Below are 53316 nucleotides of genomic sequence, written 5' to 3' on the forward strand. Positions count from 1 at the left end.
TCACGGAACGCCTTACGCTCTGCCGGAGACATCGCCATGTATCCTGTGGCTTGCTCTGGTGCGTCAGCGCCCAATGCGCCTGTTGAGCTGTCGGCGTTTTGTTGCAGTCTTCGTATGGCCTCCTGCTGGGCCTGTTGCGATGCGGTCGTTACCCGCGTGTCGTACGTAAGGATCTTGTAGGCATCATCCAAGCTGTATCCTTTAGCTGCGGCAAGGTTAATGACATCCATTTTGTGCTGTGCAAAGTTAGGATAGTTAGCGATATCGCTCTCCATGCTTGATATTTGAGCCTCCACTTTCTGGAGTGCATCCTGTTCGGACCGTTGTTGGTCACGCTGCTTCAGTTGATCAAGCTCACTCTTTAATGGCTGGACGTATTCTCGTATTACATCCTCCGACACACCGAGACGATCTGCCTCTTCAGTGATGCGGCGGTCTGTTTCGGCCTGTTCCAGTGCTTCCATGTAAGATTCGTGAGTATCAAATCCGTAAAACTTCGCTGTGCGGTCAAGCATTTGCTGATAACGCTCGGCTTGCTGGGCTTTTTCGGACACCTTGTCATAGTTCAAACCTTTCTGAACCCAGTTCGGCACCTCATCCTCTGGCACAAAGCGTTCTTCTTTGTTGTACTTGACCTTTATCCCTCTAGGCTCCTCCGCTGGTGTGACGGTCTCCCCTGTGGTTTGTGATTCAATCTGCTCCGTTACTGGCGCTTGCTCAATAACCGGAGTTGCCTGTTCAATGCCGCTATGGTTGGCGGTTTCTTCCATGTGTAACGCCTCCTTGCCCTATGGTTGGGGCAAATTTGTATATGAAAAGGGCCTCCGCAGTCTCATCGGAAGCCCATTGTTTTACATCCCTACGGCTGTAGGCTGATTCGGCACTGCTTGTGGTACTTGCGGAGCGAGAATGTTCTGCTGCAGGAACATGAATTGTTGATCCGGCGGCATAGATTGGAACATTTCTCTTTCCTCCGGTTGCATGGAAGCGACCAATTGCTCCATTTGGCCGATAACGCCTTTCTTCTCTTCCATTTCCTTCATGAGACGGTCGCGGAACGGCACGACAGCATGTGGTGCATACTTAAGATACTGCATGTAATCTATATCACCACGGTCAAGCGCCTTATCTAAGCTCGACAGCATGAGTGATTCGGAGTAAGTGGATGAAGGTCCAACATCAATTTTGAGTGACATGGGAACTTCCTGGTACTGAGATCCGTCAAACATAGCTGGATACTCTTCACCATCATCATCCTTGAGTGTGACCTGACGCGGAAGATTGTACTTTACCTTCCAGATATCCTCCCAGATACGGCCGATATCCTCGATAAACGAGTAGAAACGGCGCTTGATGGACTCAATCGGGATGGCTGAAGCCTTTTGCAGCAGCATGATGGCCGTTGCATTAAGGTCAGCAGATGGTGCGGAGCCAGTTGCAGCCTCGTCAGCACCTGTCATTTGGCGTGTGTAGGTCAATATTGCCTCTACCAAGTTACCTGCAACCGCGCTGATGTTACCCGGCGTGAGATATTTGGCGCCGTCACCCTGTCCCACAGGTAGGTGATCCTCAATCATTTCACCAGGAGCATTGGTAACCTTGCTTGGGTCAATCGCGCCTTTCTTGTAAATCAGCTTAGGCCAGCCTGTGAGCTGCACAGAGAGTATCTGCATAGCTACCAGTGTGTTAACAGCTTTCTGGTTCGGTATCAGGCCCTCAGTGTCACCTATGCCGCGTATGGACTTCTTACGGCGCTCCCACTGCATCACAGCGATAGGATACCGGGTAAGCATCGTGTTTGTAGGCTTCTTGATGGTCATGCCACCAGCTATCTTGCAGAACATGATCTCGCCGCCGGTGCCCTTCCAGTACTTGGTGATAACCGCAATCTTCTTGCTGTCGTCAATCTCGACCTTTGCAAGGTCATATCCTTCATCCTCTGTGTCCTTGTCCGGCTTGATCTGGGATACCATTTCTTTGCTCATACCATTCTTCCGGGCGTATTCACGGACGCTATTGACGCTCTCACGGCTGCTGATGATGATGTATGGCTGCCGCTGCACGTTACGCTGCTGCTCATTACCAAAGAAAATGTTGATCGGGTCAATAACCTCGCCGTCCATCTCACCGATGAAAGGGAACTTCACTCCGCCTTGGATGCTCATATCGTAGTGGTAATGTACAGCAACAGTCCCTGTGTTGGCTGCAATGTCCAGCGCTTCCTCGTTGATGTCGTCCTGTTTGACGCGTTCCCAGGTAGCTGCTGAGTACCGGCTGAACAAATCGCCTGTATCATCTTGCTCCATGGTGTCGTCTGCCTCTTCACGGCTGAACAACATATTAATTTGTTCACTCATGACGTTGGCGACCTTATGTGTCTCAATCATCTTGATAAGGTTAAACACCGGACGCGGTAGTGATTTGGTTCGCGGTGTCGCTGGAGGCCACTGGTCACCTGCTCTGAACCTCTCGTACTCCGGCCATTTGTCCAGGTAACCCATCTTACGAAGGAAGGATAGGCCCTCTTTGTATTGCTTCTCTACCTCTCCAGCCAGCTTGTCATACGTTGTCGCCTCTTCCCTTGCCATTTACTCACCTTCTTTCTGTGCGCCCAGCCACTCGGACACGATACTTTCAACTTCCTGTTTGATCTCCGGCGGTGTTGGTTTCACTTCGCCTATAAACTCGCGCATCTTCGCATTGATCAGCTCGGTGGTTTCTTGCTCCAAGAGTGGGAGTTTCAGTAACTCTCCAAGCTCTGCTGCTTGTTCTACCATGCTAAGTAATCACCTCCGGTTGGTTCGTCTGTGCGGAATGGGAATGGCGTGACAGGTGTTTCTATCGCCTTTTGTAGCAGTCTGCTTTCCTGCTGTCCACGGCTGTAATAAGCAATCGCAAGCGCCATGATCAAGTCATCATGAGCTCCTTCCTGTGCTTGTGGTCTACCTTTCTCGTTGCGTACAAATGTCAGCATCTCGTTCAGTGTGTCAATGTCCATGATCAGATTCACCGACTCACGGACGATCTTCACCAGCTCAGCGATAGCTGAGGGACGGGTAAGCTTATCTGTGCGAAATCCGTATGCTTTTGTAATGGAGCCGGTGAATGTATCCTCTCGCTCGCGGATGTACTGATTCGTATATCCCAAGCGGCTGAGCACCTTAACCGGATGGCTGCTGAAGTTAGTTTCAATACTGATTAAGGCGTAATTGAAATGTCTGCCCAGGCAATACATCTGCTCTGCATACAAATCCTCGTCAAACTGGTTCTTATACACAGCTGATTGCCTGCCTGTGACGTTGTTAATCACTTGGCCTATAAAGTTATCTGAACCATCACCAGCCGTGTCACCACCTATTACATAAGGTGTCTGCGACTGCGGTCTCTCAAATACCTTGATATACCCGTTGTCGTCCTCAATCCACTTGATAGTGCTGTCCAGAATCTTATCTGCAGCATCTTTCTGATAAACAAAATACCCTCGCTGCACCAATGGATCATGGTCGCGAAGGTATGAGATACGCTCACTGACTTTCTGAGCGTTGAATATAGTTTTTCCAAGCACTCCCCATTCACCAAGCGCATACACCTGATAGAAGTATGGGTCCGTCTCTCTGAACGCCTCCAGCACCTTAATGGCCTCCTCGTCCAAGAACTTATTGTGCTTGTATGTGCTGTGGATCGTAGTGGCGTTTGGCTTGGGTTGATCGAAGAACTCTTTCTTCAGCCAGTGATTGATATCAATCGGGTTAAAGGTAATCATCATCTGCTTATAGTTGATGTGCTTACCCCGTAGCCGAATGTCTAGCTGTCTGAAGTCTTCCGGTGAACACTCGCTGGCTTCCTCCATCCATACGCTGGTTACGCCTGAAATGGATTTAAGCTTCTCTACATCGTCTAGCCCGGCAAACAGTATTTCGTTGCCATTGATGCAGCTGATGTGGAGTTCTGAGCTCGTTCCCTTTGGGATCTTGAACAGTTTCTCCAGTCCCCACCGGTATATAGCATTCTTGAGCTCCATAAACACCGATTCCCGCAGCGTCTTGGCTACTTTACGCAGTACCAGGATACGGTGCTTCTGTTCAGTCAGCAGCCGGAAGATGATCTTCTGAGCCGTAAACACCGACTTACCCGAACCGCCGCCGCCCATCAGCACCAAGTATCTGTCCTTGTTTGTGTAAAGGGGATAGAACCGATCATTGGTTAATGTCGGAAGCTCGGTTAAGTCGATGTTAATTGTCGGCATCTGGGGTCAATCCTTTCGGTAAGGACACTTTGATGTTGAGCTCACCTTCTATGCCAAGCTCTTGCTTATCTCTCCACTGCTGCGGCTTACGGTTCTTCAGCCAGAAGATAAGCGCTGTTGTATTGGGCTGTGCATACTTCTTTGTTCTCTCTATCGTATCGTCAGTTATCTTACGTTCTTCATACTCATACCCGAGTGCCGCCTTGAGCAGTGCATTCTCGACCATCGTGTCTATAATTTCCTTGCCGTTTTTTAAGGCCTCTGTAAACTCTTCATGTTCATTGCGGTATTTATAGAAGCTCGCCTCGCTGATTCCAAGCCTTTCAGCAATCTTCAAATCTGTGAGTCCATCTCTAGCCCATGCTTCAATGAGCAGTAGTTTGGGCTCGACATGTGTTTTGTATTTTCCTACTGCCATTGTGTTCACCTCCCTCTAATCACTTATTTACGATATAACACCCGTAATTTCGGAGACTAACTATTCCTGTAACAACTTATTTGCGTGCTTTCAAGTGTCTGATCGCTGCCATCGGCATACTCAAAACGCTGATTATCACGCCCAATGCCAGATAGGTGTATCCCATTGTGTAGAATAGCGCCCTAAACCACCACGGTGAGCGGTCTATACTCTCCTGTGTGATCAACGGACCTAGCATCTATCTCACCACCTCGATCACTATAGTCATCATAATGATAAATATAAGTGTTAAGTACCTTTCTGAATGCCTCAACCCTTATCCGGCCTCCACTTCGTTAAGCCTATTCGGTCTGACTCGATGGCGGCTTTGCCGCAAAACAAAAAGAGCAACGGCTATATACCGTCACTCTCTTGTGCCAGAAATGGTGCGGATCGAACGCACGACTCGCCTGCTGGAACCAACTTTCCAATACGTTGTTCTAGGACCACCGTCCCGGAATCGAACCGGGGATATCGCCGACTACTTTCCCAACTAAGTTACATTTCTGTATATATGCAAACCATCCGCACGCCTTAGCACGTTATGGATGTGTGTTGCTAAAAGTATGCCGATGCCTGATAAAAGTTATACCGCCCACCGGCAGCAACGATATAACCGCCCCATTGGTCAAGGGATCGCATGCGTCACCTCAAGATTACTGGATAGCCTTGGATGGATTTATATAGCGTCTACACCGTCACGCTCCGGTTTAGCGGTTGGCCTGTATCACCACTAAGGTATTGCCTCACTTTAACCGTGAAAGTTAGTTTACACCGAAGGATGGAATCGAACCACCAGTCACGGTTTTGGAGACCGTTGGTTTACCATTAACCGACTTCGATAAAATGTAGCGCCAACTCTCGCCAGCGCCAAGGAGTAAATCATCCAAGTGATGGGAATCGGCAACAGGGGCAGTCCGCGCGTCACTGGTCGCCAATTCCTCATAAAACCATTATATCACGATGCTTTTGCACTTTGTGTTACCTGTTTGTTACCTGATTCACTCATGTGTCTCCTCAGGTATCCCTCGCTGTATCCGAGTTCAGCGGCAATTACCTTGTACGACTTGCCTTCGATTCGCTTGCACTGTATTACATATGTCAGCCCGGTAAACTTCGCCAATTCTGATTCCATCTCATCCTTGATCTTCTGTAACCGGTCAGTTTCTGCCTGTGCCACCTCCAACTCACTGACTACTGCTAAATATTTCTCCAGCCCTTTATCCAGAGAGATATGCACGTAGTCGCCGGAGGATGGCATCTTGCCTGCGACCATTACACCGTGTGCCAGTTCCACCCGCCGTCTGATCTCCATTTCGTGGATCTGTACAATCCGCAGCTCCGCGCATATGTCGTTGTATGACTCCTTCCAGTTCATGGTTATCCCCCCTATAGATAATTTATACCCTTTCCTTTAGCGGTTCTGTCGTAATAAACGCTACCTCTCTAAATCCCTCAATCCTCCTGTATACTTCGCTCGTCTGGCCAAGTGCCTTTTTGGTTGACCTATTGATCGACCACCCCTGACGATCCTCATCATAGTAGATAAGCACATGCTCATTCTTGCATATGACAAGCATGGATTCTTCTGGCCTCATGCTGCTGTGCTTGATGATCATGTGCTCACCTCCTACTCGTTTATCTTCTTAAGCAACCGATCTAATGGATGCGATTTGGTCGACTCTGGCTTTGAGCTCTTCAAATTCTTCGCGTGTAACTGGCGATCCAGCCACTGTTGATGCCTCAGCAGCCAATCCAGGCTCTGCGGCGTTCTCGTCTTCGCCACGAAAGGCAGGTGCGGTGTATGCTACCTCGTCTGTGCTGTCGGGAATATCGTATGGATGATCCTCTTCAACAGGCGCCGGTTGTTGCGCGTCCAAGTACTCGGTTCGAAATGTCACCGCTTGTTCAGCGGACACCTCCACATATCTGGCCTCTTTGTAAATAAACCAGTCCTCGAAAGATTCGTCTGTCTCTGCAAATTTCGCCCGGAACCGGCTTCTGCGGTGGTCCAGTTCTTCCACATCGTATATAACAGGTAGTGTCTTTTTAAGCTCTTCGGACGCTTCTTCGGATCCTTCCACGTTTGTTCTCTTCTTCGGCGGCTCCACTTCGGCAGCTGCAAGCTTGTCCTTAAGCGCATCAATGGTCTGTGAGGCTTCCAGCAGTTCCCGGCATGCGGCATCACGCTTGTTGGCGTTGTCCTCTGCCAGTTCCTTCGCTTCAAACAGTTCCTTGCGCAGCCCGGAGATAATTGCGTCACGGTCCTCAATCTGTTGTGAAAGTTCAGATAGTTCGCTGTTTGTGATAGCTGCTGTTTCTTCCGCCTGCACTTGTGCATCAGTTAAAGCGTCCATCAGGGCATACGTTTTGGCGAATACTTTTTCGCGGATCACGTTATAAGAGAGAGTGTTTTTGCAGAATGGTTCAAAGGCTGTCCCGAACAGTTCCGCTTCCTCATTAGCCTTTACAATCTCTGGGGGCAGTTCTGGTTTTTCCATCTCAGCTTTCAATCCCGCAATCTGTGCTTCCAGTCCCTCTACCTTGGCTGCATCCTTCAACCCACCGCGCTGATTTTCCATGTTCAACTCATACTGCAGCTGCTCGATTTGATCTTGCAATTCCGATATTTCCACGAATACCCCTCTTTTCGCTCATAATATTGATTATTACCTATATTATACACTATTTCCCGGCGTTATTGTACTAATATCTTTCGTTTTCTCACGTTTTCATAGATTTAATCATGCCGTTTTGCGATTGATCAACCTCCTTTCTGCGAATTTGTAACTGTCTGTTTTAAAGCCTATAGGAGGCTCGTACAGCGCCCTAAGGTTCCGCTGATGTATTTGCTTGTCCAGCGTTATCAACGCTCCTCCACGTGTCCCATATTCGCTTACCAACTCGTATGTTTCGCCAAGGTTGATCCATGCTGCTCTCATGCGATCCACTCCTCAATTTTAATCACGATGCGCGGCTCGTCTGCATAGTACTTATTTGTGATAAGTCCGACCACTTGGTTATCATCTTCATAGGCTATCTTGTTGAGTGAGTCCAGGACCCCTTTGGCTGCGTTGTCGATGTCCGGCTTTACCACCGGCCGATATTTACCTTCTGCCGCTAGTTTGCGCTTCTTCTTGCTGGTATCCTTCGGTAAAGGGTAATAAAAGTCTGCGGTCACTATAATGGGCTGCTGCATCGGTGTCTTGATATGTTTCCTCGCTTCGTACCCCAGCAGTCGCTTATAAACCAGATACCTTTGTGCTGCTTCGTCCTTCCACTTTCCCTTTTGCGTCATCCTTACCGCGCCCATCGGCTTTACTTTTATCTCGAACTGCACCACGTTTGGCACCTCCCTGCTGGCGCGTTGGCGGTGTTGCTATACTGCTGTAGCTTCCGTATGGCCGGGTTGGTGGTCCGTACTTGGCGATCACTTCAGCCAGTTGCTCCTCTGTCAGTACGTATGTGGTTACCTCGCTGTGGACGGTCTCTCGGTTCGGTGGCGTAAAGCTGGATACTATCGGCATAGGGGTGATACGGCGGTGCTGCTTTTTAGCGCTGGTCATTTGATTACCTCCCCAGTGTCTGGCTGTACTGGTGGTGTGGGCTCAAAGGTGCCGGCCTCTGTTGAATTTAGTAATGCCATCAACGCTGCGTGCCGTCCACGATCAAAGCTTGTTGTGAAATGTACCGGTATATCCGACAATTCCTTTTTGATCCATTCTTTCTGCTTATCTGCGTCTATCAGTTTCATGGTCTGTCTTCCTCCCCTGGTAGGTTGATATGGGCGTAATGTGAAACGTAACTTACAGGTGAATCACTCCAAATTTGTTCTATTTCCCAATATGCTCCGGTTTCTAAAGGATCTACATATCCAGATATATCAACGTCATGTTTATCAGTTACAAGGTACTCTTTACCAACTTCCGGCGGATTCGCCGGGTCATACTTTATCCATTCGATCATCTGATTCATCCCCTTTTTGTCCGTCTCTGTATCCCATGTAATAACTGCCAATGATTAAGATCATGAGAAATATGAGTACTGATATCATGTGGGTTTTTCCTTTCTTTATGGGGAGCCAGACCTGTGTCGGCCTCCGCTACGCTAAGTATTGCGGTCGAATCGGAGGCCTGACGGCCGTTATAGCTTCAGTGCTGCTAGTAGAGCCGCCTTACAGATTGCTTCAGGTGCTCCAGTGGATACTGCCTCAAATGCTGGACGGTGCGGATCCCAATAAAAGCTCGCTTCCCATCCGTCATTTTCATCTGACAACATAAAATACCAGTACTTTGATTTGAGATGTGTTACTACTTCCCATGCTGCGGATATGTCTGTTGACCAGTCCTTGTCTCCATAAACTGCGTGTTTCATTGGGTCGATTTCAGAAAACTGAATAATGGAGTAACGCTCCATTTGTGACTCCCAGTTCTGCAATCCCCTATAAGGCTCCCTTTCACCCGGCTTTTGGAAAGTGACAACAAGATAATCGCTGCGCTGTTCCGCCCAAGGAACCCAATTAAAAATGTGCTCCTGTATCCACCGATCTAGCTGCCTGCCGGGACGTTGGTTGATTATCTCTTCCCTTGTGAGTGTCATTGGTTATTTCCTTCCTCAACCTTCGCTAATGCTTGCTTACACTCACTGATTCCCTTAATGAGTTCCTCAATTTCCTTCTGTGTATTCTGATTCTTGGCAGTGTAGTAATTGATCTGAGCGGCGTCTCCGTTTGTTATCCAATATTTTTGCGTATCGTCCAAGTCTTTCAGTATTTCAAGTCGTTTTTCATGCACATAAATCCAATCTGTCAATATTTCAATAGCCTTATTCAACTGTCTCGCCCTCCTTGGGTGCTGGGGCTGCTGGAATCATGATTGGTGTCCAGTGCGTGTGATAGCCCGGCCAATCCATGTCCAGTGGGCTTCCGCAATACGGTGACTCCTGGATCGGGAACGTCCACCAGATGACATCCCCGTAATCTTCGTGCCAATCATCAATTGGTCGCGCGGTAATCTCTGGTGTGGATGCTGATGGTTGTGCTGGGGTATCTGGGTATAGAGTGTCTAAAATGTCATTCAGGACAGTATCAATCTCGACCATGTTCGCTTCACTGTGATACCAGGTCCATTTAAGTGCGTTCTCTATTGCCTCTTTCAGCCGTTGTTCCCGTTCTCCGCGCTCTTTGGCTTCTTGGAGCCAGTAGGGAAGCGCTGATATCAAATTAATAATGTTTTTACTGGTCAATGGAAGTGAATCCGCAGACTTGCAGAAATCCATATCATTTTGCCAGTCCCTTTGTGTCATTTGGCTTCCTCCCCGATCTTCACTCATGGCAATTCCTCGAAATATTTACGTGACATTGGCTTAGTGAAGATCATTTTCGCACCTTCAAGCGTGAGCCGGAAATAAGCCTTCCCTTCTGACCATCCTGGAGAACGTGTTGCTATTCCTTTGTCTACCAGATCAGACCATGAAGGGTCATCTCCGTTACAGTAATAGTAATTGCGAGTAGGCTTTTTCTTGTATGTCAGACCAAGTGCATGTTCCATTTCATTTCGCTGTTCCTTCGTTAATGTATGATTCATCTCTTGTTCCTCCCTTAGTGGGAGAGGAGGGCTGTATACCCTCTCTGTCCCTGTGTCTTCGTACTATTCATCAGCATCTACCCAAGCGTCATAGTCTGCTGCGGGGATGCTTTTAAGTGCGCAAACAAGCCTATAGACTTCATACTGATGTTCCAGCTCTAATTCAGCTAAGCAGACACCGCAAACGTCAGATTCAAAACCGAGGCTATAACCGCAACGTTCGCAACTACCATTCACCGTCTCCACTTCCTTTAGCTGCACAATATGCTTCAGTAGTATGCCTTGCGCCCGGTCACCCGTTCATAATAAGCCCCTATTACCCGTTCTACTCCCGGAGGTACAGATTCTATACTTTGGGCATCCATTACCCGTGCAATAGCGCCTAACTCTATCTGCCCATGCTGATAGTTCTTACGCTCAGCAGCATTGTTCGCTGTCCGAATCATCTTTTTCAGACTGGCGAGAAACTTCGCTTCACCCGGATCTCCTGCTTCCATACCTTTAACTCCTTCCTGTGCAGTTTGCGTCAACTACGAATTAATACTTTGTAGCGTGATATATGCCGCCTCTGCCCTCTCTCGGGGGCAAATTGTTGTCTGTACCTGTGTCATGGCTGGACCTCCCCTTCCTCCAACAATTCGCCCATGCTGCCGCCACTTTCGTACCAGTCAATCACCTTCTGTTGCCGGGCTATGGTCTGTTGTACCTCACGGTGTGCTCTGGCTAGTACGCTATGTTTGTTAAGCAAGGAATCGTACTCCCCACGACTTACACAGAATCCTTGAAGTCCTTCATATGCTGCATACGCCAGCTCTGCTTGTTGTTGTGCCTCTTCTAGAGCAGCCAGCAACTCTATGATGTACTCTGGACCAAATGGTGTAACGTCATCGTCTGCAACCATCTGTTTGATCTCTTCTATCCGTTCTGGTGTCATGGTTTACTCTCCTATCTGGTTTAGTTTTTCTTGTGCCATGCACTTCCTGCATGTTGTATCATGCCTGTGTGCGTCTGCGTCACAATCAAAATTATTTGCAATGTCCTTTAATGCGTTTACCATGATTTCGTGTTGCTGTAATAACTGTTTGATGGTGTGGTAATGGTTCTCACTTAGTGAGGTATAGGAATTCTTCAATTCATGTTCTACTTGTTTAGTAAATACGCTCATAGTCTAGTCTCCTTCGTTGTTAGAGGATGTATAAGCAGCCTGTGCAACTTCATGCGGACTTCCATCTTCTGTCCATATCCAAACCAACTCAGCACTATTCTCCGTCCATCTGCGCGTCCAATTCTTTTTGTCAGCCAGCATCGCTAGGGCTTTGTCCTTTTCTTCTAGGAGAGAAATTAGGTAGGTGATGTATTCAGGTGCGTTGGCGATTAAGATACCGTTATATTCACAATTAACAAAGTCACGTTCTGAGTTAGCGTATAACTGGCAAATGGGTTCATATTCTGTTGGTGTATCGCAATATACCGCTTCACCTTTCAGTTCCCAACGTCCTGTCGTTATTTTACTTAGCGCCTCTTTGATCTCTGTTAGTTTATTCATAGGAACCCCCGATACGGCCCCCGGCTGGCGCCTGAGCGGATTCTGTCGATTGATGCCCTTCGGCCTTGGGATTCACTTCTATGCTCCATCCACACTTACACGTCCGCTTGAACACATCCTCTGTCACCACCAGCGTTCCTTCGCCGTTTCCGATCATCCCGCTGTTACACTGCGGACAAGTTTGGTGCGCTCTCATTAACTCCACTGCCGTTATTAATCTCATTCCCTTCACCCTCTCTCAACCTGTTTAAGCCAACTCTCATGGCACATATGTGATAATCGATCCATATTTCGCTCATATTCGCTCTTTTTTCTCCATATACTAAAAATCATCGTTTCTGTTTCTATTGTGTCTACGATATACTCATAACTACCTTCCTTTTTAGTCATATCCTCTCTCCTTCCGCACGCCCCGTAGAGCGCTTTATTGACCATACCCTAACTTGTGCCTGTCTTTGCGGTTATAACGTCTGTGTGGGGCTTGTATTAGCTGTGCGGACTATTTAAAACAAAATGTATGTGCGCAAGTTATGATCCTCATTCAGTTCATCAATATCAACCACTCCATCGTCCAACGAAGCATTTGAGGTGTAGCAGATGTCCCAATCATCTTCGCAGTGTTCCAGAATCTTTTTAAGCTCGTGTACCTTCATCCCTGTTTCCTCCCTTGTTATCACACGTAGTGGCTCCGTAAACTCCGGTTACCCCCTCTTGTTATGCTGCCTCAGCCTGATCACGTTCCCATTCATCCACCACACTGGTGTCCATCCCGAAGGATTCAAGTCCCTTGCGCCACCATAAGGCGAAGTCTTTGTCGTATAGGTCGTAGTCGTCTATGGGTTTCATATTATTCGGCCACCGGCTCTGCCTGAGCTGATTCAGTCGATTGATGGCCTACGGCCTGTGTTGCTCCTTTTATGCGTTTTAGTGTGTTACGTGCCAGTTCCCCAAAGTCCTTGACTATTGGTTTAATCGCTTCGTCTTCTCTGCTAAAATAAATCGTCTTATCTCCGTACCACTCCAGCGCCTTTACCGCATCTTCCAAACTATCACTTAGCTGTTGTAGCCATGTGGGGGATTTAGCGATAAGGTTAGCGTTATTCTGATCATTCGCGTACTTGTCTTCCAGATCCCATAACCTGCACACTATATGACCGTTGCTATTTAACACATATGGCCCTTCGTCTTGTTCCCACGGAGCTGCGTCCGCCTTATCTAAAGATTCTTTTATCGTTTTGATTAGGTCATTCATGCTTTAAACCCCTTCCCCAGCATTTCATAATTGGATTGACAATAAGTATTTCTTGCACATCAAGGTCAAATGCCGCTGGGTGTAAATATGAACCTTCATCCACACACACCAACTCTCCACCTTTGCACATGATGCCAATTGGTTTTGAGCCAAGAGTTTTTTCGTCATAATGGACACGGTGTTTGTAATCATTCGGCCAACTCCAGCAGCTAGGATGATCTACCGGCATGTAGTGATAATGAGCGTCAAGGCATTCATGACTCATGGCAGATCCTCGAAATACTTTTTTGACATTGGTTTTGAATAAATAGACTTTGCTCCTTCGAATGTAAGACGAAAGTACGCTTTACCTTCTGTCCATCCTGGATTACGTGTAGCAAATCCGTTATCAACGAGATAAGACCAGTCAGGATCGTTGCCATCGCAGTAAAAATAATTTCGTGTCGGTTTTTTCTTGCGTGTCAGACCTAGTGCATGCTGCATCAAGTGAAAATGTTTATCCGTTAATGCTGTAGCCATTCTCTTCATCCTCTCTTAAGCCGGCTCACTCTTGCTTTGTGGTCTGCGGTCCGGGCCCAGCATTTCGATCTGCTCTGCCTTACCGTTGATCCGGCTTCCGATCTTCCCACCGTTCAGCGGTAAACGCTCTCTGATGCGGCCTAATGCGTAGTTGCTGGTCATGATCGTCACCTTGTTGTTCTTCATGCGCTCGTCAATGATGTTGTAGAGCATACCTTCGGCCCAATCCTTGTACTGTGCGGTGAAGATGTCGTCTATCATCAAGATCGGTACGTTGTAGTAGCGCTGTAGCACATCGATTTCAGATTCTTCGCTATCGCGGCTGTATGTGGCTTTGATCTCTCCGTACAGTTTTGACTCCGTGACGTATATCGCCGGGATCTTCCGGTATGAGAAAGCATTCGCCATACACTGCATGAGATATGTCTTTCCTGTACCGTATGCGTTCAGGATGGCGCCCTTTGCCTTTGAAGCTTCAGCAACCCGGGCATCGTCACCAAAGATGTACAGCCATGTGCCAAGTTCCATATGCTTCTTGATGTCTGTGACGAAGTCCATTGCAATGTTAAACTGCATTTCGTTCATATTGTCCATCGTTGCATTTTTGAAGGTGTGACCCCGTTCCTTTGCGTTGAAAGTCTCGGATGCGTTGTACTTCAGGAACATCCGGTCCATGTGGCAGCTGCAGTTTTCTACCACGGCCACTTGTATTTTGATCGGGTACCCTTCCGGCTGCTCCCATCGGAATGAGTTGATCGTTCCGGTGTAATCACACTTCTCGCACCCCTCATTCGAAATTGCTGGCGCGCCGCTGAACTTCCTCGGTGGTAAGTCCTGATTCTCGTCCAGGGCTTCCGATAAAGGTTTCAGCGCCTCGGCTCGCAGCCTTTCGACTCGCTTCAGAAGGTCCTGCATAACCGGCTTGATACTTTCCACCGTTTCCACCTCCCGGTATTAGCTTTAGTTTCCTTTCATCTTCCTCAACTCTAGTGACCACCCAGTTTAAAATAGCCCGGTAATCGCTGGTGTATTTCTTTCCGGTTGAACCTTTGTAATTGTCCAAGGTTTCAATGATCCGGTTAAGCTTGTCTTGTTCGTGTGCTTCAAGCAGCTTGTCGTATTCTTCCTGAGTCATTGATACGAATTCAGCGAAATTAATTTTAGGTATAATATCTTTCTTTTCTTTTACTTTATCTTTTACTTTCCTTTTACTTTTACTTTGTGTACTTTCTACCCCCATTTCTGCGTCAGAAACTAGGGAAGAAACTGGTGGTGAAACTACAGGAATCGCGTCGCTACGGCTTTTTGATCGCATCTTTTCACGCTTGTCTACAACGACTGATGCACGCTTTTTGATACCATTTGATGTTAAAACATGATCATTTTCGTATCTTTCTCGATCAAAACACCCGTGTTTTATGCTGGTTAAAATCATTTCTGTTAGTTTTTGTGTAGTTACTTCTACTTTTTTGGCGAGTATCTGAATAGTTTCTGCGTCAGAAACATCTAGTTCAAAGTTGCTCTCCTGGTATATAAGCTCAAGCATGATACAGAAGAATGTGTAACCGTCATTTCCGTGAATTATCCGAAGCGCCTCAACCTTTTTGTCGGATGATAAATTCACATCATGGGGGAAGTAATCCATTCCCTCCTTACGCGGTCTAGCCATCGTTTACACCGCCCATTTTTTCAGATACTCATTCACCGCCATATCAAGGAGTTGCTGCATTGGAATCCCATGTTCAACACAGAACAATTTGAGTTGTTTATGTTCGTTCGGATCAAGTCTATATGGGATGTTCTTAGTCTTCTTCATATCATCACTCCTTCATGTTCCTTTGACGTCATTTTAACACTTCCGTATACAAAACACAAGCTTCCGTATACAAATTACTTATAGGTATATACTTTAAGTATCCATGCGTTAATAATAAATATGAATAAGATGAAAAGGTGATTATGATGATTAAAAACAGAATGCACATATTAATGGCTGAAAGAGATATAAAAAGCGTCCGCGACCTTGCAGTAACTACTGAAATCAGCCTGCCAACCTTGTACCGTATCTATAATGGGAAGAACGAGCGCATTGACTACAATACGATCAATACGCTGTGCTTCCATTTAAACTGTAATGTCGGGGATCTGCTGGAATATATCCCGGATTAAGCACTCTTTAACTGCTGCAGATCCACATCAAGCTTTTTTGCTCTAATCCGGCAATACTCAATCATATGTTCGTTGTATTGCCGGCCGCCGTAGTCGCCGTATTTTTCACATTCAGCAAGAGCATTTGCATAAACGATTGCGGCGTTTTCCCAAACCTCGATTTCAGATCTGATACGTTCCTCGCTTGTCATGCGCTCATCCCTTTCTTTTGCTTCCGCCGCGCCCGGACTTCTGCGTCCAGATCATCTGCGATGCGCTGCAGCTTCTTTCCTGTCTTACAGGTATTGTGGCAATAGTGCTGGAACCGGTTGTGCTGGGTAGATAGGTATCCGGCTGTTTTCTTCTTAGTGCAGCTGCTGCACACCTTGAGCAGTTCATCCAGATTCAGCAGCGTCTCTTTGCGGGTCATATCAGCACCGCCAGTGCCGCAGCCAGCAGCAGGATTGCCCCGCATACACGCAGCAACATGTCGTTTAAGGTGGGCAGAGTCTCTTCACGCACGGTGCATATGGTTCCGTGCTGGTCACGGGTTACGAGTTGTTTCATGGGGTGACCTCCAGGAGTGAAGGATTTTCGTAGATGTTGCCGATGACTTCATAACCTGAATGTATTCCTGATTCTGTTTTCACAGATGTTTTCGTCTTTCCGATTATCCTGAACATCCCCGGTTTATAGACAACTTTACCAACTAGATCAGTTCCAATGTTCTCCCAGTGAATAGGTATTTCGATATGTTTACCTTTGACGATGTCACCTTCATAAATCTCCCGGCCGTTCTTGTCATGAAGGCCCGTGTACTGCATAACCTCGAAACCGTCCTCTTCGATCATGTCAAGAAATTGATAGACGCCCGTTTTATCGCGTTCGTCTACTTCTTCCCAAGACATCATTTGGCGTTCAGCTTCATCCCATATTCTGAATTTAATATCTCTGTTCATTCTCTTTCGCCTCTTTCAGTAGATTTTTAACAAGCTCAGCCTGCGGATCGTCTAGGGTAAACAGAATACGGTACTCAGCGCCTCTGAGAGAGCGTTTCAAGGTTCGTTCGATAGATTCTATAGACCGGAGGAAGCGTGCGTTTTCGTGCCGTTTATCTTCGTCTGCGGCGATGTTGTGAATTTGAGCTTTCAAGTCTAAGAATTGATCCCACAGCTTCATCAGGCTTCCTCCTTGTAACTCCAGTAGTTTTTACCGTTACCCTCGCTGTAGTAGAGCCGCAGCATTGCGCCGTATTGCTTCTTCCACTGCCGGCCGGAGAAGTCGTTGTCCGCCCAATCGTGACAGGTGCCTTTAAATCCATGGGTGCCGCACAGGTTCATGATGTTGGCCGGATCGTAACCCGGCCCCATGTGTGATGCTTCGACAATATGCCCCTTACTGAGGTTCTTCGATGTTCCACAGCGCTCACAGACCGCTACGTCCGTGCCCATAAGCTCCATAGAGCGCCGATTGACCTCACCCCTAACCTCACCAGTAACTTTCGTAATCGCGCCTCTCAGGCGGTTGTGGCGCTTGTGGTGGTCAAGTATGCCCTCACGCCATGGGGCTACCTTCTTCTTTGGCTTCTTCTTCACACGAACACCTCACATCGCGTTTAGTTTGTTGATGAACACGCTGGCTTCGGACTTCGTCAACTCCTTGATGCTCTCCCGGCCAGGAATGGCCGCGATCATGGCTCTGAAATCATCTTCAGAGATCCCTTTATCGTTTTTGATCTTGTGGCAATAGCTAATCTGAGCCGCACTGATAAGCGCTGCTGGCCCCGATGAACTGGACTGTGTATTTGTGCTGCTCGCCTGTCTTGGGGCGCTTGGCGTGGCTGCTGGAGGCTGTGCTGGAGTGCTGGAGTGCGTTGCCTTCTCGCCGTCATCGTCCTCCCCGGTGTTAAGCGACAGCATGGCGGATAAACTGTAGCGCCGGGCGTAGGTCGTGCAGCTGCCGATACCTTGCGGATCGTTCTTCACGGGCTTCATTGTCAATGGTTCAGACTCGATAAACTCCCCGGATTCGTGGACAAGCATGGTCCGAAGGGTATAATGCTCACCGTCACCGCCCGGGAACTGCATGATTACCAGTCCGTGCTTAGCCAACAACGGCCGGACCTCGTCAATAATGGTGTCCAGGGTTGCATAATCGTTTTTGAAATGCGGGTTCTTCGCGTCCTTTTCGATGATCTTTACCTCAAGGTTGAACGCAACCAGCGCTTTCGCTAGATTTACAATGGAATCACTCTTGTTGCACATTCGTTTCGACCTCCAATTCATATGTGATCCGCACCGGCTGTGCGTGGTAGTCCTCCGGGTTGGCCGGCGCATAGTGTCCGGTCAGGAACACCGCTGCTTCGTCCTCCGTGAGCCGTGTCGCAGACATGAAATCATCCTTGCGCTCACCTTTTACATTGATAAACCAGCCGTTTTTGTGCTGTATGACATACCGGATACGTTCGTCCCGGGTCTTCATCTGTATGGGTCCTCATAGTGTTCAACTTCTCCAGACAACATAGCTACTTGCTCAAGCAAATCAGCGTTCTCACTTTCGAGTTGTCGGATATAATCAGAGAGTTGTGCCAAATCTTCGAATTCACGCATGTTCCATTCCTCCTAAAGTTTTGGTATAATCAAATTATCAATTTTATAAAGCAACTGACATGGGTGGCCCTCCAACGGCTGCCCATTCTCTTTTTAGCACCCTTGCGTAGTTCTTAAAGCACGTGCGAACCCATCGTTTATCATTCGGCCTCTGCTTCGCTAGTTCCAGGTACAGGCTCCGATCCTGTGGTATCATCCTCCTTTGTCTCCTTCCCGTAATGCTCCAATATGTCACTTACCGTCTTAAGCAGATTCTTTCAGCTCTCTTTCGATGTAGGCTTTACCTTGTTCCATTTGCTTCTGAAACTCGTCATACGGCATGATAAAGGTTGGTTTGTATCCCCGGTAGTGAAGCGCGTTGATCAATCCTTCATAATCTGGAGCCGACCAGCAGAAGTGCCGGCCGCACTCCGTATCTACGATGAACTCCGTCTCAGCTTGCATCGTCAAACCCTCCCTCAATGCGCCGTACCATCACTGGGATCTGGCAATCTACCGCATCAAGCATGCAGGATTGGCAGTGTGGTTCATGGTGATCGTATACCTCGTACTCTGCCGGACGGCCACAGCCGCATTTAGGCTCATTTGGAATTTTGAAGGTGTACACTGATGTGAATTTCCGAATCTCCGATTGCTTCTTAGCCACTGTAAATTCCCCCTCGAATGAATTTCTTGCTAACTGCCTCGATCCGTGCGCAGATGTCATGCTGCCACTCTACATCACCCGTCTTAAACGCTTGCTTCGATGCAATCTTGATCTTTGCTAGCTCGTGCATTACGTCTGCGTTGATCTGCATGCAATCTTCCAACTCAACTTGCTCATCCGGATTAAGCGGGCGCTTATCAGCAATGATGTGCAGCTCAGCCAGCCGCTGGTGCACCGGTAGTACCACGAGTTCAACCAACTTTCTTCTCCCCTTTCTGCTTCGCTTGCTCAACCTCTGCCAACATTCTCAGCAGCAACTCCGGCGATAAGTTGTTCACAGGTATCTTTACGGGGTGTCCAGGCTCTACATTGATCGCTTTCATATCGCACCTCCTTGGTAGTTTTATCCTTTTAAGTCGATTGGTGTCGGTATATAATTGATACTAGATTGATAGATTAGTAACCTATGCTGCCTTTAAAAACTTGTTAATGAAGTAGATTTGACCTTTTCCGGTTACTTTGGAGGTGTATGTTAACTTAATCGTTCCGTCTGAACTGCCACGGTGTCCCGTTTTTACTTCGAACAACCCGAGTTCCATAGAACGTTGCGTAGGTCGGTTATACTCAGAACCGGATTTGATCAGATAACCTTCTTCGCGCATCCATTTGTACAACCGGTGTTCGCCGATCTCTACGCCTTTCTGTCTCAGCAGCTTTGCAAGGTCGGCCACCAGGATAGAGTCTTTAGAGATTTCCACCGATTCTGCAAAATGAACTTTTGGCTTGTCAGCTTCAATCTTCTGCTGCAGCAGCCTGTTCTTCTCTTGCTCCGTTTTCATCTGGTTCGCCATCTTGATGATGAAGTCAGGGTCAGTGAGTACCTTCTCGATTGTGCTTGGTGTCATGTATGCACCATGCTGCCGGATGCTTGGGATGACTTCGTGTGTGATCCAGCGCTTGAACTGTTTCGCTTCAGGTTTTCGGCTGCCGAGGATTAGGGAGTACAGGCCGGATTCATTAACGATGGTTACATTTTGTTTTCCACCAAGGGTGTCAGTTGAACTTACTCCCTTTTCGTCTTCATCCAGACGATCGATTGCCATGCGACTATTTGTAAGTTCAAGAACATCACATACATCTTTAGCAACAAACCATGGTTCGCCGTTAATCACCGTGCTGCGGACTTCTTGATTGCTGTAAATGAATTTTTGTATTTGATTCATACATATTCCTCCTAGGCTGTTTTTTTTGAATTAAGCGTTTCGCTTAGTTTTTGATCAAAAAAAATCTTTACATCTACGTTAAGTGCAGCAGCGATTAGCAACAGATCGTTTAGATATACTCTTCTGCGCCCTTTAACAATGTCGCCATACCAAGCACCTGTCTTATTGCATGAAGATCCGATATGCGCTTTTGTAACACCGCGACTTTTTCTAATAATTTCAATGTTTTTAATTACATAGTTCATTTTATCACCTCCGGTTGACTAAGCGTTACGCTTAACTTGTGAGTTAAATATAATATACGCGTAACGCTTAGTCAATAGTTTTTTATGCTTATCGCTTAATTTGTTATGCGTAACGCTCAGTATTGGTATATTAATAGTTGAAGGGAGGATCACGATGAGTGATTTAGGAGCAAGGTTGAAGCAAGCGAGAGAAAACAAACGACTAACACAACAAGAGGTTGCAGATAAATTCGGTGTATCAAATGGAACAATTTCAGGATATGAGAGGAATTACAGAGATCCTGACTCTGATACATTGGCACAACTAGCTGACCTATATGATGTTTCTTTGGATTGGTTAAAAGGAAGGGACAAAAAAGAGAGCGAATATACGCTCCCCGAAGATGTTATGGTTAGGATCATTAAAGAGGCAGAAGCAGAATTCAAGGTTAGTTTGCAGGATGATCCTGTTGTGGAGTCGGCTGTAAGAGAATTGGTTCAGCATCTTGCAAAGATGAAAATGTCCGTGAATAAAAGAAATCAATGAGATAGTCTTCATCAATATGCATCCCTTTTATCTCTATTATTTTACCAGCCAACCTTTTAGACAGATCATCCATTTCAACAACCCCTTAGAGTTTTTACAGCGATGCTCTGTTAATATTACCACATCACTGGGTTAAACAAAACGTATGTTCTTATTTTAAATAAAAAAATATAGGTGACATCGACATGGGTTATGTACCTGGTCGTTGCCTACTCAAACAAAGATTAAAAGAGATCCGTCAAACTCAACAATGGCTTAGCGATATTACAGGTATCGCAAAGTCTCAAATTTCGGAATATGCAAACGATAGCAGGAAAATGTCCCTTCCGACATTGATGACAATATCAAGAGCACTAAAGTGTTCTATGGATGACCTCTATGAAATCGTTGAAGAGTAGGCTTGAGCAGCAATGCTGCTCCGACCCGGTGATCAGTTCAACAAACCGCGAACTTGATTCAATCATAATACATAATTCTGCAACAATCACCTGCCCTTTAGTACTAATTACTTTATGTCGTTAATATATCATCATATTTATGAAAACGCTGTCGAACTAGGTCGAACGATTGTACCCGTCCAACAACAGTGGAGGGGTTGACAATCACATATCAAATATGCTTGCGTATCCGAACTTTCAATCCGCTAACAAATTTAATTACTGATCCATTATTATCAATTGACTTTACTTGTTCGACATTTTTTGTATTGATGATAGTCGATTGATCCATTAGTTCAAATCCTAAATGTTTAAGGGCTTTGCCTAAATCTCCCAAGTTACAAAGACAGATGTAAGATCCGTAAAAAGTATGGAATGCGGGTACTCCGTAAGAGTTTTTTGTGCGGTGCCATACATTAATGTAATCTACGTCTCCAATATCTAACTCAACAAAATCTGTGTCGTCTCCCTTTCGATCGTTCATTCGCACTGTTAGTAATTTCATGATGTGCCCTCCTACCCAAAACGTGGGTAGTTAAATCATACTTTATTGCAGTAAAGTTATCATTGCGCAAAATATGACAAGGGATTTATAGTAAGTGTTGGGAAATAACTACGAACGAACAGTAAATACCGCAGCCGATGCGGATATATTAAGGGGAAATATATTATGAAGAACAAAGTTTTTATCGTTTCCATTTTGTTAAGTTTATTATTTACCGGAATAGTAAACGCGGCTAGTATATGGGGAAGCTACAAGGGAAATGACATCATCAAAATAATGTATAATGGTAAAACTCTTTCGACAAACGATGTACCGGCAGTAAGTCTAAATGGAAGAACAATGATACCTATCAGTATGCTGAGCCAAGTAGGTATCCAATATACGTGGAATCAAACAACAAAAACTGTTACTATAACATCTACAAATGGTTCTACAGCAAGTAATAATCAAACTAGCAATGTACAAAAAACTTATCCTTCTCTTTATTCAAATGATCTTAAGGTATATTTAGGAAAATTGACAACCGACAAATATGACAAAGATTCTATATATAACGAATATGGAACTTATGGAAGTAAATATCAAACTAAAAGTATTTGGAATGAATATGGAACCTACGGAAGCAAATTCTCCTCAGAAAGCGCATTTAATGAACTAGCTTCTACACCGCCTGCTATTGTTTACAATGGAGAAATATTTGGGCATTTAACTACAAATTCGACTATTTCAGATGGAGTAAATATCGCAGGGTTATTAGTTTGGCTAAATGAAAATGGATTTTAATAAAAGCGGCCATACTCAATCCGGGTATGGTCTTTTTGTTCCCCCTCCCCTACAATACAGACATATAAAGACAAGGAGTGAACAGCATGATTGTTAAAGCAGACGGTACACCGATTGGTAAAATTAGAGCAGCCCTATACACCCGCGTTTCTACTGAACGCCAGAGCCAGGAAGGATATTCCCTTGAGGCCCAGCACGATCAGTTAATCGCATACACTAACGATAATAAAATGCAGATATTTAAGATTTACACTGATCCCGGCGTGTCGGCCAAGAATCTGAAGAGACCCGGCGTACAGGAGCTAATCCGTGACCTAAAGGCAGGTATGTTTGATTGCGTGATCGTTCATAAGCTTGACCGGCTGACGCGTAACATATCGGACCTGTACGGCCTTGTAGAGCTTGTTAACGAGAAGAACGTGAAATTAATCAGCTTATCAGAGCAAATCGACACATCTAACCCTATGGGCCGTATGTTTGTGTACCTGCTGGGGATCTTCGCTCAGATGTTCCGGGAAAACTTGGGCGAAGAAGTCACAAAGGGGATGAAGAAACGCGCAGAAAAAGGGTTACATAACATAACAGTAGATTTGTACGGGTACGAAAGACAGGATAACGGGGACTTAATAGTTAAAGAAGAAGAAGCTAAATGGGTGCGCTGGATGTTTGAACGGTACGCTGCTGGTGACGGTTCTCCAAAAATAGCCAAGTCACTCAACCGCCAGGGGATACGCCGAAACAAAGGGTCCAAGTGGGATCATAGCAAGGTCATGCTCTCTCTTGGCAATAAGCACTACTGTGGACAAGTGCATAACAAGTTCAAAAAGGACGATGAGGCCATTGTCAGACAAGGCACTCATGAGCCTATCATAGATCCAGAGTTATTTAATCGAGTTCAGGTAATCATGGAGAGAAAGAGAGAAGGCCTCATCTCTCAAAACTCCTACGATTATGTATTCGGTGGAATTGTTAAATGTGCAAAGTGCGGATATACGTACACCGGATTGACAGACAAAAGAACACCAAGCCATGCAAGACACTATGCATGCGGTGGTAAAGCAAGGGCCGGCATCTGCGATCAAGGCGGAATTTCTGAGAAGAAATTAGCGAATCTCATATTCAAGACAACCTTTGCCAAAGGCGAGGAATACACGCGAAAGCATGTACCTTCGAAACAAAATGACGAAGAAGCTGAGATCAGAAAAGCAATACGGGAAAGTGAAGCGCGGCGGGAACGCTGGCAAATGGCTTACGGTGATGGGAACATGCCGTATGAAGATTTCAGCAAGCGCATGCAGGCAGAGATGTTGATGATTACAGAAATTGAGAAGAAGTTATCCACAATCCCCAAACAGGTTGTTAGTCATTTGTCCTCTGAAGCAGCCGTCAAGATGATCAATGATATGAAAGAGAACTGGGATTTATTTGAACAGCGCACAAAGAAGGATATCATGCAGTCTATATTCCAGAGGATTGTGATTCGAAAGGATGGAGATATTTGGAGGATTGATGAAATAGTATGGGCATAGACTATAGTTATGTGTAGACCGGGACGCCGGTCCAGCGCGAGACGATGTCGGCGATCTCCTCTTCCGTCACGGCCTCACGCAGCAGCCGGGTCTCCTGATCCTGCTGCGCGGCTTCCTCTGCGGCCTTCAGCTGCCGCTCCAGATCAGGAATTATGCCGTAGCTCAGCTCGGCGGACTTGTTCAGATCATAGATCTCCTGTGCATCGACCAGATCCTTGCGTGCCTGCTCTAACCGCTTCTTCAGCTCGCGGATGCCCTGGATCGCCGACTTTTCCTTCTCCCAGCGGACGGTCATGCCCAGATGCTTCTCCTTGAGGTCGGCCAGCTCCCGCTGCAGGATTTCCAGACGGCGCGCGCTGGCATCGTCGGTTTCCTTTTTGAGCGCGGCTTCTTCAATCTCCATCTGCATCAGGCGGCGGGTCACCTCATCCATCTCACCGGGCATGGAATCAATCTCCGTGCGGATCATCGCGCAGGCTTCATCCACCAGGTCAATCGCCTTATCCGGCAGGAACCGGTCCGTAATATAGCGGTTCGACAGGACACCGGCCGCGACGAGGGCGCTGTCATGGATCTTGACTCCGTGATGCACCTCGAAGCGTTCCTTGAGACCGCGCAGAATGGAGATGGTATCCTCGACATCCGGCTCGCTGACCAGCACCTGCTGGAAGCGGCGTTCCAGCGCCGGGTCCTTCTCGATATATTTGCGGTACTCATCCAGCGTCGTCGCCCCGATACAATGCAGCTCACCCCGGGCCAGCATCGGCTTCAGCATGTTGCCCGCGTCCATGGCCCCTTCGGTCTTACCGGCACCGACAATCGTATGCAGCTCATCAATGAACAGGATGATCCGGCCGTCACTTTCGCGGATTTCCTTCAGTACGGCCTGCAGCCGCTCCTCGAATTCCCCGCGGTATTTGGCTCCGGCAATCAGTGCGCTCATATCCAGCGAGAAAATCGTCTTGTCCTTCAGCCCCTCCGGCACATCCCGGCGGACAATCCGGTGGGCCAGCCCTTCCACAATCGCTGTTTTCCCTACACCGGGTTCGCCGATCAGTACGGGGTTGTTTTTGGTTTTGCGGGAGAGGATACGGATGACCCGGCGGATCTCCGCATCCCGTCCGATCACGGGATCAACCTTGCCCGCCCGCACCTCGGCCACCAGATCACGGCCGTATTTCTCCAGCACCTCATAGGTGGCCTCCGGCTCCCGGCTCGTCACCCGCTGGTGTCCGCGGATCTCGGCCAGCACCCCAAGCAGCTTCTCCCGGGTAACGCCCCGGCCCGTGAACAGCCCGCGCAGCTCGCGGTTCCCGCTGCCGGAGTCCGAGACCATCGCCAGCACAGCATGCTCTACGGCCACGAATTCGTCCTGCATCTTGGCCGCTTCCTTCTCGGCCTGCTCCAGCATGGCGATCAGCGCAGGCGAGGCATACAGCCGCATCGTGCCCGCTCCGCTTCCGCTTACGCTGGGCTTCCGCTGAAGCAGCACCTCCGTACCCTGCAGCAGCTCGGCTGCAGGAATATTCATCTTCTGCAGCAGCCGCGGCAGCAGGCCCTCATGCTGCTGAAGCAGTGCCTTCAGCAGATGAAGGTTATCAATCTCCTGATGTCCGCTGGCCGCAGCCAGGGACTGGGCCTCTGCGACGGCTTCCTGCAGCTTCTGTGTAAGCTTGTTGAAATCCATAAGATCATCGCCTTTCCGTAAAATTATGCCGCTGCAGCCCCAGCTGCAGCATTCCATATGTCAGTCAGCCGGATAACCGGCGTTATATATTCATCATTACCCCGTTGTCGCTCTGCGCCGCTGTGCCCCGCCGGGAGGCTGCCGTTTGGCTCCGGCCTGGAAGCTGCCGGAATCGGCCAGCTGGCGGTACAGCTTCTTCTCCGCTTCCGAGGTATCCGCCGGAATAACGATCTCGATCCGGAACAGGATGTCACCATTCGTTCCATTAGGACGCTTAAGCCCCTTGCCGGAGAGGCGCAGCGTTCGGCCGCCTGCCATACCTGCGGGGATCTTCAATTTCACCTGGCTGCCGTCCGGCAGGGCCACCTTGGCTTCTCCGCCAAGCACAGCCTGCCAGGGGGCAATCTCTACCGTGCCGAGTAAATCCCCGCCGCCGTCCGGTTCATAGATGTCATGGGGCAGGAGATGCAGCGAGACCAGCAGGTCGCCTCCCTGTCCCGCCCCGCTTCCGCCGCCGGGAACCCGGATCACCGTCCCTTCGGACGAGCGTGCCGGAACCTGCACACTCAGGTCTTTGCCTGCAGCCTGAACGCTGATATTTCCGCCTTTGTAAGCCTGCTCCAGCGTAATCTCAAGCTGGGCCTGCATCGTGCTGAACTCATCCGCCCAAGGGCTTCCCCCTTGGCGGACACCGCCGCTGCCGGAGAAGAAATCGAAGCCGGCGCGGTCCGCTGCCCCCCGGCTGCCGAAGAACATCCCGAACAGATCCTCTTCGGGAATACTGCTGCCGGAAGCAGCGCCGCTGCTCCAGCCCGCGCTAAAAGGCGATTCCCAGGACGCGGAGGAGGCTGCCCCGCTGCTCCGCGGACCCCTTGCCCCAGCGTAGCCGGCCCCGTAGCGCAGCTCCTCATCATAGATTTTCCGCTTCTCTTCATCACCCAGCACTTCGTACGCTTCGGCTGCTTCCTTGAATCTGGCTTCTGCCTCCGGGGCTTTGTTGACATCGGGATGCCACTTCTTAGCCAGCTTCTGATAAGCTTTTTTGATCTCCTGCTTCGAGGCCTGCCTGCCGACGCCCAGAGTCTCGTAATAATTTGCCGCCACTGGTACCTCCTCCTTTCGTATATTGGGAAGCTTATTCTATAGGTTATAGCATTCCGCCCTGTAACAAGCCTATTCCCGGTGCCGATGATTATTCACCAAGTCCCTTTCTCCGAGAAAAGACGCATCATAGCCGGTATCCCCACTACAATGCGCCCTGTATGATCATGCTATATGAAAAGCCCGGCGAAACCACTCTGCCGCAGGGGACCGGATAGGCCGGCGGCAGAAGCCGCTTAGCCCGGGAACCCCGCTGAACCCGGCTGCTTCAGCCAGACTTGGAAGTCCTGCTTCCTTCGCCTTCCTACATCCTTCCCCGGCGCTCCGGCTCTCCGCTTCCCCCGGAGACCGTTCACCAGTAAGCTGCACCTGCCGCTTACTGAAGCTGCGCGTCTGAAGAATGTCCGCCATCCTGAATTTCAATCCGTTTGCCCTGCGACTTCTGCCGTTTCGGCACTTCCAGGCTCAGCATCCCGTCTTTGAGTGAAGCGCGGATACCTTCCTCCGCAATATCCTGAACGTAGAAGCGGCGCACATACTCACCATACCGCCGTTCCCGGCGCACAGTCTGATGTTCCTTGTTCTCCTCGCTGTTCTCTTCTTTGCGTACTGCCTTGATCGTCAAGTAAGGGCTGGTATAATCGATGTCGATTTCTTCTTTTTTGAAGCCCGGAAGCTCGGCCTCAATCAGATACGCCCCTTCACTCTCGCGGATGTCTGTCCGGAAGGACAGCGTGGAGCTTGTCAGCGGTGCAAAGAAATCATCATTAAACACTTCGTTAAGCGACTTAGCCAGCACACCAAAAGCATCATCTCTGCGTTTACCAAAAGGAACCAAATCAAACATTATCCATTCTCCTCTCATTTGACTTTGAATTTGTTGTTGGTTTGACTTTGACTTTATTTGACCTATGGCTTTATTATAGTCGCCGGCTACACGGATGACAAAACTCATATAAGCCGAAAATCCCGTAAATCCCGGCGTTTCGGCTCGTTTTTTAGTATAAATTTTAACATTATTAATTATTTGACCTTATTTGACCTTGATACTTTATTTCACATGATTACTATCCACGCCCTCACCGCCACAGTAAAAATAAAGAACTAGCGCCTAAAATATAACAAGTAAATTAAAGGAACTAGTGGGAATTGTCGATATAAACGTCATAGTAAAAATCCCGCAGCCAATGCGGATATGATGAGGTGATGAAGTGGCAAAAGCAGGACTGGGCATTATCTTCTTCGTCATAGGTTTTATTCTACATAGAACTTATGCAGCAGATCCTAACGTTATTATTTCTATTGTGATTGGAGGGCTTGGAGGAATTATCGGGTGGGCGACCGGCGGATTAATTAGGCCATTGCGCGTCAAGAAAGCTAGACCAGCTGATGATGAGGCCGCCGCTGCTTCCGAAGGGGTCCTGGAATCCTCAGACCAGCCCGCAGATGAATCAGAGCCTTCCGGCTCCGGAGGCTGGTTAGGACTTTTCGCAATAGGTATTGTTCTCTCACTCTTCGCGGGTGTGCGAATGCTTTATGGTAATTTCTCATTATTCGGCTCTGAAGGCCTTAAGCGACCCTGACAGTAGCTACTACGTCGCTTCAATGCTTCCTAGTCTTGTGATAGAAACGGTATTAGTATGTATTCAGGTCGTAATGATCCTGTTCATTCTGTACCTGGGTCTCAAACATAAAAAATTATTCAAATACATATCTATATCTTTCATTGTATATAACATCTTACTTAATACCATAGATACCTTCATGTTCAGCCATGTACAGACTACTCTTTCCGGTATCATACCGGATGATACCTCTTATACGGATATCTTCCGGTCCTTCATTTATGCTGTGATCTGGATCCCCTATTTCCTGCGGTCAAAGAGAGTCAAGAATACGTTTATTTATTAACATTTTTGTACATAGTCTCTTCAATTCTTCCGGACCTGCGTTATTGTTGAATCAGCTTTCGCAGGTCCGCTTTACCCTCCCTATTTCACATACCGCTCACGGTATTCGCTATCCAGCATGCCCATCATAATCACATCATGGTACTCATGGTTATAATAGAGCGTCTGGCGCCGTACACCCTCACGGACAAAACCGATTGATTCATACACATGCGCAGCGCGGGCATTATAGCTATAGACCTCCAGCTCAATCCGGTGCAGATTCAGAATGCCGAAGCCGTAGTCCAGCATCAGCAGCAGTGCTTCCCGTCCATACCCTTGTCCTTGATGCCGCTCCTCACCGATGGCGATCCGCAGATTTGCACTGCGGTTGTCAGGGTCTATATCCTGAATGGCGATATCGCCGATCACCTCATCAGTCTCCCTAAGGGCGATAAGCAGCAGCACCGTACTGTCGTCCCCTGATTTGCGCGCGATATAATTCTCTATCTGCTCTTTGGTGATATGCTTTTTCGTACCTGTAAGTCTGCGGACTTCCGTGCCGTAGAACATATGGTAATACAATTCGGCGTCTTCCCCGTTAAGCGGGCGCAGATATACCTTTTTGCCTGTTACAAGCGCTGAATGTCTGGTCATTCCCGTCATCTCCCGACTGTTGTTATAGCTCTTATGGTAATGCAGATCTGCATACTATAAAATATACAAAAACGTCTAATTTCAAAGGACAGATTCGAAGGTGTATGATGCTGCTTGTCCCTACTCTGAATGATCACAGCGAAATTCCTTACTATATACAGCTCTATGATTATTTTGCAAAAGAGATTATCGGCGGCGCTCTCCCCAGTGGTACACGCCTGCCTTCCATCCGCCGCCTGGCGGCATTATGCGGTATCAGCGCCACTCCTGTCGAGCTTGCCTACCAGCAGCTGCTTGCCGAGGGCTTCATCGCCAGCAAACCGCGCAGCGGTTACACTATCCTGCCAGTCCATAGGAATGGCAGCCCTGCAGAAGCCGAAGAGCGGCCACGTCCGGCTGTCCGTCCCATTACTCCGCGCGATTCGCGGCAATACGCATATGATTTCCACATGTCACGGAATGATTTCTCTTTATTTCCGCATAAAATATGGCGCAGCCTCTACCAGGAACAGCTCGCGAATCCGGACCTGCTCCAGTATGGTGATCCGCAGGGGGAGCCGGCGCTCCGCGGGAGCATTGCCGCCCATTTGCGGCAGTTCCGTGGGCTGCGCTGTACAGAGAAGCAAATTGTGGTCGGCGGCGACCAGTATACGCTGTGCTCTTTGTTATGCCTAATGCTTAAAGAACGGGTGACGCGGCTCGGAATAGAAGACCCGGGGTATCACCTGCTGCCCGCAGCATTCAAACGCGGTGGTTATGAGATTATGCCCATTCCGCTGGAGGAAGACGGGCTGATGATAGAGAAGCTGTACCGAAGCGGGGCTGACGCCGTATACATCTCCCCTTCCCATCAGTTTCCCAGAGGCATGGCGATGCCGGTAGCCAAACGCTTCGCCTTGCTGGATTGGGCCCGGTCAGCGGGCGGCTATATCATTGAAGATGATTATGACGGGGAGTTCCGCTATCATGGACGGCCCATTCCTGCGCTTCAGGGACTTGAAGCGGACAGTCCGGTAATCTATATGTGCAGCTTCGCGCAATCGGTAACTCCTGCCCTGTGCATTCACTATATGGTTCTGCCGGAGGAGCTGCTGCCGCTCTATCACAGCCTGAGAAGCGAGCTGTATCTGGAGCACTCGGCTTCGCGGCTGCATCAGATTGCGCTGCATTATTTTATGGAAAGAGGGCACTTCGAGAAACATCTGCGCAGGATGCGGCTGCTCTATCAGCGCAAGCATGACCTGCTTCTGCGCTCGGTCCAGCGCTATTTCGGCGATGCAGCAGCCGTCAGCGGACGGGATGCCGGATTTCATCTTCTCCTGACCCTGAAACCGCCCGCAGCGGGCAGTGCACGGGAGCTTGCTGCAGCAGCGGAAGCCGAAGGTATCCGTGTTACGCCTATGTCGTATACGTGGTGTGATACGCCGGACTGCGATGAACCGGAATTCATTCTGGGCTTCGGCGGGATTGCCGAGGATCTGATTGATGAGGGAATCCGCAGGCTGGCGGAAGTGTGGCTGGGATAGCATTTTAACGATGCATAATTACCTATGATGAGGTGGAATTACAATGACACTGGCACATTTCCTAGGAGCGGATTGGCCGCTGCCGACCGGATATTTCGGCTATCATTATTCGTACCAAAAGTACTCAGAAATTCACCTGACTGATGACAAGAACGCACTTCATAATATTATAGACTTATCTCATCTGAATGACACCAAGGTACAGGTGTATGAAACCGAACTGGATGCTGTAGGGCTAGAGATTGGAGAGTTCCTCTACCCGCCCTTCAGAGAGAACAAGATCATCACTAAGCCCTATGTCTACGGCTTCAATGGCGAGGCTTGCAATATCACTGAGGAAATCCGCGCGGGTTATCCTGAACTCTACCAACAAAACTTAAAGTGCCTAAACCTGCTGCTCTCCCTCATGGACGAACGTCTGTCTGAAGGAGAAAGTATAGAGATATACTCCTGCTGGGATAGTGAGACGTGGATGGAACGCAATGCATTGCTTGACCGGGCTCTTCATCTGCCATCCTTCGATCCGCTGACAGAGTCTATAGAATTTGTAGATAAACAGCTTATAACTATTACCAAATAAAGTGTAGACTCTATCTATCTTGTCCGCCCGGGGTCCATCCGGATACATAAATACTTAATCATCAGCCTGTCCCTCTACTTATATTGCGCCAGCATTCCCGCCAGCGTCCGCTTCACCTCCGCCACCAGCTCCGGCGGCTCCTGTACTGTGGCCTCATTGCAGAGGCCGATTACGAAACGCGCGAAGAAGCCCAGATCGCTCTGCGGGATATCCCCTTCCAGCCAGCCCGTGCCATCCCCGCGGATATGCAGCAGGGGTGAGGACCATACCTCGGCTTCGCAGGCTTGTACGCCTCCATTCCCCAGTTCAACGAACAGCCGGACAATGCTTTTATCACCCTGCTGAGTTTGACTGCTGTAATCATCCTTATTTCCCAAATGGACATGCTTCAGATCAAGCGCTTCCGGCCCCGATTCGCCGTATCCGGCAAACTGAATCCGGTCGCAGCGGAATACACGGATATCGCCGCGCAGGAAGCAATAGGCCGGGCAATACCACAAGCCATTATGGGCGTAGATGCCCACTGGCTGAATCCATCTCTCCTTACGCTGCCCCTTCGTTTCATAATCGATCAGCAGCACCTTTTGACCGGTGGCCGCTTCCAGCAACAGAGACAGATAGGGGAACTCCGCCTGTCTCGCCGGGGTGAGGAAATCAATCCGGTTCTTCATCTCGTCAATCCGGTCACGGACATCGCCGGACATATAGTTATAGAATTTATGCAGGGCAGCTAATGATTCCTCCTTGAAGGGGAGATACTTGTAGTGGCGCAGGGCATGGCTGGCGAAAAAAATCGCCACCGCCTCCTCCTCCGTGAACGCGATCGGCGGCAGAATTCTTTCGTTCAGCACCTGATAGCCTCCATGCGGCCCCACTTCGGAATAGAGCGGAACGCCTAACTCCCCCAGCTCCTGCAAATCCCTGAGGATGGTCCGGGAGGATACATTGAATTCGTCGGCCAGCTCTTTGACGGTGAATTTCCGCTTGCGGTTGACGGTCATCATCAGGTCCAGCAGCCTTTTGGATTTAGACATCAGCTTCACTCCATTTATTATTATATTCATGACAATACCTGTCACTATTATAGACTACACTATAATTAAAGCCGGTTAGTACAGGCAAATCAAATTCTAAGGAGCGATTTAGACATGACCCTGCAAGTAAATCCTTTTATTCTGGTGGACGGTACAGCAAGTGAGGCGATTGCCTTTTATCAGGAGGCGCTGGGTGCAACGCTGCTCTTCAAGCAAACTGTGGGCGAAGGCCCGCAGAACCCTGACTCCCCGATGACCGAACTGGAAAAAGCGCGTATAGCCCATTCCGTCCTGCTGGTGGGTGAAACCAAGTTTTTCGTCGCAGATCAGGAAATTGGCCAGCCGCTGAGCCATGGCAATGGCATCACCATCTGTATCACAGCGGATACTGCGGAGGAAGCGCAGCAGCTGTATGACTCGCTCAAGGCAGGCGGAACGGTTGATATTGAGCTGGCTCCGGCTTATTTCAGCCCCGCCTTTGGCATGGTTACCGATAAGTACGGTGTATGCTTCCAGATCTTCACGAAGCGGGCGCATTAAAGCTCAAGCGGGCTGGGGTGAACCCTTCAGGCGCAGGATACAAAAAGCACTGTCTCCCGGAATCTCCGGTGAGACAGTGCTTTTGGCCGTCACGGCTCCGCACCAGCCGCGCGCTAATATAATGCCCGCCACAGATAAAATGTGGCGTATGCCTCCCAGCCCTGCCAGGGCTGGGCCAGGACGAGCAGCTCCGCTGGCGTCGGCTTGCGGTCCATACCGGTGAGGAACTTGATCACGTTCTGCAGGCCGACATCGCCGACGGGATATGAGGAGCTATCCCGCAAGCAGCGCATGCGTACATACTGGGAGGTCCACGGCCCGATCCCGCGGATCTGCAGCAGCCGCTGCTCGGCGGCGGCCGGAGACGGAAGCGCCAGCAGCTCTTCACGGCTCAGCTCTCCGCTTGCAATCAGCGAGGCTACTGTGAGGATTGTCTGTGCTTTGCTGCGGGTCAGCTGCAGGGCGCATAGTTCTTCGATCTGCACCTCCGAGAAGACCTCCGGTCCGGGGAACCGGTAGTAGGTCCGGCCTCCCCACTCCAGAGATTCTCCATACACTTCGGTCAGGCGCTGCTTCAGCCTGTAGGCAAAAGCCAGGTTCACCTGCTGGCCCAGAATCGCCCAGCATAACGCCTCGAACAGATCCGGGATGCCGATAATCCGCAGCCCCCGGTGCTGAATTGCCAGCGGCCGGAGCAGCGGGTCCGCTTCTGCAACCCGGTAGAACGGGGTAAGATCGCGGTCCAGATCGAACCACTCTACAATATAACGGGCCAGCCATTCCTGCTCCAGGACGCCGGGGACAGCGCCGTGCAGCCGGGTTACGCTCAGCCTGTTCCCTTCAGGCACACTTAACCGGATTAGGACCGGGCCATCCTCCAGCTTGAACATCCGGGTCACTCCCGAGTCATCCGTCTGGAACAGGCATTCCAGCGGCGAACGGTTCATGTACTCCAGACAGGCGTCCAGGTTGAAATCCTCCGGCAGCGGCAGCTCAAAAAGCAAATCGTTCATGGCCCGCCGCCTTCACATTTAGAATCCCTTCCAGTTGAAGCAGCTCCTGCTTCAGCTGCAATCCGCCCCGGTAACCGGTTAAGGTGCCGTTCGCACCGATCACCCGGTGGCAGGGCACAATGACCGGCAGCGGATTCTGCCCGTTAGCCGTGCCGACAGCCCGGACTGCCAGCGGTCTGCCAATCCGTGCGGCCAACTCCTTGTAGGTTGCAACCTCACCATGCGGGATCGTAAGCAGCCCCCGCCATACCTCCTGCTGAAACGGAGTGCCCCATAAATCAAGCGCAAGACTATTGAAATCGACCGTTTCTCCATCAAAATAACGGCGCAGCAGCTCTATAACCCCAAGCTGCTCAAACCGCCCGGCACCCTCCAGGAATTCATAGTCCGGAGCATACATCTTCAGCCAGGCGGCCGGCAGCTGCCCTCCATCCTGCGGATAGGACACGCGGATAAGTCCCTTGCTGCTGGCCCATAGGGTCCACTCCCGATTCCCGAGATTCAGGGTATGGTGATATATCGTGTGCCGGTTCGGACTCTGGTTTATATTCATATTCATCCTAATTTCCTCCCTCATTATGCTTACTGCGATATTCCGTAGGGGACAGACCGGATTTCTTGACGAACCAGGCTGCGAAGTGGGACGCGCTGCGGAATCCAACTGCCTTGCCTACATCGGCAATGCCTGTATCCGTCTCCGCCAGCAGCCTGCGGGCTTCGCCCGTGCGCAGTTCATCCAGTCTGGCAGCAGGCGACTGGCCGGTTACCCGCTTGTAGGTCCGCTGCAGATGGAACGGGCTGACCTTCAGCTGCTCCGCCATCGACTGCAGTGTCAGCTTGCTCCCGAACTGCCCGTCCATAATGGCATCCGCCTGCGACGCCAGCACGGCATCCGGCCGGAGGGTGCCGCCTTCTTCGGGGCGGCATCTTTTACAGGGCCGGAATCCCTCGCGGACAGCCTCCTGCAGGGAGCCGTAGAATACCACATTGGCTGCCTTCGGCGTTCTTGCCCGGCAGGAAGGCCTGCAGACAATACGTGTCGTCAGCACTGCTGTATAGTAAACACCGTCATAGGTCGGCTCACGCCGCACCACCGAATCGTAAATACGCTCAAATAATTGCGACTCCATCCTGAATCACCTCTTACCGCCAGTATAAACGATTCGTTTTGGCTTATGCAGCATATTGGAATAGGAGAGCAAGATTACGACAGCGTGAAGGGGCAGCTGGAGATGCAGATGTGCCTGTAGATGCACGTTTGCTGGCCTGCTGAAGTTACAGTGTTAAACACTTCGATTAGATAGTGATTAGCGTATCTCTCCCTGCGGACTGAGATTCCGCTAATTCTCACAATCCGGGCTTTTTCCGCGCCACGCGGACTGTAAAGACCTTATCCCTGCTGTAAGGGGTAATTTGAGGGGGAATACGGAAAATAAAGGATCTGTAGTCCGCGACAGCTGCCAGACTGATGATTTCAGCAAAATAACGGAACTGTAGTCCGCAAGCGGAGAACTACCCGGGCTTTTGTTCGCGGCGTGTCCAATCTGCAGCCCTCAATGTACAATTTGGTTGAAATACCCCTTATTCTATGCAATAATCACTGGCGGTAAATAGAATTAAATTCCATTGAAATGTATAAGCTACGTCTCAATTTAATAGGAGGACTCAGCGGCTAATGCACCTGTCAGATATCCGCTACGAACGCTTCAGTAACAAGGACTACTCTACCGCCAGAGAATTATTAACCCAGGATGCGGAGACTGGCGCAGACCTCCTCCGGTTGCTTGATGAAGAACCGGAAACGTTTATTTGCGCTTTTATTAAGGATACACTTGTTGCACTGGCTCAAATGGAAGCGCCTGCACATCAGTCACATTTACAAGTGTTCGTCGCTCCCCGGTATCGCAGACAAAGAATCGGCACGGCGATGGTGCAGGCTGCCGAGACACAGTTGCAGGCAGGCGGAACCCGCGCGGTCAGCACCTCCTTTCGTTCCGTGGCTCCAGCATCTCCCGGGTTTGCCCGTAAGCTCGGTTACGCTCCATATTACTCACTTGTTTATATGCAGCGGACCGGCGGTTTCTTTGCTCAGGAGGAGGCTCCCGTAAGGCTGTATACAGATGAGGACTTTCTTCCAGCCCACTCGCTCTATGCCACTGCATTTCATGAAATGCGCGTCCATGTCGGCTGCTTCCCGGATTCTGTAGTTGCCCAGCCTAATGAGGGCAGACGAAACGCCTGGAGAGCGGACGCGGAAGACCGGTTTGTCTATGAGTTCAATGGGGAAATCGCCGCTTACAGCCACCTTCACGGGAATGAAATCAGCAGTGTCAGCGTACGTTCAGACCTTCAGGGACGCGGGATCGGACGAGAGTTTGTGAAGTACCTATGCAATGAGATCTATCAGCGCGGCCATGCAACCGTCGTTCTGTGCTGTGTCGTTGGGAATGAAGCCCGGCAGCTCTATGACAGCCTCGGGTTTCAGGAGACGCATATTACGGAGTATATGAGAAAACCGCTGGGAAGCGTGTAAAAGGTCTGCACCAATTAAGAGTCTACAAAAGCGTTCTGCAACGAAGTTCTAGAGACCAGCTGCGGACTAAACCCTCCGGAGGTCTGGTCGCTTGGCTAAATGAATGACCACAAGTTGTAATCCACAATCCAATAGAGAACGGAGAGGTAAACAGTATGAGTAACCTGGGATCACGGAATATCAGTGTGGTAACGTTGTTCGTTGAGGATCTGCCTGGCACCATGGCATTCTATCAGGAGGTTTTTGGTCTTGAAGAGGTGTACGCGGACGAGAATTCGGCCGTCTACGATTTCGGCAATATTAGCATCAATCTGCTGCACATCTCTGAAGCTCCCGGGCTGATTGAGCCCGCTGCCGTTGCCGGCCCCGCCTCCGGATCACGGTTTCAGTTCACAATCCGCGTGGAGGATGTAGATGCGGTATGCACAGAATTAACTGCACGCGGCGTAAGCCTGCTGAACGGACCCATGAACCGGCCTTGGGGCATCCGCACAGCCAGCTGCGCAGACCCGGCAGGAAATATTTGGGAGGTTGCTCAGGAGCTGGTATAAGCTGAGGCTACGGATGGACAAATCAAAGCATTCCCGGTCAGGAAAAGCTCTGCCGGTTTCTCTACAATGAAATTGAAAGGAGAGGTGAGGATTTGGAAACGATCCGATTGCTTCAGCAGGCGATTGATTATGTGGAGCAGAACTTGAGCTCCGCCATAGGAGTTGAGGATATCGCCGGAGCAGCGATGACTTCGAAATACCATTTTCAGCGCATGTTCCATGCCTTGACGGGCTTCACCGTTACTGAATATGTACGCAACAGGCGGCTTACCTTAGCGGCGGAAGAGCTGGCCGGAACGGACAGCAAGGTGATCGATATCGCGCTTAAGTATGGTTATGAGACACCGGAGTCCTTCGCCAAAGCGTTCCAGAGAATGCATGGGGTAACCCCGCAAATGGCGAGAAAAAAGAACGTGAAGCTCAAGTCGTTCCCCCGAATCTCCTTTCAAATTCAGATCAAAGGAGAAACCGAAATGAATTACCGGATGGTGGAAGAGAAGGGTTGCCGCGTCATTGGAAAAGAGGTGATCGTTCATAAGGATGCTTACACGGAAATACCTGCATTCACGGAGAAAATCTGGAAGGACGGGACGCATGACCGGATTAACGAATTAGCCGGAAGACCCGCAGGTTCGCTACTGTTCGGCTATTATTACGACTTCAGCGAGGACGGAACCAAACGTTATCTGATGGGAATCGAACTGCCGGAAGGACAAGAGGTCCCACAGGAGCTTGACACCCTGACTGTACCTGATCAGACTTATGCCGTATTCGATAGCCGTGATACTTTTCCGGATGACGCGGAGATAGGACTGGAGATTCTGAATGTGTGGCGGAGAATTTATTCCGAATGGTTCCCTTCGGCAGGCTTTGAGCAAGTGGAAGGACCGTGCATGGAGAGATACTACTGGACCGATGACAGCCATGAAGAATCGATCTGCGAGGTTTGGATTCCTGTGGCTAAGAAATAAAATGCTTTGGACCTGATTATATATATTTGACAGAAAACTATAAGTCTATATTTCAGCGGGAAATGCTGTTAACCTGAGGGTGCACCCGGCCGGGAGACGCTAAAGCACGAGATGAGGTTAGGTTACGTATGGTCAGTCAAGAACTGCTGGTCCAAGCTGCAGACTCCTTTGGTTTTGATGTGAAGACTTTGGTCTTCATCAGCAACTCCTGTAATGAGGTATACCGGTTTACCCTACACAATCAGCCTTACATCTTACGATTATCTGCGAAACCCCATGCATATAATGCACAAATAAAAGCTGAAGTAGACTGGGTCTGTTATCTGGCACAGAACGGTGTGCGCGCCTCCCTTCCTGTTCACACCTCGGATGGGCAGCTCACTGCTGTTTGCAGACATCAGGAACAGTGTTTTATTGCTACAGCCTTTCATATGGCACCCGGACGTTTTTTTGATAAAAGCAATCCGCAGCTGTGGGGCCCCCCGATATTCAGAAAATGGGGAGAAGCCATGGGGCAAATGCATCTGCTTACCAAGTCCTATCCTGCTGCAGACGTTGCCGAAAGAAGAGCTGACTGGGGAAAGTGGCATATTAATAATCCCAATCTGAACCAGGGTCGTTACCTGATCCTGCTGGATAAGTTGAAAGCCCTGGAGGATTCAATCTCCAATTTGCCCAAAGATGCTGCATCGTATGGATTGATCCACAATGATTTCCATCCATATAATTTCCACATCGATAATGGTGAGATTACGGTATTTGATTTCGATGACAGCATCTATGGCTGGTATGCGCTTGATATTGCCATTGCAGCAACTCATGCCGTATGGTGGGGCTCCCCGGCGGAAGACCGGCATTCCAAGCATGAGTTTGCTGAACAATTCTTAATGGAATTCCTGACGGGATACTCGAAACATAATGTTCTCACCTATAACTGGATTCAGCAGATCCCCATGTTCATGGACTACCGGAATATATGCTCCTATTTCTGGTGGCTGGGCGGCTGGGACGGGGATGAGAGCCGACTGTCGGAAGCTCAGCAAGCTGCGATTGCCCATGCCGTTCATCTTATTCAGAGTGGCCAATCGTTCGATGGCTGCGATATCAAATTATAGCTTGGCAGAAGCCTGTTCACTGAGTTGTGATTAAGTGGAAAAACGTATCTTAATTTAGTTGTTTTAGCGGGTCCGCGGCAAATAAATGGATAAACGGCATTTAATTTCGAGCTTTCCTCGGCTTTGGCTTATATGAAGAAATTTAAGTGCTGTTTTTCCAACTGTTGTTTTAATAGGCGCTCTTCGATAATCAGCAAGTGGAGAAAATCCAACTGCTATGTTTCCGGACGATTCAATGTTCGCCCGTTCCCGTCTATACTTTAAAAAGACCCTCCGGAAACAGCCATAGCGGCGGTTTTCGGAGGGTCTTGCCAATGTGATTGCTGCGGCTTACGCATGCAGAAACTCCAATATATCTAATTATCGTTGTTATCCGATGTTATTATACCACTGCTTCCTGAATCTTAGCATCTATAGGACCCTCTGCTGCCGGCGGGTTCTTTTTCTTCATATAGTCGGAATAGTAGGCGGTTATGATTGGAACCAGAATGGATGTTACGATAACCGAGGCGGCTACCAGCGCCGTGGCTGTCTGGGCTGCGGGCAGGAACTCCGGCTTCATATTCGCGACCAGCATAGGGTTGGCGACAGCAGCTCCGGCAGTACTGGAGGCAGCAAGTCCGGCGGTGCCGTTACCGCGGCCGATGAATTTGTCGGCCAGGATCAGCGGAACGCCTGTAATAATGATAACCACTACGCCAAGCAGAATACCAAGCAGCCCAGTGTCAACGATAACGCCGAGGTCAATCGAGCTCCCCAGTGCGAAACCGAAGAACGGAATAAGGGTCTGGGTGGCTTTGCCGAAATAAGCACGCAGGTCATGATCCAGGTTACCCAGGATGAAGCCGATCAGGAACGGAAGCACAGCGCCGATGAAGAGATGCGGTTCGAATACGGCAACACCCGTGCTGCCCAGAATAAGCATCGTTACAAGCGGGCCGGATTCAAGTGACATCAGCACGAACGCTCCGGATTCTTCTTTGGTCCCATACTGCTGCATGATGGAAGCGTACAGGCCGCCGTTGGTCATATCCATGGCGGAGATGATGGCGAGGACTGATAATCCGGCGAAGAAGCCGGTTTGCACACCGCCCTCAGGCAGGAACTGGATCGCGATCATAGCTACAACCCATGCTACAGCAATCTTGGTTAATACAAGCGTACCCGATTTGCGGAGTACCGTTCCGGTTGCTCTTACATCAATCGCTGCGCCCATACAGAAGAACCATACGGCCAGAATCGGCACGGTTCCTGTCATCAGGCCTTTGGTGAAGCCTCCGAAATATTCGCCTGCATCAGGAAAAGCGGTGTGAATGATCGCTCCCAGGAACAGTGGAACCAGCATCATTCCGCCGGGAATCCGATCTAATGTCTTTTTGATTTTCATATGATTACCATACCTCTCTTACTCATAATGAGTTTATATAATATTGAATATCATGCTTATTGTTCCTTATGAAGGCGCAGCAAACCAGCCCCAGCAAATCCCCGTTCACTACAATCCTGCTAGTCAGCAAGCGGGTTTCCTGAGATCACTTTGCCTGATGGCGCTTTCACGATACGTACAGCTTACTTGCGGCTTAGTCCTAGCTCCGGGATCATTTTGGCGAATACATCATCGCTTTCCTTAAGCTGTTTCGAGAAGGCTTTGCCGTCCTTCACCAGCAGTCCAAGTCCGTTCGACTTCATATATTCGCGGAAAGCCCTGTCCTCGGTCCCTTTGATAAATGCCCCGGCCAACACTTCCGCAATGGCATCCGGCGTATCCTTCGGCACAGCAAGTCCTCTCCATGTACTGGTGAAGTTCACATGTATTCCGGTCTGCTCTTCCAGAGTCGGCACATCCGGCAGCGCCTCTGAGCGTTTATCGGCGTTAACCGCCAGTGTCCGCAGCTTGCCTTCATCTACATACTTCTTCACCTCGGCGGGACTGACCGGCACCGCGTCCACGAATCCGTCCATCAAAGCGGAAACGGCTGGCCCTGCGCCTTCAAAAGGAATATGTGCAAACTTCACACCTGTCTCCCGTTCCAAGGTTACGGCGGCCAAATGCCAAATGCTCCCCGTTCCTGCGTTTCCCATTTTGAGTTCCTCTGGATGCGCTTTCGCAAAGTCGAGAAATTCATTAACGTCTTGCCATGGCGCGTCCTGTCTTACGGTAATGGCGGAAGGATCAAAATTCGTCTGTGCGATGGGTTTGAACTTCTCATAGGTAATCGGCAATAGTCCCAGATGGGGAAGAATCGTCAGCTCGGCCGGCAAAAAAGTGACGGTATAGCCATCGCCCTTGGCGCCCGCGCCTTCCATAAGTCCTACTGAGCCTCCGCCGCCCGTCCGGTTGACCACAATAATCGGCTGGCCCAGCACCTTCTCTGTCGCTTTGGCGAGTGCTCTTGCCGTGGTATCAGTTCCTCCGCCTGCCGCATAGGGCACGATCAGTGTAATCGGCCGCCCGGGAAAACCGGTGCTGGCATTCTTCTGCTCCGCATCGCCCGTCAGTTGAATGAAGGTTCTAAGGATTAGCAGAACTGCGAGTACTGATGCTGCCCAGATTCCTATTTTGGTTGTCCGCTTCAAAACCATCCCTCTTCTCTATTAACAGTAATCGGGCAGCCTGCTGAATCTTATGCTGGCCCTGCGCCCGCTGCTTCACCCCCGAATTCTCTGAGCATCAGCCGCCCTTCCGGGGAGCTGTGAAAGTTTTCTCAAATAGAACTTTATCGCATTCGGGGGTGTTCCTTCAATCGCATAATCTTATTCTGAATCCTCAGAAACGCCGGAATGGCGCGGTTTTGGCCGATCTGCATACTCTTTGGAAGATTTGCTGTTCTCCCGGAACTTGCCCGGAGTCGTTGACTTAATCTTACGGAATACACGGATGAAGCTGTTCTCATTCTGGTAACCGACCTGCAGCGCAATATCGGCGATCCGCAGGGTGCTGTCCTGCAGCAATTCACAGGCTTTATCAATTCTGAGGTTGGTCAGATAGTCATACACGGTTGTTCCGGTCTCTTCCTTGAAGATCGTACTCACCGAGGACACCCCCATATTCACATGGGAGGCGATATCCTGAAGTCCGATATTGAACTGCAGATTCTCTTCCATATACTTGATGAGATTCTGTACAAGCAGGAATTCCTTCGATTGCCGGTGTGCTCCGAACGCACCGGCCATATGAATAGCAATGCTGCATAGCATGTCCTCAATCTCATGAAGCTCCATCGTCGACACCTGATGCCAGGTGTAGTCAGCCAGCTCGGCAGGCAGCGGGTATCCCCCGGCCGCCGTTATATGCAGAATCTCCTCCAGCAGGTCATCGACGGTGCGGAATACTTTTTGCGGCTGAATTCCTTTCTTGCGGGTCTCAGCTGACCATCTGCGGATCCACTCCTGCGCAGCCTGGGCGTCGGAAGACTTCAGGGCACTCAGCATCTCCTGCTTCCAGGCATCATCAGCCGCCCCGCTGCTCTCTTCATATTTGTTCTCCGCATGTGAATACACACGGACATGGGCATAACCTTCATATAACCGGTAGGATAGAGCCAGCTGCGCCTCTGAATAGGAACGCGGCACCTGGGCAATCGCCCCGGCCTGCTCGCCGATGCCAATGGACACTGATATATTCAGCACTTCAAGAATAAGGTCGGCCAGCTTACGCGCATCTGTATATAACGGCTTCTCTTCGCCGCCTTTGGCCTGCAGCAGGATGACCAGACTGTCCTTCTGCGGTGCCGCGATGACGGACCGCCACGAAGCTTCGAAGTATTCGTGCACAATGTTGATCATTGCGTACTTGAGCAGCAGCTGATCTTCTTCTATGAACCCCGCCGCCCATTGGGTATGACGGTCAATAGACAAGGCGAGCGTCTCGAACGGACCTTCCGTCCAGCCGCCAAAATAATGTTCAAATTTCGTCTGCGTCTCCTGGGTGCCGATACTTCGCGTAATCAGGTCCTGCACGAACTTGGAACGCAGCTCCGGCAGGCTCCAGTCCGCAACCAGCGATTTGCTCTGGAAGTCACCGACCAGCTTGCCGATAACCGGCTCCAGATCATACAGACCGCCTTGCCCGGCCGCCTTCTGTTCGGGAAGCAGCAGCTTGTTAATCCGCTTGAGCGGCCGGAAGGCCGCAAAATTATAATAATAAATAGCGGATAGACCTACGGCGATCGAGATCAGGGACAGCATCAGCATCATATTGCGCGCAATCTTCACATTTTTCAGCAGCTGCTCCATCGGTACCAGCGAAATCAGCCGCCAGCCGGTCACATTCGAGAAGGTCTGGTTGGCCATATAGGCCTGTCCGCCGATCCGGACATGGGCAAACGGGCTGACATCAATATCCTCCAGTACATTCTGCATGTCCGCCAGCGGGAACGGAAGGTTCAGCTTGGGATAGATCAGCTCCCCCTCCAGGTTGTACACCAGCTGATAGTTCGAGAGATGGGTATACATTTTGGAGAAAAGCATATCGTAATCGAGATCGATCAGCACCGCGCCGGTCACTTCCCCGTTCTCTACAACCGGCCGGGCCAAAGACAGCAGCTCTGTTTCTCGGAGACGGGAGTCGGTGCCGGTGTACAGCCTTCTTTTGATCAGAAGCGGCTTCTCCTTAATCTCCCCGATCCAGGACTCCCAGGCATGCTCCGGCGCATGCTCCCAGGATGATACATAGCCGTAGCCGCTGGAGAGGACGGAATGATCCTTGAACTTGATCACGCTGATGGCATGCACATCCGGCTCTGTCGCCAGCGTCTTGAGATACTCCTGCGGCTCTGCGGCAATGCCGGCATTGTCCCCGGTAGCGGCTTCTATATATTTCAGTACAGCCGGGTGAAAGGATAAATCGACCGCTTTGTTATCGGATTCGCGGAAGGCCCGGTTCGTCACATCTACGTTAATCTGCAGCAATTCGACATTCGGTGTATTAAGCTCGGTATCCAGTGCGTTGCGGTACTCTCTATAGGAGAATAACCCGATCAAAGTGATCAGAAGTGATACTCCTGCCGTCAGCATCAGAATGAGCCGGTTTTGTTTGTTGTTCAGCAGATATTTCAATTTAAATCGCAGCATTGCCTTAGCTTCATCCTTCCGGCGTTCTCTCTTGGTCCAGACCTTAGAGTAGCATGTTCACCTATACTTCAATATGGAGCATGTCATACCCTTTAAGATTTTAAGCATTTACGGATAAAATACACAGAAATGATATAATGAAAGGAATGATTCAATCCGAAACGGCGCTGCCGTCCTGTTTGCAGGGGCAGTACTGTTTCAACACCAATCTGCTACAGGAGAACGATAGCGATGCAGCCAAATTATGCCATGGATGATGCCGGATGGGACAACCTTATCTCGGATGTGGCCCGGATTTTTGATGATCTGACCCTTAAACGGGGGTTTCAATATTATAAACAAAAACGCGTGCATGCCTTCCAGATGAGGACGGACAGGAAAATCATGTCCATCGTTGAAGGCCGGGAGGATTATATGGTTGCCGTTGAGCTGGAGCATCTGCTGGAGAGCCGCTGCGACTGTCCGGTATCCGGCCCGTGCAAGCATATGGCCGCTGTGCTGATGTACTACGCGGAGCTTCAGGGCAAACCTGTACATTCGATTGCCAATGCCAAGGCACTTGTGGACATTCCCAAGATCCCTTCTGCCCCTGCTCAAGGAGTTCCGGGACGGCGCGGGGAACAGCTGAAGAAGCTGGAGGCGCTTATTCCAGAGGCCACTGTGCAGCAGTGGCGTGAATATATGGCACTCCTCATAGAGCCCCTGGCCCATACCGTGCGAAATCCGCAGTATGCCGACCGGGCGCTGGCCGCCATCTCCGGGGTCCGCCCCAAGCTGTCTCCCGCTGCCGCCCAGCTGTTCAAGCTTCATACTCATCTCTGTGTGCTGGAAAGCTTAGTTAAGCCTGGAGGACAGCCGCTGGCGGCGAACCTCTCCTCACTAGGTTATTCTGTCGGCTACTATACTTCAATTGCGATTTCCGAGCTGCAAAAGCATATCACGGACATGATGAAGAAAGGCCTGCCGCTGGCGGAGGCCCCTAAAGAATGGCCCAGAGTATACGATACAATCGCCTATCTGCGGGGCGAGATGCTGACGGAAGCCCGCGACCGTTCGCGGGATCAGCCCTACTTCTCTTACTGCTATACCCTGCTGTGGACAAATTGGATTACGCCGAATCTAAGCGGACCGGAGCTGTATGCCGAAGAGCTGGAGCACCTGCGGACGGCCGGACAAGCTCTGGGGGCTGCAGCCTCACGCCATGCCCTGCTGCTGGCTGAGAGCCGGATGAATTATTCTCTGCATGATGATGCCGCCGCTATGGAACAGCTGCGCGCAGCAGCCGAGCGGCCCGGACTGCACCCGGAGGAGCTGATAAGCTTCCTGCCCCCGCTGGCCGAAGCCCGGCAGTGGACACGCCTCACGGCATGGCTGGCAGAGATTGGCCCGCTGCTCAGCAGCCGGCTGTACAATCTGCAGGAGTACGCCGGGTACTGGGATGAAGCGGTCCGTCATCTGCCCGAAGCCGAGCCCCGGATGTGGGATACGCTGGCCGGTATGCTGCCGCTGTCGCGCGAGATCTATGAAGAGCAGCTGCTGACCTACGGCAAATGGCAGGAATGGATGGATATGCAGTTATCGGCCGGGCGGCAGCCTGCCGACTTCCGGGTCAGCGACCTGCAGCCGGTGGAGAAGAATGCACCGGAGCTGCTCCTGCCGTTCTATCATCAGGCTGTGGAACGATTCGTGCTGGACAAAAACCGGCACAGCTACAAAGCAGCGGTGAAGCTGCTGAAACGTCTGTCCAAGCTGTACAAGAAGCTGAAACGCGAAGCACGCTGGGAGGAATTCCTCGAAGCCTTCACGGACCGGCACAGCCGGCTGCGCGCTCTTCAGGAGGAACTGCGGAAAGGAAAACTGATTCCATGAACACAATGATGCGCAATATTACGGTCCAGCTCGCCTTAAGCCAGTATGGCGACGCGCTGATCTACGGTGTTGATGACCGGGATGATTATGTACCCGGCGTCCAGTTGAAGCAGATGCTGTTCGCCTGGCATGAAGAATCCTTCTATGGAACGGAGCTTACTACTTCGAAGGCGGATGAGGTCGAGCTCGTGGTGCTTCCTGCCGAGCAGGTGATTCCGTTCTTCGCCAGCCTGCGGCTGCTCCGGCATGTCGGCTGGAGCTGGCAGGGCGATGCCCAGCTCTTGAAGCGGCTGGCCCCGCTGCTGGCAGGAATGCTGGATAACAAGCAGTATGCACCCAGCTTCTCCGCCTTCCGGGAAGGCCAGCTCCGCTGGGCCTGGGAGGAGAAGGCGCTGGCGGAAGCCGCCGAAGGCAACTGGGACGATGCGGCGGCGCTGCATAGTCTTGAGGGACGCAGCGGGTTCGCCGAAGGTCTGCGGGCCGCCTTCTCTGCGGCGGTCTTCCAGCGCTATTACGGCACCGATGCGGAAGCCGGTGACCTGCGCAGTGAGTTCCCGCTGCTGTTCAGCGCGAGCCCGGGCAGTGCGGCCGGGATGGACGAAGACAGCTGGCTGATGTCCATCGGCTGGAAGGCAGACACCGCGCCGTTCCGGCCGGTGCTGCAGCTGCTTGAACCGGACGAAGAGCTGCCGCACTGGCGGCTCCAGCTGCTCCTGCAGGACAAGCGCGACGAGTCCGCGCTTGTGCCGCTGCGGCTCACCGGGGACGGCGAGCCGCATGGCCTGTGGCCCGCATCGTGGACAGAGCATGTCCACGAGCGCGCGGCCGGGTGGCTGTCACGGCTGCGTGACAGCCTTCCCGAGCACATCGGGCGCGGCGCCGATGTGCTCGCTGAACCGCTTAGCGACGCGGTCGCTTGGCGGTTCCTCACGGCCGACAGCCGGCTCCTGCTGGAGGCCGGCTGGCAGGTGCTGCTGCCGGCGTGGTGGGAAGCCGCCAGCCGCAGGAAGCCGCGCCTGCGCGCGAAGATCAGCTCCGGCACCGCCGAGGGCCGCGGGCAGTCGCTGTTCGGCCTCGATGCGCTTGTCGATTTCGACTGGCGCATCTCCATCGGCGACGCCGATCTCTCCGAGGCGGAGTTCGCCGACCTCGTTGCGCGCGGGGAACGCCTCGTCCAGTTCCGCGGCAAGTGGATTCCGCTGGACCCTGCGCTGCTGGCGCAGATTCAGCGGGCCATGGCCGGGATGGACAAGTCGCAGGGCTTGTCCTTCCAGGATGTGCTGCAGCTGCACCTGCTGAATAGCGGTGCAGACGCGGACGCGGAGGAGGCCGAAGCACAGCGCGCCGAGGAGGAAGCAGCCCGCGTCCGGCTGGAGGTCGAGCTGAACGAGCATCTGGTCGGAATTATCGGCCAGCTTGGACAGCGCAGCCAGTGGCCGAAGCCGGAGGTTCCGGCCGGCCTCCATGCCGAGCTTCGCAGCTACCAGCATGAAGGCTATGCCTGGCTGGTATTCCTGCGCCGCTTCGGCCTTGGCGCCTGCCTGGCCGATGATATGGGGCTCGGCAAGACGGTGCAACTGATCTCCTACCTGCTCCACATGAAGGAGCAGGAGGCGGAAGCGGAAGCCTCCGGCGCACCGGTGGCCCGGCGGCAGACAGAGCCGGCCGGCTGGCCCTCGCTGATCATCTGCCCGACCTCCGTGCTCGGCAACTGGCAGAAGGAGCTGCAGCGTTTCGCCCCTTCCCTGAACGTGATGCTTCATTATGGAAGCAGACGGCTGGATGCCGGATATTTCTACGGCGCTGCTTCGCAGGCCGATGTGGTCCTCACTTCCTATGCTACCGCCGCGCTGGACCAGGAGTTGCTGAAGCAGTTCACCTGGGCGGCTGTATGCCTCGATGAAGCGCAGAATATCAAGAACGCCGGAACGAAGCAATCGGCCGCAGTGCGCAGCTTCCCGGCCCTGCACCGGATCGCCCTGACGGGGACACCGATTGAGAACAGGCTGTCCGAGCTGTGGTCGATCTACGATTTCATCACACCGGGTTATCTCGGCACTCCGAAAGGATTCCAGGACCGGTTCGCTAACGCCATTGAGAAAGAGCGGAATGCCGAAAAAACCGCAGACTTGCAGCGGCTGGTCAAGCCGTTCATGCTGCGCCGCAAGAAGAAGGACCCGGCCATTCAGCTCGATCTACCGGATAAGAATGAAATGAAAACCTACATTAATCTGACAGCAGAGCAAGCGGCGCTCTACGACCAGAACGTGAACAGCCTGCTCGAACGGATGCAGAAGCTGGAGGGCATTGAACGCAAGGGTGCCATTCTGGCCGCCTTAACCAGCCTTAAGCAGCTGTGCGACCATCCAATGCTGCTGACCAAAGAGGCGCTGCCCGAGCCGGAGGCCGGAGGCGTTCTGAACACCAGCGCCTTGATTGAACGGTCTGCGAAGCTGGAACGGCTGCTGGCGATGGTCCGCGAGCTGCGCGAAGAGAATGAGCGCTGCCTGATCTTCACCCAGTATGTCGGCATGGGCAAGATGCTGCAGGCTGTGCTTCAGCAGGAGCTGCAGGAACCGGTGCTGTATCTGAATGGCAGCACCCCGAAGAGCACCCGTGACCGCATGATTGAACGGTTCCAGGCCCCCGCACTGCCTGCCGGTGAAGCCGATGCCGCCTCCGGGTACCAGCCGTCCGATCAGCCGAATGTATTTATCCTCTCGCTCAAAGCGGGCGGTGTCGGCCTCAATCTGACCGCCGCCAATCATGTCTTCCACTTCGACCGCTGGTGGAATCCGGCGGTGGAGAACCAGGCCACTGACCGTGCCTACCGCATGGGCCAGACCCGGGACGTGCAGGTGCATAAGTTCATCTCGCTCGGCACGCTGGAGGAGAAGATTGACGAGATGCTGGAGAGCAAGCAGCAGCTCAGCGACGATGTGATCTCCGGCTCCGAGGGCTGGATCACCGAGCTGTCTACGGACGCGCTGAAGGATCTGTTCACGCTGCGGAGGGAATGGGTCGGTTAACGGAGTTCACCACTGCTCTGACATTCTAAAGGTTGCAGCCAGATTGTCCTCCCCGGCCAGTGAGCTGACCACCAGCGTGATTGGCTCCTGCTGCATGTCGTAGAGCAGCTGCTGATTTACCAGATTCACGGCAACATTCTGGTACGCACCCGATATGCCGGAGCCGATTCCTTGAGTGATGACCCTTCCGCCAGTAACTGCAGTACATGTATAGTTCACTTGCAGCGCCGTTTCAGTTACGGGAATAGCTGTAGTCGGCGTAGGATAGTTCACAAAGGCTCCGTTTACGCTTCCGCCGGCGATCACTTTATAGCGGATGGGGGTAGAGGCCAGAATCTCCAGTCCATCCGTTTTGATCTCGGCAGTCACCGCTTCAGGAATGGTCACTAAGGCACTTCTCCGGAAGCTGATGGCCGCGAAATCGCTATCAGTAACGGTGATATTGTCACGGAATTCCGAAGTGATCCGGCCTACGGCAATCGGCAGCATAGGAACGGGAATCCAGACCCCGCTGCTGTCAATCAGGAACACACGGACACGGACCTGCTCCTGTGAGTACACTACATTGAATTGGAAAAACGTCTGTGTCACATTATAGGTTTTGGTTACGACTTCCCTGTAATTCAACTCGAACAGCTCCTGGGCGAACAGCGTCGCCGGACTTACATCATTATTCAGCCCGGTTAAATAGACCACTCCTCTGGGGGTTCCATTGTTCACTACCTTCACGACAGCTTGACTGATAGGCCCTGCTCCCAAGGTAGGGTTCTTTGTTAACATGTTGGTTGTCAATACAGGCACAGCTCATCACCCTCCTATTAAAGCTATTTCATATATCATATGCCGAGCAGATTAGAAGTTTCTGGTTAATTGACAGCGGGAGACACTCCACAGCCCTCAGACGCTTCCGTAACTGGGCGCAGTTGCCATTTTATATCCGCTGTGCTAAAATCAACTTAACTTTTTTAGAACGGAGGGCTCAGTGTGATAGACTATATCCGGATTCGTAACTTACGCGGCTAATTACAGCTTCATAGCGCGAAAGCTCTGCCTTGTGCAGAGGACTCAGGATAGGTCTATCCATTTTTAGAGGCAGCCCATAGCTTGAACTTATACGCGGGACAACAGGATAATTTATAGCGTGAAGTCTATAATTTCCCTTGTATCTGAACGGAGAACCGAGGTTGCTCCGCCCGGCCCGGCGTATGCCTTTAGGAATTGCATCCCCATAGTGAATATACTGAACCGCAGCCCATGCCTGGCTGGAATAGAGAACTATTCCTCCCTGACGCTGCCGGTTCTTGGCTTCATATTATCTACGGGAGTGCCATAGCTGTAGAACTGTTATTGGTGTAACGGCTCTACAGGACCCTATTCTGTTGATCCTCACAATCCTTTTAGCACAGGCAGACTGCCTGTGCTTTTTTATGTCCAAATTTAACAATGGAGGTTGAACTATATATGGAATCCGTACAACAAAAAGCAGTCATCGTCGGTGTACAGCTGCAGAATGACAATAACTTCGATTACGCCATGGAGGAGCTGCGCAATCTGGCAGCCGCCTGCGAGATTGAGGTCGTGGCTGAGCTCAGCCAGAAGTCCAGCCGGGTGAACCCCTCGCATTATATCGGAACCGGCAAAATCCAGGAGCTGGCGCTGCTGATGGAGCAGCATGATGCGCCCATCGTTATCTTTAATGATGAGCTGTCGCCGTCCCAGATCCGTAATCTGGAATCAACGCTTGACCATCAGGTCATTGACCGGACGATTCTGATTCTGAACATCTTCGCGCAGCGTGCCAAAACCAAGGAAGCCCAGCTGCAGGTGGAAGTAGCGCAGCTGCAGTACATGCTTCCCCGCCTGACGGGCTTGCGCGAATCTCTGGGCAGACAAGGCGGCGGAGGCGGAACCGGCCTGAAGAACAGAGGGGCCGGGGAGACGAAGCTGGAGCTGGACCGCAGAAGAATCGAGGAGCGTATCTCCGTCCTCCAGACAGAGCTGCAGGCACAGGTCTCAAGGCGCCAGATTCAGCGTAAGCAGCGCCACAAGAATGAGGTGCCTGTCGTTTGTCTCGTAGGCTACACCAATACCGGCAAGTCGAGCTTAATGAATACGCTGGTGGAGACCTATCATCCCGGCTCGGGCAAAGGGGTCTTCGCCAAGGATATGCTGTTCGCCACTCTCGAAACATCAGTGCGCAGTATCGATCTGCCCGATCACAAAACCTTCCTGCTCACAGATACCGTCGGGTTCGTCAGCCAGCTGCCCCATCATCTGGTCAAGGCCTTCCGCTCGACACTGGAAGAGGTCACGGAAGCGGATCTGCTGATCCATGTGGTCGACATTTCCGATCCGCAGCATGAGCAGCATATGGCTGTAACGGATGAGACCCTGAAGGCGCTGGGCGCTGACGGCATTCCCACCCTGTATGCCTACAACAAAGCTGATCTGACGGACCAGCCTTTTCCGCAGGTCCAGGAGAATTCTGTAACGCTCTCTGCGCTGAAGAACCGCGGAATTACCGAGCTTACGGCGCTGATCCGCAGCCGGATCTTTACCGATTATATTCAGTGTGAGATTCTGGTCCCGTTCGACCGGGGCAGCATTGTTTCTTACTTCAATGAGCATGCCGATGTGCAGTCCGTCAGCTATGAAGAGCAGGGCACACGTCTTAAGCTGGAGTGCCGGGCCGCCGATTATGAGCGGTTCCGGGGTGATTTTGTTGAGCTTTCGCAATAGAATCCTCTCTATGTAACAGGAGCAGGCCCCGGTAACTCTTACCGGGGCCTGCTCCTGCTGTTGTATATGGAAGCACCGGAAGCAGTGAATACTTCCAGCAGTAAACTCCTTAAAGACCCGCGGACAGCCGATCTGTCCGCCTTATTTTGCCGGACCGGGATTTAATTGAAGCAAGAACCCTCCGTCCCTTCCGCTGCTGCGGTTCACACGTAACCCGCCGTCATCTGTCATCTCCAGAAGCGGTTCAGCGTAAACCGCCTCTTCATGCTCCGGCTGTACCTCCAGTGAGAATACCAGCGCTGCCTGCTGTAAAGAGATGAAATCAATGCTTCTGCGCGGGCCTGTATAGAGAATCATATCGATATTTATGCTGTCTTCCGCGTTATGAATTTCCCACGCCCAGCTGCGCACCGCACCTGCATGCCCGCTGAATGCCGCGAACCAGGTCGTCAGGTTAAACGCAGTTCCCCCAATGATGATGCTCGCCCCTTCTTCCGTAGGCCCGGCGATGATCCCATCCAGGCACCCGCCAATCTCCAGCCGCAGCCGCAGATCTGCGGCCTCAATGATGCCGCCGGTCCGGTCGAGATTCGGATGAGTATCGCCGCCGTCCGTAATGAAATCTACACCGAACAGCAAATGTTCTGCTTCCTGCAGTGATTTGAAGCGTGCAGAGCAGTAGTCATAGCCGTCATGCAGGCAGCGGAGCCGGATATAGGCCGGCTGGCCATGATTGTCCGCATAGACCACCAGCGGCCGTCTTTGATTCCACAGATCACTATGTGTGAAGGAACCGATACTAAACTGCGGGGTCATATAGGTGACCGCCCATTTGCCGCCGTCCATTTGCCCCTCCCCTTCGCCTTCCAAGAGCTGCCTTACTTCCTTCGTCTCAGGAGACGTGAAGCCAGCCAGATAAGCAGGCGGGCAGTGGATGCCGCTCCTATACCATTCTTCCTCGTAGGGCAGCTCCTTCCAGGGGAAGAACTTCACCGCTCCTCCCGTCGCCATTTGCAGAAAAGCCTTGCTCTGCTCATTCAGCAGCGCCCCGTAACTGCGGGAATGCGGCCCGGACCACTGGGCCGTGGCCGGGTGATAATAGCCCGCGACGGTCTTCCAGGTCAGTTCAAGCAGTTCTCCGGTCAGTGCTTTG

73 protein-coding genes, 1 tRNA gene and 1 pseudogene (2 of these 75 only partly in view) are annotated in these 53316 nt (G+C 50.9%); 17 read left to right on the forward strand and 58 right to left on the reverse strand.

Annotated elements, in window-relative coordinates; all coding sequences use genetic code 11:
- The 29 genes from NSU14_RS30550 to NSU14_RS30690 form a co-directional block, all read right to left on the reverse strand.
- Positions 1 to 770, reverse strand: the 5' portion of a protein-coding gene (locus NSU14_RS30550) for a hypothetical protein (RefSeq protein ID WP_340948295.1). Its footprint begins 28 nt before the window's first position; only the first 770 of its 798 coding nucleotides appear in the window; its start codon is at positions 768 to 770; its stop codon lies beyond the left edge, outside the window.
- Between the two features lie 81 nt (positions 771 to 851).
- Complete coding sequence (locus NSU14_RS30555; RefSeq protein ID WP_340948297.1) at positions 852 to 2588, reverse strand: portal protein; 1737 nt, start codon at positions 2586 to 2588, stop codon at positions 852 to 854.
- Positions 2589 to 2777: a hypothetical protein gene (locus tag NSU14_RS30560; protein ID WP_340948298.1), complete on the reverse strand. Its 189-nt coding sequence runs from the start codon at positions 2775 to 2777 to the stop codon at positions 2589 to 2591.
- Positions 2771 to 4246: a PBSX family phage terminase large subunit gene (locus NSU14_RS30565; RefSeq protein WP_340948300.1), complete on the reverse strand. Its 1476-nt coding sequence runs from the start codon at positions 4244 to 4246 to the stop codon at positions 2771 to 2773. Before NSU14_RS30565 ends, NSU14_RS30560 begins: the two co-directional genes overlap by 7 nt.
- Positions 4233 to 4664: a helix-turn-helix domain-containing protein gene (locus NSU14_RS30570; protein WP_340948303.1), complete on the reverse strand. Its 432-nt coding sequence runs from the start codon at positions 4662 to 4664 to the stop codon at positions 4233 to 4235. The genes NSU14_RS30565 and NSU14_RS30570 overlap by 14 nt, the downstream gene beginning before the upstream one ends.
- 811 nt (positions 4665 to 5475) lie before the next feature.
- Positions 5476 to 5546, reverse strand: a tRNA-Trp gene (locus tag NSU14_RS30575).
- Between the two features lie 115 nt (positions 5547 to 5661).
- Positions 5662 to 6081, reverse strand: coding sequence for a hypothetical protein (locus NSU14_RS30580; RefSeq protein ID WP_340948305.1), 420 nt, complete (start codon positions 6079 to 6081; stop codon positions 5662 to 5664).
- A gap of 22 nt (positions 6082 to 6103) precedes the next feature.
- Entirely contained in the window at positions 6104 to 6322 is a 219-nt protein-coding gene (locus tag NSU14_RS30585) for a hypothetical protein (RefSeq protein WP_340948308.1), read from the reverse strand.
- Positions 6323 to 6349: 27 nt separating this feature from the next.
- A complete protein-coding gene (locus NSU14_RS30590) occupies positions 6350 to 7339 on the reverse strand; it encodes a hypothetical protein (protein WP_340948309.1) in 990 nt (329 codons plus the stop codon).
- 302 nt (positions 7340 to 7641) lie between these two features.
- A complete protein-coding gene (locus tag NSU14_RS30595; RefSeq protein WP_340948311.1) occupies positions 7642 to 8046 on the reverse strand; it encodes a RusA family crossover junction endodeoxyribonuclease in 405 nt (134 codons plus the stop codon).
- A gap of 219 nt (positions 8047 to 8265) precedes the next feature.
- The gene (locus NSU14_RS30600; RefSeq protein WP_340948312.1) at positions 8266 to 8457 is read right to left on the reverse strand and encodes a hypothetical protein; all 192 of its coding nucleotides are present in this window, start codon (positions 8455 to 8457) and stop codon (positions 8266 to 8268) included.
- Positions 8454 to 8669, reverse strand: coding sequence for a hypothetical protein (locus NSU14_RS30605; RefSeq protein ID WP_340948313.1), 216 nt, complete (start codon positions 8667 to 8669; stop codon positions 8454 to 8456). Before NSU14_RS30605 ends, NSU14_RS30600 begins: the two co-directional genes overlap by 4 nt.
- Positions 8670 to 8846: 177 nt before the next feature.
- Entirely contained in the window at positions 8847 to 9302 is a 456-nt protein-coding gene (locus tag NSU14_RS30610; protein ID WP_340948315.1) for a BC1872 family protein, read from the reverse strand.
- Entirely contained in the window at positions 9299 to 9535 is a 237-nt protein-coding gene (locus NSU14_RS30615) for a hypothetical protein (RefSeq protein ID WP_340948317.1), read from the reverse strand. Before NSU14_RS30615 ends, NSU14_RS30610 begins: the two co-directional genes overlap by 4 nt.
- A complete protein-coding gene (locus NSU14_RS30620; RefSeq protein ID WP_340948319.1) occupies positions 9528 to 10007 on the reverse strand; it encodes a hypothetical protein in 480 nt (159 codons plus the stop codon). The genes NSU14_RS30615 and NSU14_RS30620 overlap by 8 nt, the downstream gene beginning before the upstream one ends.
- A gap of 23 nt (positions 10008 to 10030) precedes the next feature.
- A complete protein-coding gene (locus NSU14_RS30625) occupies positions 10031 to 10288 on the reverse strand; it encodes a hypothetical protein (protein ID WP_340948320.1) in 258 nt (85 codons plus the stop codon).
- A 269-nt stretch (positions 10289 to 10557) separates the two neighbouring features.
- Complete coding sequence (locus NSU14_RS30630) at positions 10558 to 10785, reverse strand: hypothetical protein (RefSeq protein WP_076242905.1); 228 nt, start codon at positions 10783 to 10785, stop codon at positions 10558 to 10560.
- Positions 10786 to 10895: 110 nt separating this feature from the next.
- Positions 10896 to 11222: a hypothetical protein gene (locus tag NSU14_RS30635; protein WP_340948321.1), complete on the reverse strand. Its 327-nt coding sequence runs from the start codon at positions 11220 to 11222 to the stop codon at positions 10896 to 10898.
- Positions 11223 to 11225: 3 nt separating this feature from the next.
- Positions 11226 to 11453, reverse strand: coding sequence for a hypothetical protein (locus tag NSU14_RS30640; RefSeq protein WP_340948322.1), 228 nt, complete (start codon positions 11451 to 11453; stop codon positions 11226 to 11228).
- A 3-nt stretch (positions 11454 to 11456) separates the two neighbouring features.
- Complete coding sequence (locus NSU14_RS30645; RefSeq protein ID WP_340948323.1) at positions 11457 to 11834, reverse strand: hypothetical protein; 378 nt, start codon at positions 11832 to 11834, stop codon at positions 11457 to 11459.
- Positions 11827 to 12057 (reverse strand): DUF3797 domain-containing protein, encoded by a 231-nt coding sequence (locus tag NSU14_RS30650; RefSeq protein ID WP_340948324.1) that lies wholly within the window; start codon positions 12055 to 12057, stop codon positions 11827 to 11829. The genes NSU14_RS30645 and NSU14_RS30650 overlap by 8 nt, the downstream gene beginning before the upstream one ends.
- A gap of 280 nt (positions 12058 to 12337) precedes the next feature.
- The gene (locus NSU14_RS30655) at positions 12338 to 12487 is read right to left on the reverse strand and encodes a hypothetical protein (protein WP_340948325.1); all 150 of its coding nucleotides are present in this window, start codon (positions 12485 to 12487) and stop codon (positions 12338 to 12340) included.
- Between the two features lie 61 nt (positions 12488 to 12548).
- Positions 12549 to 12680, reverse strand: a complete 132-nt coding sequence (locus NSU14_RS30660) for a hypothetical protein (protein WP_340948326.1) — start codon at positions 12678 to 12680, stop codon at positions 12549 to 12551.
- 1 nt (position 12681) lies between these two features.
- A complete protein-coding gene (locus NSU14_RS30665) occupies positions 12682 to 13086 on the reverse strand; it encodes a hypothetical protein (protein ID WP_340948328.1) in 405 nt (134 codons plus the stop codon).
- Positions 13079 to 13351: a hypothetical protein gene (locus NSU14_RS30670; protein WP_340948329.1), complete on the reverse strand. Its 273-nt coding sequence runs from the start codon at positions 13349 to 13351 to the stop codon at positions 13079 to 13081. The genes NSU14_RS30665 and NSU14_RS30670 overlap by 8 nt, the downstream gene beginning before the upstream one ends.
- Positions 13348 to 13605 carry a hypothetical protein gene (locus tag NSU14_RS30675; RefSeq protein ID WP_340948332.1) on the reverse strand — a complete coding sequence of 86 codons (258 nt, stop codon included), beginning with the start codon at positions 13603 to 13605 and terminating at the stop codon, positions 13348 to 13350. The genes NSU14_RS30670 and NSU14_RS30675 overlap by 4 nt, the downstream gene beginning before the upstream one ends.
- Before the next feature lie 15 nt (positions 13606 to 13620).
- Complete coding sequence (locus NSU14_RS30680) at positions 13621 to 14280, reverse strand: DnaA ATPase domain-containing protein (protein WP_340949021.1); 660 nt, start codon at positions 14278 to 14280, stop codon at positions 13621 to 13623.
- Between the two features lie 112 nt (positions 14281 to 14392).
- Positions 14393 to 15274: a DUF4373 domain-containing protein gene (locus tag NSU14_RS30685; RefSeq protein ID WP_340948333.1), complete on the reverse strand. Its 882-nt coding sequence runs from the start codon at positions 15272 to 15274 to the stop codon at positions 14393 to 14395.
- Positions 15275 to 15277: 3 nt separating this feature from the next.
- Complete coding sequence (locus NSU14_RS30690) at positions 15278 to 15421, reverse strand: hypothetical protein (RefSeq protein ID WP_340948334.1); 144 nt, start codon at positions 15419 to 15421, stop codon at positions 15278 to 15280.
- A gap of 173 nt (positions 15422 to 15594) precedes the next feature.
- On the opposite strand from NSU14_RS30690, the gene NSU14_RS30695 reads away from it, so the two are divergent.
- Positions 15595 to 15774, forward strand: coding sequence for a helix-turn-helix domain-containing protein (locus NSU14_RS30695; protein WP_340948335.1), 180 nt, complete (start codon positions 15595 to 15597; stop codon positions 15772 to 15774).
- On the opposite strand, the gene NSU14_RS30700 is transcribed toward NSU14_RS30695, so the two are convergent.
- From NSU14_RS30700 to NSU14_RS30765, 14 genes are all read right to left on the reverse strand, one after another.
- Entirely contained in the window at positions 15771 to 15965 is a 195-nt protein-coding gene (locus tag NSU14_RS30700; protein ID WP_340948337.1) for a hypothetical protein, read from the reverse strand. The two genes, NSU14_RS30695 and NSU14_RS30700, sit on opposite strands and share 4 nt — an antisense overlap.
- Positions 15962 to 16183 (reverse strand): zinc-finger domain-containing protein, encoded by a 222-nt coding sequence (locus NSU14_RS30705; protein ID WP_340948338.1) that lies wholly within the window; start codon positions 16181 to 16183, stop codon positions 15962 to 15964. The genes NSU14_RS30700 and NSU14_RS30705 overlap by 4 nt, the downstream gene beginning before the upstream one ends.
- Positions 16180 to 16320 carry a hypothetical protein gene (locus tag NSU14_RS30710; RefSeq protein WP_340948341.1) on the reverse strand — a complete coding sequence of 47 codons (141 nt, stop codon included), beginning with the start codon at positions 16318 to 16320 and terminating at the stop codon, positions 16180 to 16182. The genes NSU14_RS30705 and NSU14_RS30710 overlap by 4 nt, the downstream gene beginning before the upstream one ends.
- The gene (locus tag NSU14_RS30715) at positions 16317 to 16712 is read right to left on the reverse strand and encodes a YopX family protein (RefSeq protein WP_340948343.1); all 396 of its coding nucleotides are present in this window, start codon (positions 16710 to 16712) and stop codon (positions 16317 to 16319) included. The genes NSU14_RS30710 and NSU14_RS30715 overlap by 4 nt, the downstream gene beginning before the upstream one ends.
- Positions 16696 to 16932, reverse strand: coding sequence for a hypothetical protein (locus NSU14_RS30720; protein ID WP_340948345.1), 237 nt, complete (start codon positions 16930 to 16932; stop codon positions 16696 to 16698). The genes NSU14_RS30715 and NSU14_RS30720 overlap by 17 nt, the downstream gene beginning before the upstream one ends.
- Positions 16932 to 17204, reverse strand: a complete 273-nt coding sequence (locus tag NSU14_RS30725) for a hypothetical protein (protein WP_340948346.1) — start codon at positions 17202 to 17204, stop codon at positions 16932 to 16934. Before NSU14_RS30725 ends, NSU14_RS30720 begins: the two co-directional genes overlap by 1 nt.
- Positions 17205 to 17357: 153 nt before the next feature.
- The gene (locus tag NSU14_RS30730; RefSeq protein ID WP_340948347.1) at positions 17358 to 18017 is read right to left on the reverse strand and encodes an ERF family protein; all 660 of its coding nucleotides are present in this window, start codon (positions 18015 to 18017) and stop codon (positions 17358 to 17360) included.
- On the reverse strand, positions 18001 to 18234 hold the full coding sequence (locus NSU14_RS30735; RefSeq protein ID WP_340948348.1) for a hypothetical protein: 234 nt from the start codon (positions 18232 to 18234) through the stop codon (positions 18001 to 18003). The genes NSU14_RS30730 and NSU14_RS30735 overlap by 17 nt, the downstream gene beginning before the upstream one ends.
- Positions 18231 to 18362 (reverse strand): hypothetical protein, encoded by a 132-nt coding sequence (locus tag NSU14_RS30740; protein ID WP_340948349.1) that lies wholly within the window; start codon positions 18360 to 18362, stop codon positions 18231 to 18233. The genes NSU14_RS30735 and NSU14_RS30740 overlap by 4 nt, the downstream gene beginning before the upstream one ends.
- Before the next feature lie 243 nt (positions 18363 to 18605).
- On the reverse strand, positions 18606 to 18806 hold the full coding sequence (locus NSU14_RS30745) for a hypothetical protein (RefSeq protein WP_340948351.1): 201 nt from the start codon (positions 18804 to 18806) through the stop codon (positions 18606 to 18608).
- Positions 18807 to 19000: 194 nt separating this feature from the next.
- On the reverse strand, positions 19001 to 19267 hold the full coding sequence (locus tag NSU14_RS30750; protein WP_340948352.1) for a DUF7667 family protein: 267 nt from the start codon (positions 19265 to 19267) through the stop codon (positions 19001 to 19003).
- Entirely contained in the window at positions 19260 to 19391 is a 132-nt protein-coding gene (locus NSU14_RS30755; RefSeq protein WP_340948354.1) for a hypothetical protein, read from the reverse strand. The genes NSU14_RS30750 and NSU14_RS30755 overlap by 8 nt, the downstream gene beginning before the upstream one ends.
- An 81-nt stretch (positions 19392 to 19472) precedes the next feature.
- Positions 19473 to 20231 (reverse strand): phage antirepressor, encoded by a 759-nt coding sequence (locus tag NSU14_RS30760; RefSeq protein ID WP_340948356.1) that lies wholly within the window; start codon positions 20229 to 20231, stop codon positions 19473 to 19475.
- An 11-nt stretch (positions 20232 to 20242) separates the two neighbouring features.
- Positions 20243 to 20476 carry a helix-turn-helix domain-containing protein gene (locus NSU14_RS30765; protein ID WP_340948357.1) on the reverse strand — a complete coding sequence of 78 codons (234 nt, stop codon included), beginning with the start codon at positions 20474 to 20476 and terminating at the stop codon, positions 20243 to 20245.
- Positions 20477 to 20630: 154 nt separating this feature from the next.
- Here NSU14_RS30765 and NSU14_RS30770 point away from each other — a divergent pair, with 154 nt between their 5' ends.
- Together NSU14_RS30770 and NSU14_RS30775 are read left to right on the forward strand one after the other, a co-directional pair.
- Positions 20631 to 21002 carry a helix-turn-helix domain-containing protein gene (locus NSU14_RS30770; RefSeq protein ID WP_340948358.1) on the forward strand — a complete coding sequence of 124 codons (372 nt, stop codon included), beginning with the start codon at positions 20631 to 20633 and terminating at the stop codon, positions 21000 to 21002.
- A 185-nt stretch (positions 21003 to 21187) separates the two neighbouring features.
- A complete protein-coding gene (locus NSU14_RS30775; protein WP_340948359.1) occupies positions 21188 to 21400 on the forward strand; it encodes a helix-turn-helix domain-containing protein in 213 nt (70 codons plus the stop codon).
- Between the two features lie 211 nt (positions 21401 to 21611).
- Here the strand turns inward: NSU14_RS30775 and NSU14_RS30780 are convergent, their stop codons facing one another.
- Positions 21612 to 21944: a LytTR family transcriptional regulator DNA-binding domain-containing protein gene (locus NSU14_RS30780; RefSeq protein WP_340948360.1), complete on the reverse strand. Its 333-nt coding sequence runs from the start codon at positions 21942 to 21944 to the stop codon at positions 21612 to 21614.
- Positions 21945 to 22109: 165 nt separating this feature from the next.
- Between NSU14_RS30780 and NSU14_RS30785 the strand changes: the two genes are divergently transcribed.
- Both NSU14_RS30785 and NSU14_RS30790 read left to right on the forward strand, forming a co-directional pair.
- Positions 22110 to 22727, forward strand: a complete 618-nt coding sequence (locus tag NSU14_RS30785; protein ID WP_340948361.1) for a stalk domain-containing protein — start codon at positions 22110 to 22112, stop codon at positions 22725 to 22727.
- Between the two features lie 86 nt (positions 22728 to 22813).
- Positions 22814 to 24256, forward strand: a complete 1443-nt coding sequence (locus tag NSU14_RS30790; RefSeq protein ID WP_340948363.1) for a recombinase family protein — start codon at positions 22814 to 22816, stop codon at positions 24254 to 24256.
- Between the two features lie 16 nt (positions 24257 to 24272).
- Here the strand turns inward: NSU14_RS30790 and NSU14_RS30795 are convergent.
- The 4 genes and pseudogenes from NSU14_RS30795 to NSU14_RS30810 all read right to left on the reverse strand — a co-directional run.
- Positions 24273 to 25943: pseudogene (locus NSU14_RS30795) on the reverse strand (AAA family ATPase); the annotation flags it as partial.
- 96 nt (positions 25944 to 26039) lie between these two features.
- Positions 26040 to 27047 (reverse strand): DnaJ C-terminal domain-containing protein, encoded by a 1008-nt coding sequence (locus tag NSU14_RS30800; protein ID WP_340948364.1) that lies wholly within the window; start codon positions 27045 to 27047, stop codon positions 26040 to 26042.
- Positions 27048 to 27209: 162 nt separating this feature from the next.
- The gene (locus NSU14_RS30805; protein WP_042231823.1) at positions 27210 to 27455 is read right to left on the reverse strand and encodes a hypothetical protein; all 246 of its coding nucleotides are present in this window, start codon (positions 27453 to 27455) and stop codon (positions 27210 to 27212) included.
- Positions 27421 to 27891: an Hsp20/alpha crystallin family protein gene (locus NSU14_RS30810; RefSeq protein ID WP_042231820.1), complete on the reverse strand. Its 471-nt coding sequence runs from the start codon at positions 27889 to 27891 to the stop codon at positions 27421 to 27423. The genes NSU14_RS30805 and NSU14_RS30810 overlap by 35 nt, the downstream gene beginning before the upstream one ends.
- 364 nt (positions 27892 to 28255) lie before the next feature.
- Here NSU14_RS30810 and NSU14_RS30815 point away from each other — a divergent pair, with 364 nt between their 5' ends.
- Both NSU14_RS30815 and NSU14_RS36085 read left to right on the forward strand, forming a co-directional pair.
- The gene (locus NSU14_RS30815; RefSeq protein ID WP_340948365.1) at positions 28256 to 28627 is read left to right on the forward strand and encodes a hypothetical protein; all 372 of its coding nucleotides are present in this window, start codon (positions 28256 to 28258) and stop codon (positions 28625 to 28627) included.
- Positions 28581 to 28955: a DUF2569 domain-containing protein gene (locus tag NSU14_RS36085; RefSeq protein WP_445670072.1), complete on the forward strand. Its 375-nt coding sequence runs from the start codon at positions 28581 to 28583 to the stop codon at positions 28953 to 28955. The genes NSU14_RS30815 and NSU14_RS36085 overlap by 47 nt, the downstream gene beginning before the upstream one ends.
- Before the next feature lie 80 nt (positions 28956 to 29035).
- Here the strand turns inward: NSU14_RS36085 and NSU14_RS30820 are convergent, their stop codons facing one another.
- Positions 29036 to 29590 carry a GNAT family N-acetyltransferase gene (locus NSU14_RS30820; RefSeq protein ID WP_076243492.1) on the reverse strand — a complete coding sequence of 185 codons (555 nt, stop codon included), beginning with the start codon at positions 29588 to 29590 and terminating at the stop codon, positions 29036 to 29038.
- Positions 29591 to 29694: 104 nt separating this feature from the next.
- On the opposite strand from NSU14_RS30820, the gene pdxR reads away from it, so the two are divergent.
- Positions 29695 to 31116, forward strand: a complete 1422-nt coding sequence (pdxR, locus tag NSU14_RS30825) for a MocR-like pyridoxine biosynthesis transcription factor PdxR (RefSeq protein WP_340948366.1) — start codon at positions 29695 to 29697, stop codon at positions 31114 to 31116.
- Positions 31117 to 31159: 43 nt separating this feature from the next.
- Positions 31160 to 31696 carry a hypothetical protein gene (locus NSU14_RS30830; protein WP_076243490.1) on the forward strand — a complete coding sequence of 179 codons (537 nt, stop codon included), beginning with the start codon at positions 31160 to 31162 and terminating at the stop codon, positions 31694 to 31696.
- A 74-nt stretch (positions 31697 to 31770) separates the two neighbouring features.
- Here NSU14_RS30830 and NSU14_RS30835 read toward each other — a convergent pair whose 3' ends face one another.
- Entirely contained in the window at positions 31771 to 32730 is a 960-nt protein-coding gene (locus NSU14_RS30835) for a helix-turn-helix transcriptional regulator (protein ID WP_076243489.1), read from the reverse strand.
- A 114-nt stretch (positions 32731 to 32844) separates the two neighbouring features.
- Here NSU14_RS30835 and NSU14_RS30840 point away from each other — a divergent pair, with 114 nt between their 5' ends.
- A complete protein-coding gene (locus tag NSU14_RS30840; protein ID WP_042132868.1) occupies positions 32845 to 33270 on the forward strand; it encodes a VOC family protein in 426 nt (141 codons plus the stop codon).
- Positions 33271 to 33383: 113 nt separating this feature from the next.
- Here the strand turns inward: NSU14_RS30840 and NSU14_RS30845 are convergent, their stop codons facing one another.
- The 3 genes from NSU14_RS30845 to NSU14_RS30855 are packed head-to-tail and all read right to left on the reverse strand — an operon-like array spanning position 33384 to position 35413.
- Entirely contained in the window at positions 33384 to 34283 is a 900-nt protein-coding gene (locus tag NSU14_RS30845) for a DNA-3-methyladenine glycosylase family protein (RefSeq protein WP_042132866.1), read from the reverse strand.
- Complete coding sequence (locus NSU14_RS30850; RefSeq protein ID WP_256703812.1) at positions 34264 to 34842, reverse strand: methylated-DNA--[protein]-cysteine S-methyltransferase; 579 nt, start codon at positions 34840 to 34842, stop codon at positions 34264 to 34266. The genes NSU14_RS30845 and NSU14_RS30850 overlap by 20 nt, the downstream gene beginning before the upstream one ends.
- A gap of 1 nt (position 34843) precedes the next feature.
- Positions 34844 to 35413, reverse strand: coding sequence for a bifunctional transcriptional activator/DNA repair enzyme AdaA (locus NSU14_RS30855; RefSeq protein WP_340948368.1), 570 nt, complete (start codon positions 35411 to 35413; stop codon positions 34844 to 34846).
- Between the two features lie 545 nt (positions 35414 to 35958).
- On the opposite strand from NSU14_RS30855, the gene NSU14_RS30860 reads away from it, so the two are divergent.
- The 4 genes from NSU14_RS30860 (at position 35959) to NSU14_RS30875 (ending at position 39453) form a co-directional block, all read left to right on the forward strand.
- Positions 35959 to 36816: a GNAT family N-acetyltransferase gene (locus tag NSU14_RS30860; RefSeq protein WP_340948370.1), complete on the forward strand. Its 858-nt coding sequence runs from the start codon at positions 35959 to 35961 to the stop codon at positions 36814 to 36816.
- A gap of 155 nt (positions 36817 to 36971) precedes the next feature.
- Complete coding sequence (locus NSU14_RS30865; RefSeq protein ID WP_340948371.1) at positions 36972 to 37367, forward strand: VOC family protein; 396 nt, start codon at positions 36972 to 36974, stop codon at positions 37365 to 37367.
- A 92-nt stretch (positions 37368 to 37459) separates the two neighbouring features.
- A complete protein-coding gene (locus NSU14_RS30870; protein ID WP_042132859.1) occupies positions 37460 to 38338 on the forward strand; it encodes an AraC family transcriptional regulator in 879 nt (292 codons plus the stop codon).
- A 128-nt stretch (positions 38339 to 38466) separates the two neighbouring features.
- Complete coding sequence (locus NSU14_RS30875) at positions 38467 to 39453, forward strand: phosphotransferase enzyme family protein (RefSeq protein WP_340948372.1); 987 nt, start codon at positions 38467 to 38469, stop codon at positions 39451 to 39453.
- A gap of 382 nt (positions 39454 to 39835) precedes the next feature.
- Here the strand turns inward: NSU14_RS30875 and kdgT are convergent, their stop codons facing one another.
- From kdgT to NSU14_RS30890, 3 genes are all read right to left on the reverse strand, one after another.
- Positions 39836 to 40840 carry a 2-keto-3-deoxygluconate transporter gene (kdgT, locus tag NSU14_RS30880; protein WP_042132857.1) on the reverse strand — a complete coding sequence of 335 codons (1005 nt, stop codon included), beginning with the start codon at positions 40838 to 40840 and terminating at the stop codon, positions 39836 to 39838.
- Positions 40841 to 41022: 182 nt separating this feature from the next.
- Positions 41023 to 42036, reverse strand: a complete 1014-nt coding sequence (locus tag NSU14_RS30885; protein ID WP_340948375.1) for a tripartite tricarboxylate transporter substrate binding protein — start codon at positions 42034 to 42036, stop codon at positions 41023 to 41025.
- A 171-nt stretch (positions 42037 to 42207) separates the two neighbouring features.
- Positions 42208 to 44526 (reverse strand): helix-turn-helix domain-containing protein, encoded by a 2319-nt coding sequence (locus NSU14_RS30890; protein WP_340948376.1) that lies wholly within the window; start codon positions 44524 to 44526, stop codon positions 42208 to 42210.
- Positions 44527 to 44757: 231 nt separating this feature from the next.
- Between NSU14_RS30890 and NSU14_RS30895 the strand changes: the two genes are divergently transcribed.
- Both NSU14_RS30895 and NSU14_RS30900 read left to right on the forward strand, forming a co-directional pair.
- Positions 44758 to 46395, forward strand: a complete 1638-nt coding sequence (locus NSU14_RS30895; RefSeq protein WP_336102692.1) for an SWIM zinc finger family protein — start codon at positions 44758 to 44760, stop codon at positions 46393 to 46395.
- The gene (locus NSU14_RS30900) at positions 46392 to 49424 is read left to right on the forward strand and encodes a DEAD/DEAH box helicase (protein ID WP_076243480.1); all 3033 of its coding nucleotides are present in this window, start codon (positions 46392 to 46394) and stop codon (positions 49422 to 49424) included. Before NSU14_RS30895 ends, NSU14_RS30900 begins: the two co-directional genes overlap by 4 nt.
- A 6-nt stretch (positions 49425 to 49430) precedes the next feature.
- On the opposite strand, the gene NSU14_RS30905 is transcribed toward NSU14_RS30900, so the two are convergent.
- On the reverse strand, positions 49431 to 50204 hold the full coding sequence (locus NSU14_RS30905; RefSeq protein ID WP_156118507.1) for a hypothetical protein: 774 nt from the start codon (positions 50202 to 50204) through the stop codon (positions 49431 to 49433).
- A gap of 681 nt (positions 50205 to 50885) precedes the next feature.
- Here NSU14_RS30905 and hflX point away from each other — a divergent pair.
- On the forward strand, positions 50886 to 52163 hold the full coding sequence (gene hflX, locus NSU14_RS30910) for a GTPase HflX (RefSeq protein ID WP_076243479.1): 1278 nt from the start codon (positions 50886 to 50888) through the stop codon (positions 52161 to 52163).
- Between the two features lie 141 nt (positions 52164 to 52304).
- On the opposite strand, the gene NSU14_RS30915 is transcribed toward hflX, so the two are convergent.
- Positions 52305 to 53316, reverse strand: partial view of a hypothetical protein gene (locus NSU14_RS30915; protein ID WP_340948379.1) — the 3' portion only. 734 nt of this gene lie beyond the right edge of the window; the window shows 1012 of its 1746 coding nt (coding positions 735-1746); the start codon falls outside the window, past its right edge — the gene reads right to left on this strand; it ends in the stop codon at positions 52305 to 52307.

The sequence above is a fragment of the Paenibacillus sp. FSL R10-2771 genome (assembly GCF_038000205.1).
Lineage (GTDB): Bacteria > Bacillota > Bacilli > Paenibacillales > Paenibacillaceae > Paenibacillus_AQ > Paenibacillus_AQ phytohabitans.

Coding starts and splice junctions, on each gene's coding strand:
- NSU14_RS30555 (WP_340948297.1), bottom strand. CDS start 2,588: ATGGCAAGGGAAGAGGCGACAACGTATGACAAGCTGGCTGGAGAGGTA.
- NSU14_RS30560 (WP_340948298.1), bottom strand. CDS start 2,777: ATGGTAGAACAAGCAGCAGAGCTTGGAGAGTTACTGAAACTCCCACTC.
- NSU14_RS30565 (WP_340948300.1), bottom strand. CDS start 4,246: ATGCCGACAATTAACATCGACTTAACCGAGCTTCCGACATTAACCAAT.
- NSU14_RS30570 (WP_340948303.1), bottom strand. CDS start 4,664: ATGGCAGTAGGAAAATACAAAACACATGTCGAGCCCAAACTACTGCTC.
- NSU14_RS30580 (WP_340948305.1), bottom strand. CDS start 6,081: ATGAACTGGAAGGAGTCATACAACGACATATGCGCGGAGCTGCGGATT.
- NSU14_RS30585 (WP_340948308.1), bottom strand. CDS start 6,322: ATGATCATCAAGCACAGCAGCATGAGGCCAGAAGAATCCATGCTTGTC.
- NSU14_RS30600 (WP_340948312.1), bottom strand. CDS start 8,457: ATGAAACTGATAGACGCAGATAAGCAGAAAGAATGGATCAAAAAGGAA.
- NSU14_RS30605 (WP_340948313.1), bottom strand. CDS start 8,669: ATGATCGAATGGATAAAGTATGACCCGGCGAATCCGCCGGAAGTTGGT.
- NSU14_RS30610 (WP_340948315.1), bottom strand. CDS start 9,302: ATGACACTCACAAGGGAAGAGATAATCAACCAACGTCCCGGCAGGCAG.
- NSU14_RS30620 (WP_340948319.1), bottom strand. CDS start 10,007: ATGACACAAAGGGACTGGCAAAATGATATGGATTTCTGCAAGTCTGCG.
- NSU14_RS30625 (WP_340948320.1), bottom strand. CDS start 10,288: ATGAATCATACATTAACGAAGGAACAGCGAAATGAAATGGAACATGCA.
- NSU14_RS30630 (WP_076242905.1), bottom strand. CDS start 10,785: ATGGAAGCAGGAGATCCGGGTGAAGCGAAGTTTCTCGCCAGTCTGAAA.
- NSU14_RS30635 (WP_340948321.1), bottom strand. CDS start 11,222: ATGACACCAGAACGGATAGAAGAGATCAAACAGATGGTTGCAGACGAT.
- NSU14_RS30640 (WP_340948322.1), bottom strand. CDS start 11,453: ATGAGCGTATTTACTAAACAAGTAGAACATGAATTGAAGAATTCCTAT.
- NSU14_RS30645 (WP_340948323.1), bottom strand. CDS start 11,834: ATGAATAAACTAACAGAGATCAAAGAGGCGCTAAGTAAAATAACGACA.
- NSU14_RS30650 (WP_340948324.1), bottom strand. CDS start 12,057: ATGAGATTAATAACGGCAGTGGAGTTAATGAGAGCGCACCAAACTTGT.
- NSU14_RS30655 (WP_340948325.1), bottom strand. CDS start 12,487: ATGAAGGTACACGAGCTTAAAAAGATTCTGGAACACTGCGAAGATGAT.
- NSU14_RS30660 (WP_340948326.1), bottom strand. CDS start 12,680: ATGAAACCCATAGACGACTACGACCTATACGACAAAGACTTCGCCTTA.
- NSU14_RS30665 (WP_340948328.1), bottom strand. CDS start 13,086: ATGAATGACCTAATCAAAACGATAAAAGAATCTTTAGATAAGGCGGAC.
- NSU14_RS30670 (WP_340948329.1), bottom strand. CDS start 13,351: ATGAGTCATGAATGCCTTGACGCTCATTATCACTACATGCCGGTAGAT.
- NSU14_RS30675 (WP_340948332.1), bottom strand. CDS start 13,605: ATGGCTACAGCATTAACGGATAAACATTTTCACTTGATGCAGCATGCA.
- NSU14_RS30680 (WP_340949021.1), bottom strand. CDS start 14,280: ATGGACCGGATGTTCCTGAAGTACAACGCATCCGAGACTTTCAACGCA.
- NSU14_RS30685 (WP_340948333.1), bottom strand. CDS start 15,274: ATGGCTAGACCGCGTAAGGAGGGAATGGATTACTTCCCCCATGATGTG.
- NSU14_RS30690 (WP_340948334.1), bottom strand. CDS start 15,421: ATGAAGAAGACTAAGAACATCCCATATAGACTTGATCCGAACGAACAT.
- NSU14_RS30695 (WP_340948335.1), top strand. CDS start 15,595: ATGGCTGAAAGAGATATAAAAAGCGTCCGCGACCTTGCAGTAACTACT.
- NSU14_RS30700 (WP_340948337.1), bottom strand. CDS start 15,965: ATGACAAGCGAGGAACGTATCAGATCTGAAATCGAGGTTTGGGAAAAC.
- NSU14_RS30705 (WP_340948338.1), bottom strand. CDS start 16,183: ATGACCCGCAAAGAGACGCTGCTGAATCTGGATGAACTGCTCAAGGTG.
- NSU14_RS30710 (WP_340948341.1), bottom strand. CDS start 16,320: ATGAAACAACTCGTAACCCGTGACCAGCACGGAACCATATGCACCGTG.
- NSU14_RS30715 (WP_340948343.1), bottom strand. CDS start 16,712: ATGAACAGAGATATTAAATTCAGAATATGGGATGAAGCTGAACGCCAA.
- NSU14_RS30720 (WP_340948345.1), bottom strand. CDS start 16,932: ATGAAGCTGTGGGATCAATTCTTAGACTTGAAAGCTCAAATTCACAAC.
- NSU14_RS30725 (WP_340948346.1), bottom strand. CDS start 17,204: ATGGGCACGGACGTAGCGGTCTGTGAGCGCTGTGGAACATCGAAGAAC.
- NSU14_RS30730 (WP_340948347.1), bottom strand. CDS start 18,017: ATGTGCAACAAGAGTGATTCCATTGTAAATCTAGCGAAAGCGCTGGTT.
- NSU14_RS30735 (WP_340948348.1), bottom strand. CDS start 18,234: ATGAAGACCCGGGACGAACGTATCCGGTATGTCATACAGCACAAAAAC.
- NSU14_RS30740 (WP_340948349.1), bottom strand. CDS start 18,362: ATGCGTGAATTCGAAGATTTGGCACAACTCTCTGATTATATCCGACAA.
- NSU14_RS30745 (WP_340948351.1), bottom strand. CDS start 18,806: ATGCAAGCTGAGACGGAGTTCATCGTAGATACGGAGTGCGGCCGGCAC.
- NSU14_RS30755 (WP_340948354.1), bottom strand. CDS start 19,391: ATGAAAGCGATCAATGTAGAGCCTGGACACCCCGTAAAGATACCTGTG.
- NSU14_RS30760 (WP_340948356.1), bottom strand. CDS start 20,231: ATGAATCAAATACAAAAATTCATTTACAGCAATCAAGAAGTCCGCAGC.
- NSU14_RS30765 (WP_340948357.1), bottom strand. CDS start 20,476: ATGAACTATGTAATTAAAAACATTGAAATTATTAGAAAAAGTCGCGGT.
- NSU14_RS30770 (WP_340948358.1), top strand. CDS start 20,631: ATGAGTGATTTAGGAGCAAGGTTGAAGCAAGCGAGAGAAAACAAACGA.
- NSU14_RS30775 (WP_340948359.1), top strand. CDS start 21,188: ATGGGTTATGTACCTGGTCGTTGCCTACTCAAACAAAGATTAAAAGAG.
- NSU14_RS30780 (WP_340948360.1), bottom strand. CDS start 21,944: ATGAAATTACTAACAGTGCGAATGAACGATCGAAAGGGAGACGACACA.
- NSU14_RS30785 (WP_340948361.1), top strand. CDS start 22,110: ATGAAGAACAAAGTTTTTATCGTTTCCATTTTGTTAAGTTTATTATTT.
- NSU14_RS30790 (WP_340948363.1), top strand. CDS start 22,814: ATGATTGTTAAAGCAGACGGTACACCGATTGGTAAAATTAGAGCAGCC.
- NSU14_RS30805 (WP_042231823.1), bottom strand. CDS start 27,455: ATGGCGGACATTCTTCAGACGCGCAGCTTCAGTAAGCGGCAGGTGCAG.
- NSU14_RS30810 (WP_042231820.1), bottom strand. CDS start 27,891: ATGTTTGATTTGGTTCCTTTTGGTAAACGCAGAGATGATGCTTTTGGT.
- NSU14_RS36085 (WP_445670072.1), top strand. CDS start 28,581: ATGGTAATTTCTCATTATTCGGCTCTGAAGGCCTTAAGCGACCCTGAC.
- NSU14_RS30820 (WP_076243492.1), bottom strand. CDS start 29,590: ATGACCAGACATTCAGCGCTTGTAACAGGCAAAAAGGTATATCTGCGC.
- pdxR (WP_340948366.1), top strand. CDS start 29,695: ATGATGCTGCTTGTCCCTACTCTGAATGATCACAGCGAAATTCCTTAC.
- NSU14_RS30830 (WP_076243490.1), top strand. CDS start 31,160: ATGACACTGGCACATTTCCTAGGAGCGGATTGGCCGCTGCCGACCGGA.
- NSU14_RS30835 (WP_076243489.1), bottom strand. CDS start 32,730: ATGTCTAAATCCAAAAGGCTGCTGGACCTGATGATGACCGTCAACCGC.
- NSU14_RS30840 (WP_042132868.1), top strand. CDS start 32,845: ATGACCCTGCAAGTAAATCCTTTTATTCTGGTGGACGGTACAGCAAGT.
- NSU14_RS30845 (WP_042132866.1), bottom strand. CDS start 34,283: ATGAACGATTTGCTTTTTGAGCTGCCGCTGCCGGAGGATTTCAACCTG.
- NSU14_RS30850 (WP_256703812.1), bottom strand. CDS start 34,842: ATGAATATGAATATAAACCAGAGTCCGAACCGGCACACGATATATCAC.
- NSU14_RS30855 (WP_340948368.1), bottom strand. CDS start 35,413: ATGGAGTCGCAATTATTTGAGCGTATTTACGATTCGGTGGTGCGGCGT.
- NSU14_RS30860 (WP_340948370.1), top strand. CDS start 35,959: ATGCACCTGTCAGATATCCGCTACGAACGCTTCAGTAACAAGGACTAC.
- NSU14_RS30865 (WP_340948371.1), top strand. CDS start 36,972: ATGAGTAACCTGGGATCACGGAATATCAGTGTGGTAACGTTGTTCGTT.
- NSU14_RS30875 (WP_340948372.1), top strand. CDS start 38,467: ATGGTCAGTCAAGAACTGCTGGTCCAAGCTGCAGACTCCTTTGGTTTT.
- kdgT (WP_042132857.1), bottom strand. CDS start 40,840: ATGAAAATCAAAAAGACATTAGATCGGATTCCCGGCGGAATGATGCTG.
- NSU14_RS30885 (WP_340948375.1), bottom strand. CDS start 42,036: ATGGTTTTGAAGCGGACAACCAAAATAGGAATCTGGGCAGCATCAGTA.
- NSU14_RS30890 (WP_340948376.1), bottom strand. CDS start 44,526: ATGCTGCGATTTAAATTGAAATATCTGCTGAACAACAAACAAAACCGG.
- NSU14_RS30895 (WP_336102692.1), top strand. CDS start 44,758: ATGCAGCCAAATTATGCCATGGATGATGCCGGATGGGACAACCTTATC.
- NSU14_RS30900 (WP_076243480.1), top strand. CDS start 46,392: ATGAACACAATGATGCGCAATATTACGGTCCAGCTCGCCTTAAGCCAG.
- NSU14_RS30905 (WP_156118507.1), bottom strand. CDS start 50,204: ATGTTAACAAAGAACCCTACCTTGGGAGCAGGGCCTATCAGTCAAGCT.
- hflX (WP_076243479.1), top strand. CDS start 50,886: ATGGAATCCGTACAACAAAAAGCAGTCATCGTCGGTGTACAGCTGCAG.